At 36.4% G+C, this 57,671-nt stretch carries 56 protein-coding genes and 2 riboswitches (1 of these 58 only partly in view); of the genes, 17 read left to right on the top strand and 39 right to left on the bottom strand.

Going from position 1 to position 57,671, the window contains the following annotated elements; genetic code table 11:
• The 3 genes from MHI02_RS11045 to MHI02_RS11035 form a co-directional block, all read right to left on the bottom strand.
• Window positions 1–629, bottom strand: the 5' portion of a protein-coding gene (locus tag MHI02_RS11045) for an LrgB family protein (RefSeq protein ID WP_047185078.1). It extends 43 nt beyond the left edge of the window; only the first 629 of its 672 coding nucleotides appear in the window; its start codon is at window positions 627–629; its stop codon lies beyond the left edge, outside the window.
• Entirely contained in the window at window positions 629–1,000 is a 372-nt protein-coding gene (locus MHI02_RS11040) for a CidA/LrgA family protein (RefSeq protein WP_052771702.1), read from the bottom strand. The genes MHI02_RS11045 and MHI02_RS11040 overlap by 1 nt, the downstream gene beginning before the upstream one ends.
• 104 nt (window positions 1,001–1,104) lie before the next feature.
• Window positions 1,105–1,986 (bottom strand): LysR family transcriptional regulator, encoded by an 882-nt coding sequence (locus MHI02_RS11035; protein ID WP_047185079.1) that lies wholly within the window; start codon window positions 1,984–1,986, stop codon window positions 1,105–1,107.
• Between the two features lie 339 nt (window positions 1,987–2,325).
• Here MHI02_RS11035 and MHI02_RS11030 point away from each other — a divergent pair, with 339 nt between their 5' ends.
• Window positions 2,326–3,276, top strand: coding sequence for an NADP-dependent oxidoreductase (locus tag MHI02_RS11030; protein ID WP_341165914.1), 951 nt, complete (start codon window positions 2,326–2,328; stop codon window positions 3,274–3,276).
• Between the two features lie 71 nt (window positions 3,277–3,347).
• On the opposite strand, the gene MHI02_RS11025 is transcribed toward MHI02_RS11030, so the two are convergent.
• The 5 genes from MHI02_RS11025 to MHI02_RS11005 form a co-directional block, all read right to left on the bottom strand.
• Window positions 3,348–5,243, bottom strand: coding sequence for an ABC transporter permease (locus tag MHI02_RS11025; RefSeq protein WP_341165913.1), 1,896 nt, complete (start codon window positions 5,241–5,243; stop codon window positions 3,348–3,350).
• A complete protein-coding gene (locus tag MHI02_RS11020; RefSeq protein WP_341165912.1) occupies window positions 5,218–5,982 on the bottom strand; it encodes an ABC transporter ATP-binding protein in 765 nt (254 codons plus the stop codon). The genes MHI02_RS11025 and MHI02_RS11020 overlap by 26 nt, the downstream gene beginning before the upstream one ends.
• A 90-nt stretch (window positions 5,983–6,072) precedes the next feature.
• Window positions 6,073–7,068, bottom strand: a complete 996-nt coding sequence (locus MHI02_RS11015; protein WP_145523632.1) for a sensor histidine kinase — start codon at window positions 7,066–7,068, stop codon at window positions 6,073–6,075.
• Window positions 7,065–7,769, bottom strand: coding sequence for a response regulator transcription factor (locus tag MHI02_RS11010; RefSeq protein WP_204798775.1), 705 nt, complete (start codon window positions 7,767–7,769; stop codon window positions 7,065–7,067). The genes MHI02_RS11015 and MHI02_RS11010 overlap by 4 nt, the downstream gene beginning before the upstream one ends.
• A 320-nt stretch (window positions 7,770–8,089) precedes the next feature.
• On the bottom strand, window positions 8,090–9,460 hold the full coding sequence (locus MHI02_RS11005) for an FAD-binding oxidoreductase (RefSeq protein ID WP_047185085.1): 1,371 nt from the start codon (window positions 9,458–9,460) through the stop codon (window positions 8,090–8,092).
• Between the two features lie 244 nt (window positions 9,461–9,704).
• Window positions 9,705–9,751, top strand: a riboswitch (PreQ1 riboswitch).
• A 105-nt stretch (window positions 9,752–9,856) separates the two neighbouring features.
• On the opposite strand from MHI02_RS11005, the gene queF reads away from it, so the two are divergent.
• The 5 genes from queF (at window position 9,857) to MHI02_RS10980 (ending at window position 14,079) form a co-directional block, all read left to right on the top strand.
• The gene (gene queF / locus MHI02_RS11000) at window positions 9,857–10,357 is read left to right on the top strand and encodes a preQ(1) synthase (protein WP_047185086.1); all 501 of its coding nucleotides are present in this window, start codon (window positions 9,857–9,859) and stop codon (window positions 10,355–10,357) included.
• Between the two features lies 1 nt (window position 10,358).
• Window positions 10,359–10,401: riboswitch (PreQ1 riboswitch) on the top strand.
• A 45-nt stretch (window positions 10,402–10,446) separates the two neighbouring features.
• Window positions 10,447–11,106 (top strand): 7-cyano-7-deazaguanine synthase QueC, encoded by a 660-nt coding sequence (gene queC / locus MHI02_RS10995; RefSeq protein ID WP_341165911.1) that lies wholly within the window; start codon window positions 10,447–10,449, stop codon window positions 11,104–11,106.
• 4 nt (window positions 11,107–11,110) lie between these two features.
• Window positions 11,111–11,650: a VUT family protein gene (locus tag MHI02_RS10990; RefSeq protein WP_341166112.1), complete on the top strand. Its 540-nt coding sequence runs from the start codon at window positions 11,111–11,113 to the stop codon at window positions 11,648–11,650.
• A gap of 585 nt (window positions 11,651–12,235) precedes the next feature.
• The gene (locus MHI02_RS10985; RefSeq protein WP_047185088.1) at window positions 12,236–12,565 is read left to right on the top strand and encodes a hypothetical protein; all 330 of its coding nucleotides are present in this window, start codon (window positions 12,236–12,238) and stop codon (window positions 12,563–12,565) included.
• A 353-nt stretch (window positions 12,566–12,918) separates the two neighbouring features.
• Complete coding sequence (locus tag MHI02_RS10980) at window positions 12,919–14,079, top strand: YkvI family membrane protein (protein ID WP_204798616.1); 1,161 nt, start codon at window positions 12,919–12,921, stop codon at window positions 14,077–14,079.
• A gap of 72 nt (window positions 14,080–14,151) precedes the next feature.
• On the opposite strand, the gene MHI02_RS10975 is transcribed toward MHI02_RS10980, so the two are convergent.
• On the bottom strand, window positions 14,152–14,928 hold the full coding sequence (locus MHI02_RS10975; protein WP_047185090.1) for an arylamine N-acetyltransferase family protein: 777 nt from the start codon (window positions 14,926–14,928) through the stop codon (window positions 14,152–14,154).
• A 295-nt stretch (window positions 14,929–15,223) separates the two neighbouring features.
• Entirely contained in the window at window positions 15,224–15,733 is a 510-nt protein-coding gene (locus MHI02_RS10970; RefSeq protein ID WP_047185091.1) for a YfiT family bacillithiol transferase, read from the bottom strand.
• 696 nt (window positions 15,734–16,429) lie between these two features.
• On the opposite strand from MHI02_RS10970, the gene cyoE reads away from it, so the two are divergent.
• Window positions 16,430–17,359, top strand: a complete 930-nt coding sequence (gene cyoE / locus MHI02_RS10965; protein ID WP_341165910.1) for a heme o synthase — start codon at window positions 16,430–16,432, stop codon at window positions 17,357–17,359.
• Between the two features lie 220 nt (window positions 17,360–17,579).
• Here cyoE and fdhD read toward each other — a convergent pair whose 3' ends face one another.
• On the bottom strand, window positions 17,580–18,380 hold the full coding sequence (fdhD, locus tag MHI02_RS10960) for a formate dehydrogenase accessory sulfurtransferase FdhD (RefSeq protein WP_060668860.1): 801 nt from the start codon (window positions 18,378–18,380) through the stop codon (window positions 17,580–17,582).
• A 15-nt stretch (window positions 18,381–18,395) separates the two neighbouring features.
• Window positions 18,396–20,741, bottom strand: coding sequence for an FdhF/YdeP family oxidoreductase (locus tag MHI02_RS10955; RefSeq protein ID WP_341165909.1), 2,346 nt, complete (start codon window positions 20,739–20,741; stop codon window positions 18,396–18,398).
• A gap of 302 nt (window positions 20,742–21,043) precedes the next feature.
• On the opposite strand from MHI02_RS10955, the gene fdhA reads away from it, so the two are divergent.
• A complete protein-coding gene (gene fdhA, locus MHI02_RS10950) occupies window positions 21,044–22,255 on the top strand; it encodes a formaldehyde dehydrogenase, glutathione-independent (protein ID WP_341165908.1) in 1,212 nt (403 codons plus the stop codon).
• A 183-nt stretch (window positions 22,256–22,438) separates the two neighbouring features.
• Window positions 22,439–22,867, top strand: a complete 429-nt coding sequence (locus tag MHI02_RS10945) for a GlcG/HbpS family heme-binding protein (RefSeq protein WP_047185097.1) — start codon at window positions 22,439–22,441, stop codon at window positions 22,865–22,867.
• Window positions 22,868–23,223: 356 nt separating this feature from the next.
• On the opposite strand, the gene MHI02_RS10940 is transcribed toward MHI02_RS10945, so the two are convergent.
• Entirely contained in the window at window positions 23,224–23,859 is a 636-nt protein-coding gene (locus tag MHI02_RS10940) for a lysozyme inhibitor LprI family protein (protein WP_341165907.1), read from the bottom strand.
• Between the two features lie 417 nt (window positions 23,860–24,276).
• Here MHI02_RS10940 and MHI02_RS10935 point away from each other — a divergent pair, with 417 nt between their 5' ends.
• From MHI02_RS10935 to MHI02_RS10925, 3 genes are all read left to right on the top strand, one after another.
• Window positions 24,277–24,717: an NADPH-dependent FMN reductase gene (locus MHI02_RS10935; RefSeq protein ID WP_341165906.1), complete on the top strand. Its 441-nt coding sequence runs from the start codon at window positions 24,277–24,279 to the stop codon at window positions 24,715–24,717.
• A 19-nt stretch (window positions 24,718–24,736) separates the two neighbouring features.
• Window positions 24,737–25,924 (top strand): NAD(P)H-dependent oxidoreductase, encoded by a 1,188-nt coding sequence (locus MHI02_RS10930; RefSeq protein WP_060668863.1) that lies wholly within the window; start codon window positions 24,737–24,739, stop codon window positions 25,922–25,924.
• 88 nt (window positions 25,925–26,012) lie between these two features.
• Window positions 26,013–26,954, top strand: a complete 942-nt coding sequence (locus MHI02_RS10925) for an FAD:protein FMN transferase (protein ID WP_341165905.1) — start codon at window positions 26,013–26,015, stop codon at window positions 26,952–26,954.
• 153 nt (window positions 26,955–27,107) lie between these two features.
• Here MHI02_RS10925 and MHI02_RS10920 read toward each other — a convergent pair whose 3' ends face one another.
• The 3 genes from MHI02_RS10920 to MHI02_RS10910 all read right to left on the bottom strand — a co-directional run bounded on the left by MHI02_RS10920 (window position 27,108) and on the right by MHI02_RS10910 (window position 29,823).
• Window positions 27,108–27,368, bottom strand: coding sequence for a hypothetical protein (locus MHI02_RS10920; RefSeq protein ID WP_047185102.1), 261 nt, complete (start codon window positions 27,366–27,368; stop codon window positions 27,108–27,110).
• Between the two features lie 407 nt (window positions 27,369–27,775).
• Window positions 27,776–28,537, bottom strand: coding sequence for a SurA N-terminal domain-containing protein (locus tag MHI02_RS10915; RefSeq protein WP_047185103.1), 762 nt, complete (start codon window positions 28,535–28,537; stop codon window positions 27,776–27,778).
• Window positions 28,538–28,959: 422 nt separating this feature from the next.
• A complete protein-coding gene (locus MHI02_RS10910; RefSeq protein ID WP_257455966.1) occupies window positions 28,960–29,823 on the bottom strand; it encodes a C40 family peptidase in 864 nt (287 codons plus the stop codon).
• A 444-nt stretch (window positions 29,824–30,267) separates the two neighbouring features.
• Between MHI02_RS10910 and MHI02_RS10905 the strand changes: the two genes are divergently transcribed.
• On the top strand, window positions 30,268–30,477 hold the full coding sequence (locus tag MHI02_RS10905) for a hypothetical protein (RefSeq protein WP_047185105.1): 210 nt from the start codon (window positions 30,268–30,270) through the stop codon (window positions 30,475–30,477).
• Between the two features lie 307 nt (window positions 30,478–30,784).
• Here the strand turns inward: MHI02_RS10905 and MHI02_RS10900 are convergent, their stop codons facing one another.
• From MHI02_RS10900 to MHI02_RS10890, 3 genes are all read right to left on the bottom strand, one after another.
• Window positions 30,785–32,089, bottom strand: a complete 1,305-nt coding sequence (locus MHI02_RS10900; RefSeq protein ID WP_341165904.1) for a S8 family peptidase — start codon at window positions 32,087–32,089, stop codon at window positions 30,785–30,787.
• A 1,357-nt stretch (window positions 32,090–33,446) separates the two neighbouring features.
• Window positions 33,447–34,169: a 3-ketoacyl-ACP reductase gene (locus tag MHI02_RS10895; RefSeq protein ID WP_204798621.1), complete on the bottom strand. Its 723-nt coding sequence runs from the start codon at window positions 34,167–34,169 to the stop codon at window positions 33,447–33,449.
• Window positions 34,170–34,686: 517 nt separating this feature from the next.
• Window positions 34,687–34,971: a hypothetical protein gene (locus tag MHI02_RS10890; RefSeq protein WP_341165903.1), complete on the bottom strand. Its 285-nt coding sequence runs from the start codon at window positions 34,969–34,971 to the stop codon at window positions 34,687–34,689.
• Window positions 34,972–35,002: 31 nt separating this feature from the next.
• Between MHI02_RS10890 and MHI02_RS10885 the strand changes: the two genes are divergently transcribed.
• On the top strand, window positions 35,003–35,881 hold the full coding sequence (locus tag MHI02_RS10885; protein WP_341165902.1) for a DUF2161 domain-containing phosphodiesterase: 879 nt from the start codon (window positions 35,003–35,005) through the stop codon (window positions 35,879–35,881).
• Between the two features lie 293 nt (window positions 35,882–36,174).
• Here the strand turns inward: MHI02_RS10885 and MHI02_RS10880 are convergent, their stop codons facing one another.
• The 10 genes from MHI02_RS10880 to MHI02_RS10835 form a co-directional block, all read right to left on the bottom strand.
• Window positions 36,175–36,363 carry a helix-turn-helix transcriptional regulator gene (locus MHI02_RS10880; protein WP_047185108.1) on the bottom strand — a complete coding sequence of 63 codons (189 nt, stop codon included), beginning with the start codon at window positions 36,361–36,363 and terminating at the stop codon, window positions 36,175–36,177.
• Window positions 36,353–36,697 (bottom strand): hypothetical protein, encoded by a 345-nt coding sequence (locus MHI02_RS10875; protein WP_225344116.1) that lies wholly within the window; start codon window positions 36,695–36,697, stop codon window positions 36,353–36,355. The genes MHI02_RS10880 and MHI02_RS10875 overlap by 11 nt, the downstream gene beginning before the upstream one ends.
• A 505-nt stretch (window positions 36,698–37,202) precedes the next feature.
• A complete protein-coding gene (locus MHI02_RS10870; RefSeq protein ID WP_216883926.1) occupies window positions 37,203–37,622 on the bottom strand; it encodes a cytidine deaminase in 420 nt (139 codons plus the stop codon).
• Between the two features lie 141 nt (window positions 37,623–37,763).
• Complete coding sequence (gene fosM, locus MHI02_RS10865) at window positions 37,764–38,192, bottom strand: FosM family fosfomycin resistance protein (RefSeq protein WP_379588532.1); 429 nt, start codon at window positions 38,190–38,192, stop codon at window positions 37,764–37,766.
• A gap of 79 nt (window positions 38,193–38,271) precedes the next feature.
• On the bottom strand, window positions 38,272–39,078 hold the full coding sequence (locus MHI02_RS10860) for a class I SAM-dependent methyltransferase (protein WP_257455974.1): 807 nt from the start codon (window positions 39,076–39,078) through the stop codon (window positions 38,272–38,274).
• Between the two features lie 231 nt (window positions 39,079–39,309).
• Entirely contained in the window at window positions 39,310–40,116 is an 807-nt protein-coding gene (locus MHI02_RS10855; RefSeq protein ID WP_257455975.1) for a class I SAM-dependent methyltransferase, read from the bottom strand.
• Window positions 40,117–40,300: 184 nt separating this feature from the next.
• Entirely contained in the window at window positions 40,301–40,585 is a 285-nt protein-coding gene (locus MHI02_RS10850; RefSeq protein WP_060669057.1) for a hypothetical protein, read from the bottom strand.
• A 189-nt stretch (window positions 40,586–40,774) separates the two neighbouring features.
• Window positions 40,775–41,020 (bottom strand): hypothetical protein, encoded by a 246-nt coding sequence (locus tag MHI02_RS10845; RefSeq protein ID WP_047185113.1) that lies wholly within the window; start codon window positions 41,018–41,020, stop codon window positions 40,775–40,777.
• Window positions 41,021–41,331: 311 nt separating this feature from the next.
• Window positions 41,332–41,472, bottom strand: a complete 141-nt coding sequence (locus tag MHI02_RS10840) for a hypothetical protein (protein ID WP_165589217.1) — start codon at window positions 41,470–41,472, stop codon at window positions 41,332–41,334.
• A 326-nt stretch (window positions 41,473–41,798) separates the two neighbouring features.
• A complete protein-coding gene (locus MHI02_RS10835; RefSeq protein WP_047185114.1) occupies window positions 41,799–42,155 on the bottom strand; it encodes a hypothetical protein in 357 nt (118 codons plus the stop codon).
• A 414-nt stretch (window positions 42,156–42,569) separates the two neighbouring features.
• On the opposite strand from MHI02_RS10835, the gene MHI02_RS10830 reads away from it, so the two are divergent.
• Window positions 42,570–43,997, top strand: a complete 1,428-nt coding sequence (locus MHI02_RS10830; protein ID WP_047185115.1) for an aldehyde dehydrogenase family protein — start codon at window positions 42,570–42,572, stop codon at window positions 43,995–43,997.
• Between the two features lie 282 nt (window positions 43,998–44,279).
• The gene (locus MHI02_RS10825; RefSeq protein ID WP_167507324.1) at window positions 44,280–44,444 is read left to right on the top strand and encodes a hypothetical protein; all 165 of its coding nucleotides are present in this window, start codon (window positions 44,280–44,282) and stop codon (window positions 44,442–44,444) included.
• 246 nt (window positions 44,445–44,690) lie between these two features.
• Here MHI02_RS10825 and MHI02_RS10820 read toward each other — a convergent pair whose 3' ends face one another.
• From MHI02_RS10820 to MHI02_RS10810, 3 genes are all read right to left on the bottom strand, one after another.
• Window positions 44,691–45,317 carry a branched-chain amino acid aminotransferase gene (locus tag MHI02_RS10820; protein WP_341165901.1) on the bottom strand — a complete coding sequence of 209 codons (627 nt, stop codon included), beginning with the start codon at window positions 45,315–45,317 and terminating at the stop codon, window positions 44,691–44,693.
• 75 nt (window positions 45,318–45,392) lie between these two features.
• On the bottom strand, window positions 45,393–46,694 hold the full coding sequence (locus MHI02_RS10815; RefSeq protein WP_341165900.1) for a DEAD/DEAH box helicase: 1,302 nt from the start codon (window positions 46,692–46,694) through the stop codon (window positions 45,393–45,395).
• 180 nt (window positions 46,695–46,874) lie between these two features.
• Window positions 46,875–47,783, bottom strand: a complete 909-nt coding sequence (locus tag MHI02_RS10810; RefSeq protein WP_216883921.1) for an RluA family pseudouridine synthase — start codon at window positions 47,781–47,783, stop codon at window positions 46,875–46,877.
• A 254-nt stretch (window positions 47,784–48,037) separates the two neighbouring features.
• Here MHI02_RS10810 and MHI02_RS10805 point away from each other — a divergent pair, with 254 nt between their 5' ends.
• Entirely contained in the window at window positions 48,038–49,204 is a 1,167-nt protein-coding gene (locus MHI02_RS10805; protein ID WP_341165899.1) for a lactate 2-monooxygenase, read from the top strand.
• Between the two features lie 161 nt (window positions 49,205–49,365).
• On the opposite strand, the gene dnaB is transcribed toward MHI02_RS10805, so the two are convergent.
• The 7 genes from dnaB to MHI02_RS10770 form a co-directional block, all read right to left on the bottom strand.
• Window positions 49,366–50,691 (bottom strand): replicative DNA helicase, encoded by a 1,326-nt coding sequence (gene dnaB, locus MHI02_RS10800; protein ID WP_341165898.1) that lies wholly within the window; start codon window positions 50,689–50,691, stop codon window positions 49,366–49,368.
• Window positions 50,672–51,013 carry a hypothetical protein gene (locus tag MHI02_RS10795; protein WP_341165897.1) on the bottom strand — a complete coding sequence of 114 codons (342 nt, stop codon included), beginning with the start codon at window positions 51,011–51,013 and terminating at the stop codon, window positions 50,672–50,674. The genes dnaB and MHI02_RS10795 overlap by 20 nt, the downstream gene beginning before the upstream one ends.
• Window positions 51,010–51,726, bottom strand: a complete 717-nt coding sequence (locus MHI02_RS10790) for a DnaD domain-containing protein (RefSeq protein WP_341165896.1) — start codon at window positions 51,724–51,726, stop codon at window positions 51,010–51,012. The genes MHI02_RS10795 and MHI02_RS10790 overlap by 4 nt, the downstream gene beginning before the upstream one ends.
• Window positions 51,727–51,787: 61 nt before the next feature.
• Complete coding sequence (locus tag MHI02_RS10785) at window positions 51,788–51,958, bottom strand: helix-turn-helix domain-containing protein (protein WP_060669066.1); 171 nt, start codon at window positions 51,956–51,958, stop codon at window positions 51,788–51,790.
• Between the two features lie 264 nt (window positions 51,959–52,222).
• Window positions 52,223–55,384, bottom strand: a complete 3,162-nt coding sequence (locus MHI02_RS10780; protein ID WP_341165895.1) for a DEAD/DEAH box helicase — start codon at window positions 55,382–55,384, stop codon at window positions 52,223–52,225.
• 54 nt (window positions 55,385–55,438) lie between these two features.
• Window positions 55,439–55,834, bottom strand: coding sequence for a (deoxy)nucleoside triphosphate pyrophosphohydrolase (locus MHI02_RS10775; RefSeq protein ID WP_257455995.1), 396 nt, complete (start codon window positions 55,832–55,834; stop codon window positions 55,439–55,441).
• Window positions 55,835–56,255: 421 nt separating this feature from the next.
• Window positions 56,256–56,900 carry a hypothetical protein gene (locus MHI02_RS10770; protein ID WP_341165894.1) on the bottom strand — a complete coding sequence of 215 codons (645 nt, stop codon included), beginning with the start codon at window positions 56,898–56,900 and terminating at the stop codon, window positions 56,256–56,258.
• Window positions 56,901–57,671: the final 771 nt, after the last annotated feature.

Here is a 57,671-nt window from a genome sequence, read left to right as displayed (position 1 = left end):
AACGCTGCAAAAATCATTGCAATGGAAGAAAATACCTCTTCCTGTTTCCCGTATTCCATTGCTTTATTGGTACCGACACCATGTGCTCCCATTCCTAATGCTAACCCCTTCGCAATCGGTGTTTTGATGGAAAGCCATTTAAGAACAGCTGGACCTACAACTCCACCCATAACACCTGTTATAATAACAAAAACCGTCGTTAACGTCGGTAAGCCACCAATTTCCTTTGATACTTCTATAGCTATAGGAGTGGTAATTGATCTTGGAAGAATCGAAATAAGAAAATCAGAATTCAAATGAATTAATTTTGATAATAAATAAGTTGAAAAAATTGCTACAAGCGTTCCAGTCGTAATGCTAATTAGGATGGTAACCATATATTTTTTTATAGTCGAGAAATGTTTATATATAGGCACAGCAAAAGCAATGGTAGCCGGACCAAGCATATGCGATAACCATTTCGCATCCTCTAAATACTGATTAGCAGATACATGCATGATGGTAATCAACATGATTAATAATATTGGAGCTAGTAATAATGGCTGAAAAATAGGAAATGGTATTTTGCCATAAACCTTTTTAGAAAATAAATAAAGAAAATACGTTAAAATAGTAAATACAATCATCATCAATGCCGTTCACTTCGTTTCCTTGCTAAAATTCTTTCTGCTGTTATGGCAGTCATCCCCATAACAATCATTGTACTAATGGCAATTAAGACGACAATTTCTAAACCTTGTATACTTATAATTTGTTCATAATTGACAATTCCTACTGCAGAAGGGATAAAGAATAGTAACAACTCCGCCATTAGCCACTTGGCACCTTGTTCCACCCACTCTAGTTTAATCACCTTACAGTAGAGAGCTAGAAACAATAAGAACAATCCGAACATAGAAGCAGGGATTGGCAGAGGAAGAATATGTTTCAGTGCCATTCCTAAAAAAAGAAAAACATGTAAAAAACACACTTGTAAAATAATGACTCCTATTTTCAACATGAATGACAGCCTTTCTTTATAAATTCATATTAACTAAGAATCATATTACTCCGATATGTCCCATTTGTGAAATACATATCCAGAATACCTTTCATAACTTTTAGTTATAATGGTTCCTTCAAAATAAAATCAATAAACGCTCTTCCAGCATTGGAAATATAGCGACCTTTCTTCGTAATAACAGCTAATCTCCACATAATAGTTGGTCTAAGACTTATGATTTCAATATCCTTGGCATATAGGCGGTTACAGATCGACTGTGGCAAAATAGTCACCCCTAGATTCGCCTCAACCATCTCAGACATTAAATCCCACTGCGTACTTTTAAAGAGAATTTTAGGTTCATAACCTGCCATTATTAAAAAGTGATTGCGAATAATTTCGTTTAAGGCAAATTCCTCATGATAAAAAATAAATTCTTCATTTCTTAAATCTCTTATATGTACTTCTTCTTTTAATGCAAGCGGATGATCCTTATGGACGACTAGCTTCATTTCCTCTTTCACTATTGGGTAAACATTGAACGCTTGTTCATCTAAGGGCTGTACCGCTACTCCAAGCTCTATTTCCCCTTCTTCAACACTTTTAACTACTCTAGCACCGCCATATTCGGTAATATCTAATTTGATATTAGGATAAGTATGGTGAAATTTGGCCAGCACCTTTGGAAAAAATAAACTTCCGATAAAAGGGGGAAGTCCAATGTTAATCTGTCCTATAGAAAGATTTGTCAAATCACTTATCGACTGGTACATTTCGTCCAATACACTTGTCATTTTCACAGCATATTTTAATAAAACTTCACCAGCATCCGTTAATTCAATGGCTTTATTCGTACGGATAATTAACGGTGTACCTAGCTCATCTTCTAAAGCAATGATAGACTTGCTTAAAGCTGGCTGAGAAATATGCATTTCCTCCGAAGCTTTCGTTATATTCTTATGTTTGGCCACCTCTATGAAATAAACTAATTGCCTTAATTCCAAAATAAATACCTCCCAAAATATTAATACATAGCCACCACACTAACCATGACAGGATTTAGATGGCTTATCATAAGTCTATTTTACAACAAATGATGATGCCCCTCTATAAATGCTACGAATCCATATGTTGATCAAGAGAGAAAAAGTCTTAGTCAATCCTCCGCTACACTAACACTTTAACACCGTGGGAAACTGACCTTTTTCATAGTGGAAACACTTAGTGCAAAATAAAAGCAATTAAGCAATTAGCATACTATAATAGTATATAGGAAATAATAACTTTCTATTAGAAATTAAAACTGAGTAGAAGTATGTTCAGTGAAATAAAGGGTGATAAACGTGAAAGCAATTGTTATTGACCAGTATGGTGGGAAAGAACAATTAAAGGAAAGAGAAATAGAAAAGCCACAACCTGGAGATAATCAGGTTGTTGTTAAATTACATGCTACATCGATTAATCCAATCGACTGGAAACTTCGAGAAGGTTATTTAAAATCTAGTCTTCCTTTTGATTTTCCCATTGTTTTGGGTTGGGATGCCGCAGGAGTGGTAGATGAAGTAGGAAAAAATGTTACGGAATTCAAAATAGGAGATAGAGTATTTGCTCGACCTGAAACAACAAACAGAGGAACCTATGCTGAATACACCGTTGTTGATTCACACTTGCTTGCCAGAATTCCTGAGAATGTAAGTTTTGAAGAAGCGGCTTGCGTACCACTTGCAGGATTAACAGCATGGCAATGTTTATTCGACTTTGGCCAAGTAAAAAGTGGAGATAAAGTGCTTATTCATGCAGGTGCTGGCGGGGTAGGTTCATTCGCTATTCAATTTGCAAAAAATGCTGGTGCCTATGTTGCGACAACAGCAGGTACACATAATGTTGAATTTTTAAAATCCCTGGGTGCTGACGAAGTGATTGATTACAAAAAAGAAGATTTTGAAACGGTATTAGAGGACTTTGACTTTGTTCTAGATTCCCTTGGTGGAGAGATTCAAGAAAAAAGTTTTACCGTCCTAAAAAACGGTGGAAAGTTAGCATCCATTGTTTCTGAACCTAATAAGGAAAAGGCAAATCAGAAAAACATTAAATCTGGTCTAGTTTGGCTCAATCCTAATGGAAAACAATTAGCAGAGATTGCTGAACTCTTAAAGCAAGGAAAAGTTAAAGTGATCATAGGACACAAGTTTCCTTTTTCTGAAAAAGGGTTAACTGAAGCACATGCACTAAGTGAAACTCACCATGCTAAAGGAAAAATTGTTATTCAAATTGAAAATGGAGACGAAAATTAAATTAAAGCACCTACAAGCATTGTTATATCAACGTTTGTAGGTGCTTTTTAATTTTCTTGCTTTCACTTTACTTAGAAGATCGCCTTATTCACTTGTTTTACATAGAAGAATCGTACAATTAAGAAATACAGAATTTGAATAAAAGCAAAACTTCCTAATACGATAGATGCTTCTATCGTTAAATTGTAGTCAAATAAATGAGATAAAGCCGTAAGTGCAACGGCACCGTGAACTAATGCAACAACAATTGGCGAGAAAAATAACAGGGCAATCTGTTTATTCACTACTTTTTTCAACTCTGACTGTGTCAATCCAATTTTTGCAATAGAACGGAACTTCCGCTTTTCTTCATCTATATCTGTAAATAATCGGAAATAAAGAAAGCTTCCTGCAGAGACGAAGAACACAATACCAATAAACAAACCAATGAATAATATCGGTCCATACGCTTTATTAATTTCATAAATCGTGTAATCAGTGGAAAATGCTTTATGAGACAGTTGTTCATCAAATCTTCTTCCCATTTCAACTACTTGATCTGTAGTCATATCCTTCGTTTTCCATACAATACTTAGATTACTATTTACCGGTGTGCCAAGTTGATCATAGACTTTGTCATTTACAACATAATACCCATTTAATTCTGACAATACTTCAGATTTTACGACGGTGCTCGGTTGTATTTCTTTTCCATTATTTAATTCAACCTTAGACTCCTTCAACGCTTCACTTGCTTTAGGACCTTGAGTAAGTAGTGCACCACTCTGTTCCACCACAATTGCTTCCTTTTCGTTTGGATCAAGCGGCTTATCCCCTATTAATGCCGCAAAACGGTTATAATCAGAAGCTTTCGCAATCAATACACCATCATCTCGTGCTGGAGTCTTAAAATAGTTCAACTCTACTTTTTCCATCTTCGCAACAATATTTTCTTCCTTTAGGATCGTATTGACGGTACTAATATCTTTCTCGATAACTTCTTTACTATCATCCGCCCATGGCGAATAGGTAATGTTATACGGATTAACGTCTTTTATTCCTTTGGTAAGGTAGGACTGAAACCCATATAATGAGCCAATTGCACTAAAAGCAACTGTTGATATAATGGCTACCATAAAAAACGTTCTTGCGTTATCCTTCATTCGAAAAGATAAATCTGAGAACAGTAGCATATTTGTTTTCCGCCAAAAGAAAGATTTATTGTGTTTCAATCGACGTATCATATACACACTCAATTGTGTAAATAACAAGTATGTGCCAAGTGTAACAACGATAATAACCGGAACCATTGCAAAAACTACCGAAACACCCTTAACAGTCAGAGCTGTGCCATAACCAACAATAAGTAGTAATGCTGCTATAATGGATAGGATAACAGAAGCTTTCGGTTCTTTTTTAGGCTGTTTATCCCCTTTAATTAAATCGATAAGTTTGTTCGTACGAAGTATAAACGAAACAAAAAGGGATATACAAAAAAATAGAAAAATAAAGCTAATAAACGTCACAACCATGGCAAGTGTAGGAAAATAAAAATTTAGTGACTCACTAATGATTAATACATTTTCGGCAATTAATAAAACAGCTTTTGCAAATACTAAGCCCATCAGGATTCCGCCGATAGTAGCCATTAATCCAATTAAGATATTTTCTAGAAATACCATCAGACGAATTTGCCTATCCGAAGCCCCAAGCATCATTAATAAGCCAAATTCCTTCTTTCTTGATTGTAAGAAAGAACTCATCGAATATAGGACGAAAAAGAAGGAAAATACATAGATAATTCCTCCAGCAACAGCCATACCAAATAAAGCATTCTTATTGATGGTACCACTTGAAAACGCCGGATGGAATGCAAAAATGGCAAAAGTGAAAAATACCATCACCGTAAACATACTACTAAGAAAATACGCAATGTACAATCGTTTATTACGTAACACATTATTAAACGCGAACTGACGAAAAGTCATTGCCATCGCCTCCCATCAACGAGAGCATGTCAATTATTTTCTGGAAGAATGCTTGTCTACTCTCTCCTCGATGAATTTCGGAATGGAGCTTACCATCACGAATAAAAATAACGCGGTCGGAATAACTTGCCGCTTGTGGGTCATGTGTTACCATTAACAAGCTCGTTTTTTCCTTTTCATTGATGGATACAAGCATTTTCATGACATCCTTTGATGCTTTCGAATCTAGGTTCCCAGTTGGCTCATCGGCTAACAGTAGTCTAGGCCGATGAATCATCGCCCTTGCAATTGCTACTCGTTGTGCTTGACCTCCGGATATTTCGTAAGTACGTTTGTTCATGATTGCTGTAATCCCAAGACTCTCTGCAATTTCACGTGCTTTTTCCTTCATTTCTTTAACACGAGTCCCCTCTAGTGTAAGAGGTAGTACAATATTTTCTTCGACAGTCAATGTATGGAGTAAATTAAAATCCTGAAAGACAAATCCTAGTTCATTTCTACGGAATTTGGCTAAATCATTTTTCTTTAGCTTATGTGGATTAGTTCCTTCGATTTTAACTTCCCCCGTTGATGGTGCATCGTTTGTGGAAATAATATTTAGTAATGTCGTTTTCCCACTACCGGACGGACCCATAATGGCGACAAATTCACCTTTTTCAATTTCTAAATTGATATCTGTAAGGGCACGATAAGCTACCTTGCCTTCATAAACCTTACTTACATTTGTTAGTTCAAGCATAATCATTCTCCTCTTCTGAAAGCTTCTATATGAAGTATAGCCTAGAAGGTTCACGATAAACTATCGATTATGCTTTCATGAATCTTACATCTATGTAAGGTTTTGTGTATTCGAAAAAACAATCCGAACAGTCGTTCCTTCACCAACTTTGGATTCCAATTCAATAGCGTGCTCTAACCTCCTTGCAACTTCCTTTACCAAATAAAGCCCCATCCCTGTTGATTCCCGATTTTTTCTACCATTTTCCCCAGTATAAAATTTATGGAACACACGCTTCTGATCCACAACCGGGATACCTATGCCAAAATCTTTTACTTCCAGTACTGCTTCCCCCGAACGTTCATAAAGAGATAGGACGATTCGATTTGTTTTTCCAGTAGAATATTTAACAGCATTATGTACTAGTTGCGTCAATAGAAAGAAAAGCCACTTCTCATCAGTTGCCACTGTTATTCCAAGCTTATCTTCCTTCAATTGTGGGTACACTTCATTACGAATGTAAAAGCGTTTGTTTTCTTGATTCACTTCATGTATTAATTTGGATAGGAGGACTGGCTTAATATGAAAGTCTTCCGCAATCGTACGAAGTCTTGCCATATAAAGCACAGTATTCAATCCATTTCGCATTCGCTCCGTTTCCTCCCGAATGCTAGACGATTCTGGCTCATCTAGTGTTTGTGCGGTTAGTTCAATCACAGAAAGGGGTGTCTTCATTTGATGTACCCAACGATCCATAAATAACAAATGCTCATCCTGTCTGTCTTCTGCTTTTTGAAGTGCTTCTTGATATAAACGATACTGAGCGCGAAGTAACTGATCAAGCGCTTCTGATATTGGGGCTTGTTCGGTGGTCTCGAGAGATTCATCCAGTGAATCTATTGAATTCTGTAACCTTTGATAGAATTTTTTTCTACTAATGTATCGATAGATAAAAACTGCTGTTAAGAATACTAAGGATAAAAAAACAGCATAAATACTTACACTTAGCCCTCTGTAACCATCTAACCAAAATAGTATAGGTATTATGAAAACTTGGATAACCAGTATCACAATGAGTAAAAAATGCTCACGAAGAAATAATCTCATGCCTTCTCCTCTTCCCATGTAATACGTAGACGGTATCCTGCTCCTCTAACGGTTTCTACAGCATCGTTCATTCCTAATTCTTGAAACTTTTTCCGAACTCGGGCAATATTAACATTCAGCGTATTTTCATCGACATATGTTTGATCATCCCAAAGTTTCGCCAATAAATCTTGACGACCAGCAACTCGGGGATATCGTTCCAACAGACTTTCAATAATATCGGTTTCGTTCTTTGTTAATGTTGTGACTTCATTTTTAAATTGTAGTTTAAGTCGTTCAGGATATAAGGTTAAGTCTCCTTGAATAAGTACTCTCTCTTTATAGTTTGCCGCATATTCTCCATATGCACGTCGCATTTGACTTCGTATTTTTGCCATGACAATATCAGGATGAAAAGGCTTCGTAATAAAATCGTCCCCACCATTTTCTATTGCCATTACTTGGTCCATCTCCCCTGTACGTGCGGAAATGAAAATTACGGGGCAAATAGACTCTTTACGAATTTGCCTGCACCAATAATATCCGTCAAAACTAGGTAAATTAATATCTAGTAAAAGAAGATTAGGCTGAGCATCACGGAAAGTAGCCATTATATTTTCAAAATCTTTAGCGATGATCACTTCATATCCGTACTTTTCTATGTGCTTGCAAAGGTATTCTGCAATTTTTAAATCATCTTCAACAATCATGATTTTTTCCATGTTTGAATTTCTCCTAGTTCCATTAAATAAGTTAAGTTTAATTTAACATAACCGTTTCACCTAATGCCATTTTTTATTGCAGGGAACCAAGCAACTTTTGATAGCAGGCAGTTGATCTCCCGCCTACCTTTTTTGTTTCCTCAAAAGTTTGGAGTGGGAGTCTTACTGCCGTTTAGGTGGGATAAAATAGTCCACACCTATAATAGATGTGGACTAAAATGTATGTGTATTTGTAACAAGTGATTTTTTATTATGAATGAAACTTCAGCTACCGTATAGTAAGTATCCTATTAGACAAACTCAATTTATCTTGTTGCCCCCTATTCTATATCTATAATTTTATTAGGATTTAAAATGTTATTTGGATCTAGTACCTTTTTAATTTGTTTCATTACTCCGAGTGCTGTTCCATGCTCCAGCTGCTGGTATTGTTTTTTTCCAACGCCTACACCATGCTCTCCAGTACATGTTCCACCACGCTGTAGTGCATAAAGCACAATCTTTTCATTAAATTCTTTCGCTTTTTGTACTTCTTCCGTATTTGCCATATCAATCATAATCAATGAATGAAAGTTGCCATCCCCGACGTGACCTACGAGTCCACCCGGAATTCCTAATTTATCTAACTCCTTCCTGGCAAAAGTTACCGCATTTGCTAACTCGGATATGGGAACGGCAACATCCGTAAGCATCATCTTCTTGCCAACATAATCATGGACATAGGCATAGGCTAGATTATGGCGGGCATGCCATAAATGATTACGTGCTGCAGTATCGGTTTCAAAAATAAATTCCTGACACTTATTATCCTTCATGATTTCCTTAGTGAAATCAACATCCGCTTGTAAACCGGCTTCATTACCATGGAATTCCAAGAAAAGGGTTGGTTCTACTGGATAATCTGTTTCACTAAATTTATTAATTTGAATCATTGAAGCCTCATCCACAAATTCCACTCGTGCAATCGGTACCCCTGCATGGATAATCGAAGTAACAGCATCAATTGCATGAGTGAAACTTGGGAATGTTGCACGAGCAGCAACCATATGTTCTGGAATGCCATATACTTGTAATGTTATCTCCGTGAAACAGCCAAGCGTTCCCTCTGAACCAACAAATAATCCATTTAAATGATAACCCGATGCAGATTTAGCTGCTAAACTCCCTGTATGTATCACACTTCCATCGGCAAGAACCACTTCGATATCACGCACCTGATCGCGCATCACCCCATACTTTACTGTCGTAGTTCCACTAGCATTCGTAGCCGCCATTCCTCCGATAGTTGCATTTGCACCTGGATCGACCGAGAAGAATAACCCATACTTTTTGAGTTCTTTATTCAATTGTTCTCTAGTCACACCAGGCTGAACCGTGACAAGTAAGTCACTTTCCTTTATTTCAATAATTTTATTCATCAAAGAAAAATCAATGGAGATGCCATGTTGATATGGAATAACATGTCCTTCTAAACTGGTCCCAACTCCAAATGGTGTTATTGGAATCTTAAACTCTTGTGCAACCTCCATAATATGGCTTACATCCTTTGTCGATTTTGGATATACCACCACATCTGGAAGACTTGTTTGATGATATGTTTCATCCCTGCTATGTAATTCTCTTACCGTTTGATTCGTCGTAATTTGCTCGTCAGATAGTTTTCTTTTTAAAGCATTTAGTACGGTTTCCATTTTGCTGCCCCTCTCACCTTGTAAGTTTTACACCATTTTTCAATTTATTTAATTTATAATAATATTTATATAAATTGATATTATTCATATTATAATGTTTTTTCGACTAATTCAATAACCCCTGATGCGAATTTAAAGTGAGCTCCCCTTGGTTTCATCATGACCGAAAAAGCAACCGAACAAATAAACCATATTGACATAATCTCCCTTCTAAGGTTATGATAAGTAAGAATTGAACAACTGATCGGAAGAGGTTCATAGCTGAAACCCTCTATAAAAAACTATGGATACAATGACAATTCGCCATGTCCATAATTGGATGTGGCTTTTTTGTTAGAATCATAGTTTGCTATGACCTCTCCGTAGTGTTCGGAAACATTACAGGGAGGTTTTTTTATGTCTGGAAGAAGCGAGAAACAAGGTTTGAAGGATTTAACTCTACTTGGTAATAAGGAAACGAATTACGCAACGGACTATACACCTGAAGTATTAGAATCCGTAAATAACATCCATTCTAATCGGGATTATTTTGTAAAATTCAATTGTCCAGAGTTTACTAGTTTATGTCCGATTACAGGGCAACCTGATTTTGCGACGATGTATATTTCGTACATACCTGATCAAAAGATTGTAGAAAGTAAATCATTGAAATTATATTTATTTAGTTTCAGAAATCATGGAGATTTTCATGAGGATTGTGTGAATATCATTATGAATGATCTAATTGAATTACTTGATCCACGTTATATTGAGGTTTGGGGTAAATTCACTCCTCGTGGCGGTATTTCTATTGACCCTTGGTGTAATTATGGAAAACCAGGGACAAAGTATGAGGAAATGGCTATGCATCGCTTGATGAATCATGATCTTAATCCGGAAAATATAGATAATCGTTAAATAGGTAGAGGTTCTAGCTACCCTCTATAAAAAACTAAGAAAACAACCCATCTTAGTGTTGTTTTTTCTTTTTGAAAAGGAGTTTTTACATGGAAAAGAATAAAGCCATTGTTGTTTTTAGCGGAGGGCAGGACAGTACGACCTGTTTATTCTGGGCAAAAGAACAATTTAAAGAGGTCGAAACAGTTACCTTTGATTATGGCCAACGACATCAATTAGAAATCGAATGCGCCAAAGAAATTGCAGAAGATCTCGGTGTCAAACACCATATTTTAGATATGTCGCTTCTACATCAATTAGCACCCAATGCTTTAACACGGGACGATATGGAGATAGCTGATGGTGATGGAACTAGGCTTCCAAACACTTTTGTACCAGGGAGAAATTTACTTTTTCTATCCTTCGCTGGTGTGTTAGCAAAGCAAGTTGGTGCAAGGCATCTTGTGACAGGAGTTAGTGAAACAGATTTTAGTGGCTATCCAGATTGCCGAGATAGTTTTATCAAATCATTAAATGTGACATTGAATCTAGCAATGGATGAGGGTTTTGTTATCCATACTCCCCTAATGTGGTTGGATAAAAGGGATGTTTGGAGGCTTTCTGATGAGTTAGGTGTAATGGATTTCATCCGGAAAAAAACCTTAACATGTTATAACGGAATAAAGGCTGATGGTTGTGGCGAGTGTCCAGCGTGTAAGCTCCGTAATCATGGTTTAGAGCAATACTTACTGGCCAAGGGAGAGAAATAATATGTTGCGCGTTTTTTTATATTTAATTTCCATTGTCACGGCAAACGTGACAACCGCGGCAATCATGCCCCTCGAGATTGGTATTTTCATCATTCCAATGGGAACATTTTTAATAGGTGCGACCTTTATATTTCGTGACTTGGTGCAAAACAAGTACGGAAGAAAAAAGACCTATTTATTTATCTTGACAGCATTAATCTTATCCGGTGCGGTGTCCTCTTTACTTGGCGATACCCTAATGATTGTCGCAGCCTCCGCACTTTCCTTTATTATTTCTGAAACAGCAGATACAGAGATTTATACTAGATTAAAACTACCAATCGCATGGCGTGTATTTTATAGCGGAATTGTTGGTGGATTACTAGATTCCGTTGTTTTCGTTATCGTTGGATTAAGTCCAATCGGTGCAGGATTTATCCCATGGGAAGCTGTGCCAGCAGCGATTTTAGGGCAGGTTATTGCAAAAACAGTTATCCAGTTAATTGGAGCTCTTGTTCTAAATCAAGTGTATGTGGTGAGAGCAAGACGTATTACGGTGGGATAAATTCAGGTGAAGTTTAAGTAGTATTTTTACAAATAATAAATGAGCTAGATATGCTCCCCTAAAGGTAGACAGATTAAAAAATCCGTTTATATCTTTGGAAGATGATGAGGAAGCATAGGAGTTTTAGCGCGTTGCTTTTATTAGGTCAGATAGCATACCAAATTCAAGGAGATTGGTATGCTTTTTTTATGGGGAGAATCTGTTTTTTTCTCAGCATTCGAAAAACAATTACTATCTCAATGAGTGCCCGAAATTCGGTTCAAACGTAGCAAACGGTCACTTATACGACAAAGAACCTAAAATAGAATGAATAAGTGGTTTTTATTTCTTTTTCTAAGGCTATTTTTTAGGGGTTTTTTCAGTGGTCTTATATCTTTGAAGAGTTCTTTATGGCCAATATATATTTACTTATGATAGCTACGTTACCATAAAAATCATAAATATGATAAAATAGCATAATAAATAATAAAATTAAATTGAATATGAATAATACAAGTACTTAGCTGTATAAAATAATAATTATATATGATGCTAAGATTTTTTATTTTTGCATATAGTAGTGACCCTTTAGAGGTGGTGAAGATGATGGGTAAGCATATAGCTGTAATGATTCTTTTACTTTTTCTCCCCTTTTCTCAGTTATTTTTGATACATGATCACAATCATGCTAATACAGATCAAAACAGTATTATGGAAAACAGCATTTCAGTTGAACATTTATCCATTGATAATGGTGGTACAGATAAAATTGTACACTTCATTACTCTAATATCTATTACTTTAATACACATGGTTCTTAATCAGTCCCTGAACTTTTTAATTATCCCTATAAGGAGAAAAATATTATTTACACCCATATTTTATCAATTAAACTATGTGATCATTCCTTTGAATAAGAAACCTTTATATTTCTAATTCAAAGGAGGATAAAATAATGTGGATGAGATTTATTATGATGGGGTTATTCTCTGTAACAGCTTTAACACTTTTCACGTTTCAGGGAATTGAAATTTCTCAAGCAATCATGAGCATTTTCAAACATGAGTAAAATGGTGTGGATGTTAATGGATTCCAAACACCCTTTTTAATCCTTATAAAAAGCAAATAAGCCATTCAAAAATCGGAGTAGCCTTGATGATAATATGCATCAAGGCTACTTCTATTTTCGAGAAAGTTTATAACATCAAAAAATATACAAGTCATAACCGTCCCCTTTCCTACATAAATATTAATAATTTTCTAAAAACAGAATGATTGGGGCGAGTATAGTGGCAAGTAAAGAAAATAGAGGCTTTTTTGAAGGGGCATTTGGCAGATACATGGTGCCCGGAATCGTCCTACAGTCCACGTTAATAGGAGGTGGATATGCAACTGGACGAGAGGTGGTTCAATATGGGGCTAGATTTGGTGCGTATGGCTGGATTGCGGGAGTAATTATTATAATCGGATTTGCGTTAATGGCATTTTTAATGTTTGAAATCGCACGTAGATTTCGAGCGTATGACTATCGAAGTATGGTAAAACGGCTTTTAGGTCCTTTTTGGTTTTTATTTGATATTATTTATTTGTTACTGGCTGTTTTAATGATTTCTATCGTTATCGCTGCAACCGGATCTATCCTTCACAGCACTCTTGGACTAAATTATTGGATAGGAGTCGCGATTATTGCCATTATCGCTGGACTTTTAAACTTCTACGGTGCAAATATAATTGAACGCTTTAAAACGATTGGTACTATTGCATTATTTAGTGCTTACATTCTTTTTGCCATCCTTGTCATTTCATCGACATCGGGGGAAATCAAAGAAGTCTTTGCATCAGGTGATACAAGCTTTGTTACTAACTTTTCAATGGGATCTGTATTTTGGGCAGGTATTATCTATGTTGGTTACAACCTTGCTGTTTATCCAGCAGCATTATTTACACTCCGTAGGCAAAAAACAATGAAAGATACGTTAATTAGTGCCATCATTGCTGGGACAATGATGACCGTTCCGTGGTTTTTGACTTACGTTGCTCTGATGGGCTATTATCCGAATGAACAAGTATTTAATGCGGAGGTCCCATGGCTGCATATGCTTAATGGATATGGCGTATGGATTGCCATCATATTTGGTGTTGTCGTTGGCTGGACCTTGATTGAAACCGCAACAGGGCTGATTCACGCCTTTATCAACCGGATCAACTCTAATCTTAAAGAAGTTGGAAAGCAGCCAATGACTAGGCGAATGAACGGTATCATTGCAATTATTATCCTTGTCCTTTCCGCCATGCTGTCCAGTGTCGGAATCAATGACCTTGTTGGAACTGGTTATACAATCCTAGGATATGCCATGTTAGTTGTATTTGGACTACCATTGTTAGTAATCGGATTCTACCGTATTATAAAAGGACATAAAGCTCAAACGTCTGAAAATACAATAGATTAAACGAAATAGATCCACTCCTCCATTAGGCTACTATTAATCATCCATTGGTGAGGTAGCCTTTTATTACTTAAATTATATCCCGAAATGCTTTTTCAATAGTTCTTTAAACTTAGCATGATCGATTTCCTCTTTTGTATCTATTCCATCTATCCATTGTGTGAAGGAAGTATCGGTTAAAGTTAAATTCCCCGTAGAAGTCAGTCGAGTGATTAAAGGCTTTTTGTTAAATGGAGATTCTTGGTGCTTGGCGATGATTGTTTGAATTTCATTAAATTCTGATACATCGTTGATAAGCTTCTTAGAATCGAAAGCATATCCAATTTTCCAATTCGTGTCCTTATGTTTTAATTTCATTTCAAGTGCATAATTCCCAAACTCACTATCCCCTTTATTCACTCGAAATTCTCCATTATTGGATGTGACAGGTTCCCCAGTGATAGGAACGGGTTTTAATGGTAAATTTCCTCCAAATCCAGTATCTATTAAGTATGTTTGGTTCTTGTGGGTTACAAGAATTGCAACATGAGTCCTTCCAATGGTTGAATACGTTTCATTGATATTATCGTAAATCACTCCACGTACTAGGGATGCGTCAAATCCATTTTCGATTAAGAAAAAGTAGAAAATCGAATTTAATTCATAACAAAGACCTCCCTCTTTATTGACTAGTATTTTATTAATTAAGTTTTCTTTATTGATATCACTTATTTTATTCTCCATAATACATAAATTCTCAAAAGGGATATTTATTGCCGTTTGTTCAAGAATATAATCCAACTTTTCAAAAGTAATATTCTTGTTTTGGGAAATACCGATTCTTTTACGAAATAAGCTATTCAATTCACACATAAAAATCACTCCAATAAGAACAAAGGCTTAGGCGCCCGTTTTGTGTCTCGGAAGTCGCTGGGCACTGGAGCCGGATAAGAAAATTATTAAAACAACTTTTCTTTACATATAAAGCGTAATTTATATTTTATATTATTGTGTTTCAGAGATGGATTGCCGAAACATATACGATAACATCATTGTAGTGCAGTTTAATTTCCAGTTTTTATTATTTCATAGAAACTATCAATTTTCTTTCTTGATTTCAAAAAATTGGCTTATCGAGATTTGATAAACCAATTCCATGAATAGTATGTTATTTTGATAATGCGATTTTTATATGGGCTAAGTGATGTTCTTCATGCCATGCTAATTTTGCAACTTTTGCTGCAACCGTTATTGGACCATTTTCCTGATGAACAAAAGTTCGATTTAATTGCTCTTCGGTTAAATGGTGACCTAAAGATACGATGCGCTCATTTATGCCTTCCAACATTTTTATAGAACATTCTACGGGAAGTTTTGTGTCCGGTTGAATAGCCCACTTTTCTTCATCAAAAGCTGGTACTGTTGGACTCTCTTCCGTTAAAGCCAGTTTCAAACGTTGATACATGTTCAACTGAGAATCAGCAATATGATGAACTAATTGACGAACTGTCCAGCTACCATCACGATAAGTTTTGCTTAATTCCTCATCACTTAATGAGTCGACTGTTTCTCTTAATCGAATCGTGTATGTTTCGATTTGCTTTAACCATTCTTGAATATTTTCGAAAGTTACTTTTTCGGGAACTTGTAATTTGCCAATTGGTTCTCTTACATCCATTTTCAATCCCCCTTTTCCTATTCTTTATTTTATTATATTTATGTATTGACGTTTAATATACCTAATCTACTTAGTTCTTGTAATCTTCCGCAAAATGTAAAAAACTAGGCAACGAATACATTCTGCTAATTAGCTTAATTTCCTGATAACTTTATACTAACATATTTGTTTCTAAAAAAACTAAATGACTATTTTTTAGTTGGTTTACTAATGAATTAGTGATGCTCTCAAATTATTAACTCCATTTTCTAAATAGCCCTTTAAACAAGATAACACATATACCCAACCTTCTTTTTGTCCTAACATTTTATTCACTATTTCAGGGTCATCTTTTTTTAAGCCTCAAACACCTCATTTGCTGACTTATATATTTTAAATTTCGTAGTTACTTGAGTATCCATATCAAAATCAACTCTCTTTCATACTATTTCATACTTGTACTATTATATCCTACTGTACTCATCGTTTACATTAACGGTACTGTCCTTAGCCCGATCAAAAATGCACCGAACAATATAAGTAATGTGGCGAAAAATAATTTTATTTTAATTCCCCCTCGTTTTTAAAAAGTTCCATTAACTTTTTGAAACGATTATTTCAAATTTTGGTCACAATAGGATAAATCTTTCATGGTATAATTAAACAGTATTTGTATTATTTCATTCACTTTAAACACGATAAAAATAGGGGATATTTATGAAAAACGGACAATTACTATCGGAGACAACAGCGGGGAGCTCTTCTAAATTCCTTAGCTTATTAATTGATATCAAATATTTATTAAAAGGTAAAGTGTTAGTAGCCAATGTACTGCCTGTATTTACAGCCTATTGGTTAGCACTTTATTTTAATGGGGAACAATTTATTGATCATTGGGGCCTTTTTCTATTAACCATGTTTGGCAGTACACTTGTCATTTCTGGAGCGTTAATTCTCAACAATTGGTATGAAGTCGATTTGGATAGAAAAATGGTTCGTACACAAAATAGACCGACAGTTAATGGGAATTTTTCTTTAAAAGCAGTTTTATGGTCGGGAATCATCACATCGATCATTGGACTAGTTTTCATGCTATTTACAACACTTGAAGCAGCTATTTATTCATTTTTAGGCTGGTTTGTCTATGTTGTTCTTTATACATTTTGGACAAAACGAAAATTTACTTTGAATACAATAGTAGGTAGTGTTTCCGGAGCATTTACACCTTTAATTGGTTGGGCAGCGATAGCGCCAGCAAGTCACATCGTTCCAATCGTTTTTTTCTGTATTCTTTTCATTTGGCAAGTTCCACATACATTCGCAATCTCTATAAAAAGGTTGGAAGATTATACACGTGCCGGGGTGCCTATGCTACCAGTTGTTTACGGTGTTGATGTCACCATTCGACAAATTATAATTTATGTTATTGCATTGTTACCATTCCCATTCTTTTTGACTGCTTCTTTAGGCTGTTTTTTCCTTGTCTTTGCTGTTTTCTTAACCATTGGTTGGATTATTCTTGCGTTGAAAGGACCACGAGCTAAAGATGTGAAGAAATGGGCACAGATGAATTTACGTTATTCTTTAATTTATTTAATTTTATTATCATTCGCAATGATTATTTTGACTTCACCAATCATCGATTAAAAATGATAGGGAAATCCTTCATTAAGGAGGATTTCCCCATTTTATTCTACATCTTGTTAAATAATTTACCTTTAAATGCAAGGAGCACTCGTTTTTTCCTTATTGGAATGGTAAGTATTAAATTATTGTTGCTTGGTTACTTTTTTCGTTAAACTGCCCGTTAATAAATTCACAAAAAGGGCGCTTCTCCGTCTTTTGGAAAAGCACCAATTAGGCTTCTTCACGTATTTTTTGCTTCCATAATTCGATGAGGGTGCGTATAAATGTTTAATCGATTTCCACGTGCAAAACCAATGGTTGTAATACCTAAATCATCTGCTAGTTGTAATGCGAGATCAGTCGGTGCTGATTTAGAAATAAGGATTCCCACTCCCATTTTAGAAACCTTCAGTAATACTTCTGAAGAAATTCTACCACTAAAAACAACTAATTTATCACCAAGCCTAATTTTATTTTGGATAACATGCCCATATAGCTTATCTAACGCATTATGTCTACCAATATCAGAACGGATGGTAATAATTTCATCCTGTGTTGCTAGTGCAGCATTGTGCACTCCGCCCGTTTTAATAAATTGTTTGGATTTTGTTTGAAGTGCATTCATTAATTGGAAACAATGTCTCACTGAGATTATTAGTTGACTCATAATGGTCTTTGCTGTCCTAATATCGTTTTTAAAATAAAATTGTCGACTTTTTCCACAACAAGAACCGATGAACCGTTTGGAGTGATCCAATTGTAAACCGTCTAAATTCTTTATTAATTGAATGTAGGAAAATCCAAGTTTCTCATCAATGGAGATTGATTTTATTTCATCATAGAAACGGATAACCCCTTCTGCCGCAAGAAATCCAACGATGAGATCCTGTAGATCCGTTGGCGTACATACAATAGTCGCAAACTCCTCCCCATTGAGCATAATGGTAAAAGGCTTTTCGATTGCAACCTCTTCTTGCTGGGTGGACTTTGAATCTCCATTAAATCGTATGACCTCCCACCCATTCTCCTTCTTATTATTCATTTTATTTCACCTAACCTAATCCATCTCAAGCTCCTCTACTCTCTTTTCTGCATATTTCGTATCTTTATGTGCAAAATATGTTTCCGCCTTCTCCAAGATAACAGCCGTATTGTATTCCGGTATCCCTGCATATTTTTCGTAGACACCTTTAGGTATCAGTGCATTTCCTTCTGGCCAGTGTACTTCAACATTTCCTGTTTTAATTTCTACAAATTTTGCACGGCCATGAAATGTACCATATTGATTAAAAGCGACAACAGGATCGCCTTCTTTTATACCTAATGCTGCTGCATCTTTTTCATTTAGAAGGAGATCATAGCGGTCTGCATCGTTAAATGGGTCCGTTTCATGATAAATCATAGAATTAAATTGTTTTCCACGTCTTGATGTCACATAAAAGTGTCCTTCTGGCTTACGAAGTTCAGGTATCTCAACGGTAATGAGATTTCCCTTTTTATCTGGTGTTGGACATATTCCACCTTCACATAACCATAAACCACCCCATTGAAAGACATATCCTCTGCTTTGCATATGCTGAATTCCATCATAATTTGGTGCTGCCTTTGCTATTTCCTCTCGAATCTCAAATGGGTCCTTAAAGTCAATCAAATGTTTTTTATCTGGTTTTACCCTTTTGGCAAGGTCAACGTAAATCTCCCACTCTGCTCTTGCTTCTTCCATACGTGGTCCCTTTATTTCCGGAGAAAAATATACCATCCTTTCTGTAGAAGTAGATGTACCTCCGCCCGGTTGCTCATATCGCGTCATTGCCGGCAATACAATAACTGCTTCCTTTGCATCTACAAGTGTCGACGTATTAAAAATAATATCCTGATGAACACGAATATCTATATTTTCTAAACATTGCTTCACAAAATCAGGATTGGGCATGGTTTCCAGCAAATTACCACCAGATAAATAGTAGAGCTCAAGTTTTCGTTCATGATCGTCTGGAAGAAGGGCATTCTCTAAAGAAACACCAACAATATCGCCTTGCCATTTTGGAATTTCAAACCCCCAAATCGTCTCTACACGGCTTCGATTTGCATCATCTATGCCACCACCAGGGAGGACAAATGGATCTGCCCCCATTTCCCCTGAACCTTGAACGCCAGAGTGTCCACGGATTGGCATTAAACCACAATGCTCTCTTCCTAAGAAACCTCTTAACAAGGCGAGATTGGCTACTTGTGATATATTATCCGTACCAAATCGATGTTGTGTTAATCCCATCGACCAAACAAATACCGCGGATTTTGATTTAGCTAGAAGTTCAGCTAATTCCATCATTCGTTCTTTCGTTAATTCGGATGATTTTTCTAGCTGATCCCATTCATAAGCCATTACTTTTTCTTTCAAACTCTCCAGTCCATTCACATGCTTGGAGACAAATTCATGATCGATTGCAGAGCCATGAACACTTTCCTCCATCGTAAACCAATGCTTCATGATTCCATGCATGAAAGCAATATCTCCACCAATATTTACTTGATAAACATCATCCGCTATTTTCGTTCCAAATAAAGCAGATTCCGCAATCGATGGAACCCAGTAATTGTCCATGGCAGGCTCATGATATGGATTGATGATAATAATTTTCGTACCTTTACGCTTTGCCGCATACATATATTTCGTTGAGACTGGTTGATTATTTGCAGCAACAGAACCCCAAAAGACGAGGACATCTGTACCAATCCAATCTTTATAACTACAAGTGGATGCACCAACACCAATCGAACGAGATAATGCTGTTTTCGATGGGGAATGACAAATACGTGATGCGTTATCCACATTGTTCGTACCAAGAAATCTGGAAACCTTCCCTAGTGTATAATATACTTCATTCGTAATTCCTCTTGACGTTGTATAAAAAGCGAATTTCTTCGGATCTAGCATTTTCATTTTATCCGAAATTTTATCCAACGCATCATCCCAGCTGATTCGACTAAATTTCTTTTCCCCTGGTTTGCGAATAAGTGGATACGGAATTCTCCCCAATTGACGTAATTCCGTACTACTCATTTTGCGTAAATCAGCAACATCCGCATGTACGTATTTTTCCTCCATTGCAGGCATTGTATTTAATCGTAGGACATTTAAGCGGGTGGTACATAAGTGTGGTCCTGTTAACGTTTGATCCTTGAGTCCTGATACTCCAAGGGCACATCCATCACAAACTCCTTGTGTAAGGATTCTCGTTGCAAACCTTAGATTATCTTTATTTTCCCAAACTACTTTCATGGTATCCCGAATATGATGTGGCTTCACCTTCCCAAGACCGAATGGAACTTTACTAACCCAAAGTGATGGATCAGGTTTCCTTGGTAGTTTAACTGGACCAGTGTGTTTTGTTTCCCCCACGTCAATCCCTCCATATTTAATAAAATAGCATTTACTAAATCAACATTCTTTTCTGTTAAAGTCTATACAAATGTCAAGAAGAATTCCTTCTTTATTCTTTTTTTCAAGAAGTATTCTCCTAATCAAGTAAAGATAGTTTCATAAAGTGGTTATTAAATTTAGCTACTAGATATATATATTGATGGTGGGAACAAAATATCTTAAAAACTGTTATTATTTAAAACATTTCATGGAACAGATAGGTTTAAACAAAAATTGAACTTAAGCGTTTTTAATAACAGTTTATTTAAGGGGGTTTTTTAGTGAGTAACAAAGCAGTTGTGTATGTTAAACCAGGTGAAGTTGAGATAAGGGATATTGGTTATCCGGATTTAGTACTTCGAGATGGTCCAGGAGTCAATCCACTTAATGTCGGAAGAAAGTGTCATCATGGTGTCATATTAAAGGTGATTTCAACGAACATATGTGGCAGTGATCAACACATGGTTAGAGGACGTACTACAGCGCCAAGTGGATTAGTGTTGGGTCACGAAATTACAGGACAGGTCGTTGAAGTTGGTAGAGATGTTGAATTTATTGAAAAAGGAGATATCGTATCCGTTCCCTTCAACATCGCATGTGGTCGTTGTGTCAATTGTAGGAAACAAGATACACATATTTGTACAAACGTTAATCCCGATCGCCCTGGTTCAGCATATGGATATGTAGATATGGGTGGTTGGGTCGGCGGACAGTCTGAATATGTCATGGTACCATACGCAGACTTCCAATTATTAAAATTCCCTGACAAAGATCAAGCATTGGAAAAAATCCTTGATTTAACCATGCTTTCGGATATCTTTCCCACTGGATACCATGGTGCAGTCAGTGCGGGAGTGAAGACTGGGTCAACGGTATATGTTGCTGGAGCCGGTCCAGTCGGTTTAGCTGCTGCACATTCCGCACAACTATTAGGAGCTTCGGCTGTTATTGTTGGTGATTTAAATGAGGAACGTCTCGCTCAAGCAAGAAGTTTTGGCTGCGAAACAGTGAATTTACGTGAACATGATAATCTTGGAGAACAAATTGAACAAATATTAGGTACCCCAGAGGTAGATTGTGCAATAGATGCCGTTGGGTTTGAAGCGAGCGGACATGGCAGAAATGCTGGCGAGGCTCCTGCTACAGTATTAAATTCCATTATGGACATAACGAGAGCTGGTGGACGATTAGGAATTCCAGGTTTATACGTAACAGGAGATCCAGGTGCAGTGGACGCAGATGCAAAAGAAGGCACACTTAAAATCCGCTTCGGTCTAGGATTTGCAAAAGCACATACATTTGTAACCGGGCAAACACCGGTAATGAAATATAATCACGATCTAATGAAAGCCATTTTAAGTGGTAGAGCACAAATTGCGAAAGCTGTTAACGCAACGGTTATCTCCATAGACGACGCCCCGAATGGCTATAAACAATTCGATGGTGGCGTATCAAGAAAATTCGTTATTGATCCACATAACCTGATTAAATAAAAGAATTGTATCGCATTCAATCAAGAAGTTTAAAAATCGTTATCTTGTAAAACAGTAGTTCGTTAATCGTATGTAATCATTCGAGACTCGTATACGAGAATCCGTTATTCATATATAATAATCCGATAATTTAGGATCAGGAATCCGTTAATTATACTGACTTTAGATGGGAGGAATTTAATCATGGGTAAATTAAATTTAGAAGTAGCAAAAAAGCTAATTGAAGGTGCGGAGCAGGAAGCAAAAAGACTCGGCATACAAATGGTCATTTCTGTTTTGGATGAAGGTGGAAATTTAATTGCTGTCCATCGCATGGATGATGCTTGGCTTGCAAGTGTTGAAATCGCCCAAAATAAAGCTTGGACCTCTGTTGCACTGAAAATGCCAACAGCTAACTTAGCTGAAGCGACTGTTCCGAATGCAGAACTTTATGGATTGAATACAACAAATAATGGAAGAATTGTACTATTTGGCGGTGGAATCCCACTGACTCAGAATGAAAAAGTTGTCGGGGCTGTAGGTGTTAGTGGAAGTAGTGTAGAACATGATATTCAAGTAGCACAAGCGGCGGTTAATGTTTTTGAAAGTTTGAAGGTTAGTGTAGGTAATTAATAGAAAACCCACTTTGTAATAGGTTGATAAGCTAGGGTCAGATGTGATTTTATAATAAGGTTTGATCAAAAGAATCCTAGAATTGTTTTAGCGATGTGCTTATAAAAAACATCATATTTTTCAACCAACTTTTTTGAACGTTTATATGGTTGATTACGAAATCCATGTTAGGTAAATTCCCAATTCGAACGTGTTTATTTGAACAGTCCATAACTAAAACTGACATATAACAATCGCTTTTGCTATATGTCAGTTTTTTCTTCATATTCGAGTATATCACCAGGCTGGCAATTTAATTATCTTAGCCATCGGCACACTGAACACGAACTATTTTTTAATGATAATATTTAACTAAATTACTTCATATAATTCTCAACTAAATCATAGCATCTTTCTTCCGTAAGATTCGCTAGCACAGCCACATATTCTAAGTGTTCTTGTGTGCCACCTTTATATTTTAGAGATGCTTCTTTGGCAGAATCATCTCTATACTTTATCCAATCCCGTTGTTCATTTCTTAAATGGTCCACCTCTTCAGTAGGTAGTTGCTCCATGAGAACTTCATAAACTTCATTTAACAATTCATCCCAAACATCGTACCTATCGTTTTCCACCTTTTTCATAGCGTACGTTGATGAATCTTCTGCTTTCATTTCATCCGTTTCCTTTTTAGCATCACTCAATTTTGTTAAATACTCTTCCTTAAGATTCACCGGAGTATTGGTAGTAGAAATACTCTCCTCTTTAATAGGTGCATTGTTTGATGCATCCACTTTTTCTTTTGTATCATTAGTTTCTGTATCTTTGGCGTCTGTATCGGTGTATTCGGTTGCAGTATTTTCTGTTAAATCCGTATTTGATGAATCATTCATTCCGTCGGATAATTCGGTGTCCGATTTTTCATTTACTTCAGCATTTGAGTTTCCACAAGCAGCTAATATGACTATTAATAAAGTAACAATTGTAAATAATAATTTTTTATTATTTTCCATCCCTACCTTCTCCCTCCTTTTTTAATTTTAAACTTATTTAAATAAACCATAGTTAAGAAAAAAATCATTATACTAAAATATTTTAGCATATTTTTCCATAACATTATTATTCTTTAGCATCTTACTTTGTAGTTTTCATAGTCTAATCTTCGCTCCTATACTACTTTAGATGGTTAAGGACTATCTCTTGGAAAATGATTACTCTGCTTTCCTCAGGCCCTACTATTCCTTCTCATGCTGTTGATCTAACCATGCCTCTGTTAGTGCATTCGAAACTACCCCACTTCTGCCATCCAAAGGAAATTCTATCTTGTAACATTTTCGTAACATATTAATCTTGTATTTTTTATCGAAACCTATTAAGATTCAATTGTGAAGTATTTCACATTACTTTTTTCATAAGAAAGGAGCAATAACATGAAGAATTTTATAGGTATAGTAGGAACAAACTCAGATAGTTCCACTAATCGTTTATTGCTACAATTTATTCAAAAACATTTTACGGATAAAGCTGACATTGAAATTTGTGAAATAAAGAACATTCCTGCTTTTAATAAGCCAACAGATAAGAAAGCGCCTATTGAAGTACAAAAACTTGCGGATAAGATTACGCAAGCAGACGGTGTAATCATCAGTACGCCAGAATATAACCATTCCATACCAGCGACATTAAAAAGCACTCTCGAATGGTTGTCCTATACGTCGCAGCCACTTATTGATAAAGCTGTTATGATCACTGGGGCCTCATATGGAAGATTAGGCTCTTCCCGTTCACAAGCACATTTGCGACAAATATTGGATGCGCCTGAATTGAAAGCACGAATTATGCCACAGAACTTTTCTTGGGAGGGTAATTAATCAACTAGGAGGTATAGACATGAAAATCGTTGGAATCGTTGGATCAAATGCTGATTTTTCATATAATCGTCTATTGTTAAATTTTATCGCTAAGCAGTTTAAAACGTTAGTGGATGTGGAAGTTTTAGATATTAAAGATATTCCAATGTTTAATCAATCCGATGATCAAACAAATAGTGCACCCATTCAACATTTTAATAAAAAAATTACGGAAGCAGATGGCGTTATTATTGCTACACCCGAATATAATCATTCCGTCCCATCTGCCTTACAAAGCGTCATCGAATGGTTATCCTTTAAAATCCATCCGCTTGATGGAAAACCGGTCATGATTGTGGGGGCTTCTTACGATGTCCAGGGATCTTCAAGATCTCAACTACATTTACGACAAATATTAGATGCGCCTGGTGTGAATGCAGTCGTTATGCCGGGAAATGAATTTCTGTTAGGGGAAGTGCATAAGGCATTTGATGAAGATGAGAACCTAAAAGATCCACAAACCACCCAATTTCTAGAAAGTTGTATCAAGAAATTTATTCGCTTTATCAACGTTGTCAACGTTCTTAACTCTCCTGAAGGGATGAAAGATGTATCAAGTACAGAAGATTTATATGCTACAGGATCCATTGATACAACGATTGAAGGGATTGACATGTCAGCCGATGACTGGGTGGAACAAGCTGCTAAAGCAACGAAAGCGGTAGAAGGCAATACCTATGTTAAATTAAATCGCGGTATTTTAACCGTGAATCAATTAAATCATTTTTTAAATTCCATGCCTGCTGAATTAACTTATGCGGATAGTAATAATCAATTCTTATACTATAACCATAAGCTTGAAGCTGAAGACATGTTAGCAACTCGTAGACCAGGACAAGTAGGAAATCCGTTAGCAGAATGTCACCCAGAAAGAGCCTTTAGTAGCGTTGCTTGGGTCATTCAACAATTACGTAATGGGAAACAAGATGTTGTACGAACCCATGTACCAACACACGGACCAGATAAGTATGTCGTTCATAGCTACCAGGCCATTCGTGATGAAGATGGTAATTATCTTGGAATCAACGAATATGTACAAGATATTAAACCGATGATTGATTGGTATTTAGAACAAACAGGACAACAGTTAACTGGCGGCAATGTTGATGCAGTATCTGGGGCAACTACTAAAGTAGATACTGTATCTAGTGCAACGGTTAAAGGCTAATAAAAAGAGGTCGTGATGGCCTCTTTTTCGAGTCTAGTTCAAATATCTTATAGCTAGAGCTGTTTTTCTAACTGGAAAGGGTGATAGTATGGCAATGCAAAGTCGTGACATACAAATGATGGGAACCGTTATCCATTTAGCTATTCAACATGAATATGCAGAATTCGTTTTGGATAAAATTATTCTACGATTGAAAGAGTATGAGAAACGTTTTAGCGCGAATGACCCTACTTCAGAACTAATGGAAGTTAACCAAAATGCAGGAATTCAACCTGTGAAAATAAATCCAGGTTTATACGAATTAATTAAAATAGGTAAAAAACATAGCACGGCTGAAGATAGTTCATTAAATATTGCCATTGGTCCCCTTGTTCAAGCTTGGCGTATTGGGTTTGAAGATGCAAAGGTTCCATCACACCAAGATATCCAATCTTTACTTAGCAAAACAAATGCAAAGGACATTATTCTGGATGATAAAAATCTAACCGTTTTTTTAAAACATACCGGAATGTTTATCGACTTAGGTGCATTAGCAAAAGGATTTATTGCAGATCTCATTATTCAAGATTTGGAAGCGATGAATGCTACATCCGCTTTAATTAATTTAGGTGGAAATGTCATGACATATGGAATTTCTCCTAATCAGAAGGATGGTTACTGGCGAATCGGAATTCAACACCCCTTCCTTTCACGCGGAAATTATATCGCCGTTTTAAAAGCTTTCAATCAATCTGTTGTTACATCTGGCGTTTACGAAAGAACATTTACGATGAATAACAAAACATACCATCATATTTTGGACTCTACTACTGGATATCCGATTCAAACGAAAATTGCTGGTTTAACTATTGTATCCAATAAATCAGTCTATGGAGAAATATGGACGAGTCGCTTATTTGGGCAGTCCCCTAGCCAAATCATTCATACGTTAAATCAAATACAAGACGTAGCAGGTATTGTCGTTACGAAGGATGGGGAGCTTTATTATTCGGAATCGCTTAGGCCGTATTTAATAGAAACTTATATTTGACTAAAAATTCGAACACTTCTCCTCTTCTCTAATATATTATGCATACCCTGTTACAAGAAAAAACCCCTTACCAATGGATAAGGGGAATGTTTGTTTAAATTATGTTGCCGTGTTTCGGTTTTCCTTGTGCTATTTGTTTTGGTCACAATTTAATCAATCTGTTTTGCTGATCTTCCATATATCCAATTCCTTCTTAAGTAACTTCATTAACTCAATTGCCGAATTTCTATCTAATTGGATAGATTGACTAATCTTCCCTTGTGTTTTGCCATCAGAAGAACTATACGTATCGATTTGAAAATACTTATTACCATTTTCATCTATAAAACTAGTATAAGTTGCATCTACTTCCGTATGCACATTGTTTCTGTTTTTTTCTTTTCTTTTTAGATTCTCTGTATTAATTAGTGCCATATTCTCTCTCCTATGCTTTTTATAATAACAATAGATGTATAAAATTCCATCTTATTTTTTCAGATAGAAAGCTTGTTTGCATAATTTTATGTCTCTTTTCACCTGCTTAGTTGCAAGAAGTAGGTCCATTTTAACTTTTTTAAGTATTATAGAAGCTGGATTTATATCCCTATTTGAAATGTTTCTCTCTACCTTTGAAAAATTCACATTTCTATTATAACATCTTGAAAAATCAATAGAAGTAATAACTCTATATTAATTACTAGGGTTATTACTTCTATCATTTTAAAGTTTGAAGTTAGGTATGAAATGGTTCACCGTACCATATTAGAGGGCGCAGCTTTATTAGGATAATAAATGATCAAAAAGGAACAGCACAAGTGGCTGTTCCTTTGATGTGTAACACCTTAAATCTTAATATCAATGTTCGCATTTTTCTTTAACTCATCAACTTGCTGAGCGATTTTTTCCTGTTGCTTTTGCTGCTTGAGAGATTGTTCGATTTGCGGTTTTACTTCTTCAAGCTTTGGAACTTCTTGTCCAGTGCTCTTTCCTTGTTCCGATAATTGTTTGTACGTTTTTTCAATTTCCTTATCGGTTATTTCGCTAGTCGGTACTTCTTTCTCAACGTACTGTTCAAGTTTTATATTATCAGCTATTTGAGTTTCAAATGTTTTCATATCCATGCCGGACTCTTTAAGAACGTCCTCGAATTCTTTTTCTGTTTCAAACTGTTTTTTCATTTCGTCCAGCTGTTTTTTAATATCTGCTTCTGAAGCTTTATAGCCCTTTTTATCTGCATCTTGTAGAAGAAGAGTTTGTCCGACTAAGCTATCAATTGTTTGGTCTTTTACTTGCTCTAATGCTTCTTTAGAAGTCGGATCTTCTCCCATTTGCAACATTTGTTGTTGTATAGAGGCTAAGGTGCTATTATAGTCACTTCCTAGAATTTCATTATCATTCACGATGGCGACAGTTTTCTTTTCATCTACATGCTGTGCATCTAATTTCTTTTGCATCTCTTCCATTTGCTTTTCCTGTTCCTTCTGCTGTTCCTCTGTTTTGGCTTTATTATCATTCTTATCCTCTTTGCCTTCTTCGTTACCTCCGCATGCTACTAAAGCAACAGCCATTAGACCAGTTAGTAATGTTAACATTATTTTTTTCATCATCGATCTCCTTCCTTAAGCTAGAAGCATAATTATTTTAAAAAAACATCTGGTACGAATTATATAGTAAATCTTACGAAAATGAAACCTTATGTGGGTTTTCTTAAGATTTGTAACAGAATTGAGACGTTTTATCATACAAAAAGACCATTATCTTTAGATTCTTTTATTCCCTAAATTTTTAATAGATCAATGGATCCATATCTATGAACGACTATTGTTATACCAAGGATGTATTCTAACTTAAAAAGGATTTTTCTTAGACGTAAGGAAGGATATTTTTAGCCAAAATGTTGTGTTGCTTGAAAAGTTTATAACATCATTAGAAATATTTTTGTAATGTTCCATTCAGTCCATTTTGATATTTATACTGAAAAAATACAAGTACCATTTTTGTACTTGTATTTTAACGTTAGAATCTATTATTCAGTAAAAGATTTGGCACCAAGATAATGACTTTGCCAATAATCGATGCTGATATCTGCTACACTTACACCGTCATCTCCAGCGTGAATCATTTGATTATTACCGATGTAGACTCCACTATGAGACGCTCCTTCTGTATCATAAGTACCTTCAAAAAATACAACATCCCCGATACTAGGATGATCTACATAGTTACCATCGTTCTCCCACATTTCACGATGAGTGCGTGAAATATCATCAATGCCTACTTGATTAAACACATAATTAATAAAACCACTACTGTCCATTCCTTCCGTAGTTGTTCCTCCCCATACATAAGGCGTACCTATAACACTTTTCGCTACAGCAACAATATCAGATTTTATATTAGAAACATCCTCAGAGCTAGACTCCGTAACCGTTAAATTATCTTCAGAAGAGTCAATTTCCGTTATCGTTAAGTTATCTTCGGAAGATTCCATTTCTGGTAACGCCATCGTTTCTAAAGTATTTGGACCTACTATACCATCCACTTGTAAATGATGATCTGCTTGATAATCTCTTACTGCTTGTCCCGTTATAGAACCAAAAATACCGTCAATCGTATATGTATAGTAACCTTGTTCTTGAAGTTCTTTCTGTATATCCTCTACTGCTGCACCTACATCACCGTGCTGAATTAATGTCCCCTCACTTGATGATGCTACCTCTTGCTCCTGTATATTAGAAAGGTTGCTCTCGCTAATAGTAATATCTCCCTCCGAAGCGTCTGCTCCAGCATTGGCAAACACCTTTCCGCTAAGAACTGGAGTAAAAACCAAAGAACTTACAAATGCTATAGAAAGTACATATTTCCCTACTGTTTGATTGGACTGTGCCATCATTATTCCTCCTCTTTTTACTAGTTAAAGGCGAAAGATTTATTCACCATATTTTTGACTATCTGTAAATTAACATATGAAAATCTCAATTCGATAACATAGAGTTTAAGAAGGAATAACAAATTATTAAATAAAATGAAACTTTATAAGAATTTCGCAAAGTCGCTAGATGCCTGGAACAACGCGGTTATTCCTAGCAACGGTTGGACTATTTTATACTCTTACATAAGCATTTTGATTACTAGATTTCATTTAGTGAACGAAATAGACTTTGAGATGATAAGGAGGATACGCTTCGTTTACAAATTAATGACAACTGCTAAAAAAATGTAATCTTATGATACGGTTATAGAGTAGGAGTTATCAACTGTGATTTAGACAGCCATAAACGACAGATATATCAACTCAATGATGATTAAATAACGTATCTTGAGGAGGAATACAATGAATGAACAAGATCGGCAAAAAATGAAAGATGCAATTAAAAGAGCTTCTGAGATGAATCTTTCCCTTTTGGGGGAATTGGAAAATTTGTTGAATGAAAACAAAAAACTAGAGGAGGAAAATAAAAAGTGGCGAGAATACTATGAATCTGGTTCAAATCTATATAAAAGAAGCCAGGGTAATCAGGGTCGCGGAACACTGAACACATAATTTATCACACTGTTTCCAATCCAAGAGCCTTATAATGAAAAACGGACAAATAAAATATATGGATCGTAGCATGTTTGGAAGAATTTTCTTTCAAGGCATGCTATTTTGTTCACCATGATTTTTATAGTTATTTAAACACCTTTAAAGTCCCCTTCATCTAGGTATAATGTTTCTAAGACCGAAGCTGTTATAAAAATATACACTGTAAAATCCCCCAACTTTTATAGCTGGGGGTTGTTGAACTTGTCCTAGTAAAAAAACTACGTTATCTATTTTCCATTTCTAAAATCATGATACCAATATTGATTTACTCTCCTTGAATAGCTTCAAGAGGGACTCTTACTTGGTAAGCTTTTGCCCTTTCAACAGCTAGTTCTGCATGGATATTCCCCCAAGTGTCATTAAGAGTAGGCTGTGAAGTTTCCTTTAATATAGCTTTCACATCATTTGGACTAAGATTTGGATTTGCTTCTAACATGAGAGCAATGACGCCTGCACAAATTGGCGTTGCCATGGATGTACCAGATAATTGTATATAATTCTCATCTATTATCATTTCTGGTAATTGTGACTCTGTTACAGAATTCGGAGCTAGAGGTGCAATGATATTCGTACCGGGTGCATAAATATCTGGTTTTACAAAATAATCTATGGACGGTCCCCTGCTTGAGTAATCTGCTATCACATCATCCGCACGCTCTAGGGTATTTTGGTCATCCGTAGATCCAACTGTAATGATAAATGGATTGATAGCTGGAGTACTAATGGTGTATGGATAAGGGCCACTATTTCCAGCTGCAGCACAAACCACGATCCCTTCTTTCCATGCTTCTTGGGCAGCCAATGAAAGTGGATCATTTCTAAAAGAATCATATGCTGGTGCCCCTAATGATAGGGAAATAATATGAATTTGGTGTTCATCTCTATGATTGATACACCACTCAATGCCCTCGATAATAGAAGATAATCTACCACTACCATTTTTATCTAATACCTTAACCCCAATAATAGAGGCCTCTGGTGCTGGGCTGATATATTTCCCATTAGATAAGAACCCATTACCAGCTGCATCACCAGCACAATGAGTTCCATGTCCATTATCATCATAAGGTTCTTCATTTCCATTTATAAAATCCTTAAAGGCAATAATTCTGTTAGATGGGTTGGTAAAGTCTTCATGCGGATAAATTCCTGTATCAATTATTGCAATCGTTACTCCTTTTCCAGTGAAATGAAGTTGATTTTGAACATTTACGGCTCCAATTTGTTTGCTTGCAATATCTAAAAAAGCAGTTACTTCTCGGTCATAGAAAATACGATCTACGGCATCATGATCTTTAATTTGTTTTATCATTCCAGGGGTTAATTTTCCTTTTATACTATGAATAATGGGGAGTTCTCGTTCAAGTTTATTGTGGGAATCTACGTTGCAAGTATTATAGAGGTCGTCTTTTAATCCTTTTTCACAACTATTTTTCAAATAAACAATGACAGGGATTTCGTTATCTGTCTCATTCGGATCAACTCTTCGATTAATTCTTAACTGCTCAACCAATCCTAAGTCTAAACTTCTACCCGCAGCTTCATACCAAACTCTTTTTCGTCTTGTCAAATTGTTCTCCTCCTTTAATGAATAAAATACTTATTCCAAGAGAGTCAACAACTACTAAATAATGGAAGGTAATTAGACTTTACCTTCTAATCCCATTATATCAAGGACAATCTATTAAAACTATAAGACAATTTAACTATATTCTTAATATACTTAAAATTCAATATAGTATAATAGATATAAATATGATAGTACCATAAATGTTATTCTTTTAAATAACCGTCACATGTTAGGTGGTAGCTTTAAAAGTTTTTCATAAAAAACATCTTGTACCCTCCTCTTTATTAAATCGGTTCCAAAATCTGTAATAAAAAAGGCTTATTGTATTGAAAAAGATAATTAACTATGATAAAATTTTAGGACAGGTATATAATAATTACAAAATTCAGAAGGTTCCATCAACTAAAGTGTCAGCATTACCATTTAATAGAGGGGAGGTATCATTGTGAAATTAAGTGATGTAATCGCCTTATTAGCCCTCTTATGTACTTTTGGAACATTCTTAATGGCCATTTTAAACTTCGTACTTAATCTGTTGTAATAGACCTCTATATCTCATTCATTTTTGAAACATTATTAGATTCCCTCTCTTTTTATATTGTTAAGATATTTGTTTTTTGGTCTTCCACTAAAAAATAAATAAAAGGGGGTGATTTTTTTGATTTTCTTTTCAAACTCGAAAAAGTTTGTATCTTAGAAATTCCTCAGATAAAACTCATCGATGTAATGGAGGAAAATTCATTCGTCTCTTCTTCATTTACCCTTAACGTTTTATACTTCCATTTAACCTAATAAATCCATTATCTGTTCATGTTAATATCCATGTTCTAATAAAACACGAATCTATTTTATCGTATCAAGTGAAGATCCATGGACTAGATAAGCCTTCTCCCCTCCGATTTTTTATGCAAATAATAATAGTTGTTAATTAACAAATGATCCATACCTAACCTTCACACGCCACTCCTATATTGCAACCACTCATAAGGCAACCACTCTTGATACTTCCTCTGCAAAAACCGGTCATAAAACCCATTTACAAATGGACAATCTATACTCGTACAAATGGTTTTTTCCTGAAAACAAATTTTATCTTTGGCGGTAATGGTCAGAACCTTTGAGATTCTTACTACATTTATCATCCTATCACCTAAAATTATTCATTAACATTAGTTTATCAGATATTGGATTGGTTTGGACAAATGAAAAGGGGCAGTCCCTCACTTTGGTAAAATGTAGTGAATGGGGGGACTGATCCTGAAATCTGTAGCTTAAAGTCTATAATCAACTTTTGTGCTTTCCCCCTCGGGCGTGTAATACTTTTATCCGACGGGGCAGGCATTTGAATTAATTATGATTAAAATGGATTTGTAGCCAATATGCTAGCTGATTTTATGTAGACACGTTGGTTTAATTTCAATTGGGAAACGATCAGTTCAGCAATATCTTCTGGCTGCATATATTTTTCGTCGTTTTCAGGAATTAGTTTTAATTCAATTGCCATGTCTGTTGCGACTGTACTCGGAGTTAAAGCCGTTACCCGGATATTATTTCTGCGGACCTCTTGTGCTAATGACTCAGTTAATCCAATGACACCGAATTTTGAAGCACTATACGCACTTGATGTTGCCGCCCCATTCAAGCCGTTGGTGGAGGAAATATTGATTACGTCTCCACTATTTTTTTCAATGAATTGAGGAAGAACGGACCGTGTAACATAATAGGTACCCATTAAATTCACGTCTATGATCCTTTTCCATTCTTCTGGATCCATGTCTAAAAGGGATGCAAACTTACTCGTTCCCGCACTATTAATCAGAATATCGGCTTTGCCTAATTGATTTGTTATCTTCTCAATAGCCTGTTGAACTTGCTCAAAGTTTGAAACATCCACTGCTGTATAAGCAACTTTTACTCCTAGTTCATCCACAACACTTGCTACTTGCTTTAAATTTGATTCAGTTGTTCCAAGTAAACCAAGGTTAACCCCTTCATTCGCAAGTGCGATCGCAGTCGCTTTTCCAATCCCTCTTCCTGCACCTGTTATGAATGCTACCTTCCCTGTTAAAGATTGTACCAAAACAATCAACTCCTTTTTGTATATATAAATTTACCAATCCACTCTATTATATAAGTCTAAATTATATTTCTCCAATATCATTCCTTTATGTAGTCAAAATTTGGTACCTGCTCCCAGTATGTTAAAGTTTTAGCTCACTGTGGGAAATTGGGGTCAGTGAGCTATCCCTATATGAGTGTTAAACCCCGCATTGCTAACGCGTTACCTAGAATTAACAGATAAATCTTAGTTTCCAAAACGAACAAGTTTTTTAAACAGATAAACTGCTAATCCTAAAAATAGAATAGATAATGTCAACGTACTAACAGACACGAGTAAAGAAGAACTACCCATTCTCCTTCTAGTAAAATTTTCGAGGCCTCTGTACTCAAGTTACTTGGGCTCCACTCCATATATTTGGAAACAAGGTAGTTAGCAAACTAAGCATCGCTAAAAACAAAATACTCACCCCAGCGATACCGCCACCATTCCATAACACTGTTCCAAAAAAGAGAGTAACTGCAGTAAGTAGAACAATTCAAAGACTATAAAATCCTAAGCTTGCAAGCATCAAGGTCCATGGAACATAGTTAAATAGGATATTTGTATAATCCCAAGTGAAGAGATAACCAGCCGCTAAGGCTACTAGTAAAATAAATAGCTGTGCGACGTATTTGCTAACTATATACTGGAATGCACTTACAGGTCGCACCACCACAAAAACGATTGCCCCAGTTTGACGCTCCTGAGAAATAACATTCATCAATGCCAATACAAATAACAATGTACCAATCGTTCCATATTGGGATAAAGTAGCAATCAATACTTCCTCACCCGATGGTATCGGTATATCGATGACAGCTCCTTCTGGAAGATTACCAGCCATTTTAAAGCAGGAGAGAAAAAATAAAAATACATTGGGGACGAATGGTACAGGTAATTTACTAATATCATCTAAAGGGAAATTATCGTCTAATATGATAAAATTAAATCTAGTATTTCAAAACTGGACGGTGCTATCATTGGGAAAAGTGAAATTGAAAGAGATGGATTTGTATGAACCGATTAACAAGTATTTTAAGCGTAAAGGATTCGAAGTGTACGGGGAGGTAAAAGACTGTGATATGGCGGTCATTAAAGACGACCTACTTATACTTGTGGAATTAAAACTAAACTTAAGCGTAGACCTGCTTATTCAAGCAACGAAACGACAACGGGTGTCTGAGCATGTATATGTGGCCATACCGAAACCAAAAAAACACAATCCTCGTTCCAAAAAATGGCGGGACACGTGTCACTTAATACGGAGATTAGAGTTAGGGTTAATTCTCGTTTCATTTACAGAAAAACAAAAACGGGTGGAAATCATGATAGAGCCACCCCCTTTCCACCGCCCGATTAGCATGGGGAAAGCCAAATACCTTAGACAAGCAATCATAAAAGAAATAAATGGTCGAAGTGCGGACTATAATATTGGTGGTTCTAGCAGAAAACAAATTATGACTGCTTATCGGGAAAACTGCATTCAAATCGCTAGTTACCTAGAGGAACACGGGGAACTCTCCCCAAAGCAGTTATTGCAAATGGGAACAGGCAAGAAAACACAATCGATACTTAGTAAAAACTATTATGGTTGGTTTATTCGGGTTAAACGAGGAATTTATGTACTGAGTGAAAAGGGAAAAAAGGAATTAAAGCAATACCCTGAGTTGGTGGAGTATTATCGTAAATAGTTGGCAGATCGCTCGCTCATTTCGATAAAGTGGGACTAAACCTACATACCTTGATATACTGGCTCATTGGCAGAAGGGGCAGATGACGAACTCATGAACAAGTGAGAATAATGTTGCTTTGAAATAAAGTTTAATTAAAATACCTCACAAGCCCTTATATTACCGTAAACAGGAAGAATCCATTTGGAAAAAGGATTCTTCCTTTGTGATATATTGTTCTATTGTTATAAAAAAGTTTGATCATTTTACACTTTTGATATTAAACAATCGTGCCACTTTCTAGAAGAAACAAGCTATGGCTTAAAAACGTTATCAACTGTTGTATTGAGTACCCTCGCTATTTTAAATGCAAGTTGTAGGGTAGGGTCATATCGGTCATTTTCAATAGCATTAATTGTTTGCCTTGATACATTGCACTTCTTTGCTAGTACATCTTGAGTAAATCCTTTGCCCTTGCGAAGTTCTAAAATTTTATTTTTCATTGCTACTCATCCGTCGACTATAAATCCAGTAATATACAAAATAGCTAATAACCGCAATCAACAAATAAAGTAATTCTGGATAGACAAACGGAACCAATGCTAAACGCTCATCATTTAAATTGAAGAAATCAAAGACAAAGTTAATAACGAAAAACATAAGGAGTAATAACCAACTGCTTACAATCGCTTTTTGTTTAATCAATTGCGAACGCTCATCATCCTTTGTTTCAACCCCACCATATTCATCTGTACCAGTAACCCAACCGATAATAAAGAAAATAATTAAGCCGACTAAAAGTGGTACGGCTATTCTGATAAAATCCAATGTAATCACCTCTTAATAATGTCAAAAACTCTTTCCATTTAACCTTACAGAAAAACTTCGCCTATGTCAAAAGGTTTTTACATTTAACGTACCGAATTATGCCATTAAATGGCCCGCTTGTCGCAGAACAAAACGTACACGACGACCCAAGCTGTACGGCTTTAAATGTTCTGTAGCCTCCCCCAAGTATTGCTTCAAATTATCTGTTGTAATATCGCTCATTCTAATATCACGAAATAACGTTAAAAGATCACATTGAAAGCCATACATCTTTAAAGTAAGAAGAGAATAACCTTCTATTATTTTATCGGATTGGTACCTTTCCCGGCTTCCGACAACAACATGTCTTCACACTCCCACACTATGAATCAATTAATTTGATTTCAATATGGTCTTATTACCCATCCCTTATTCAACAATAGAAATGTGTATAATAAAATACGCTCCTTTTGTAATAGCGAAAATACAGATAAGGCGCCTGTCCTTATTTGGTATAGGCGTCCATTAGCCGAACTTATTCAGCATATAGCTCTGCTTCATCATAGGCTTTTGTCCAATGAAATGGCTGTATTTCCTTTAGGGTTTTAAATGTTAAATTCTCGTCTTCGGAAGTAATTGCTGCTTTGACATCGGCTCCCCAATAATACAGTCTTTCTTGACAGACTCCACAAGGGGTTAGTACTTTAAACTTAGAATTTTCATCATCCCGTACTACACATAAAGAATGTGTTATCTTTTCATTTAACTTGTGTGCTTCGAGAATTGCCCCCGTTTCTATACATAATTCAGTTGAAGCGTTGATTACATCTGGTGCAACGCTTGTTAGAATCTTACCACCCTCAGTATACATTGCTGCTGCCCCACCCCAACCGGAAGGATATCTGTTTTTTATTAAATCAATTGCTGCATCATAAAGTGTCTGTTCAATGTTCATATTATCTCCCCCATAATTTTCTGTCCCTGGAATTGTTTCGACCCTCTACTATGTCCAAAAGATCGTTCAGTAATGGCCCTAATGTGCAATATGGACGCAACTGCTTGTTAAGTAATCGCGCCCATTTGCCGATGATACTACTCAGTCGTAAAACTCCATATGTGGTTTATCCTGCTTATAATAATTTATTCTATCCTGCAAGGAACCAGTATGAAATTCAAACTTATGTCCATCGGGATCAGTAAAATAGATGGATTTCTTATCTCTTTTATCTCTAGGACGTCCAGTTAAGATATTTACTCCCAATTTCTCCAATTTATCATATGCATTATAAAACTCGGTATCTTCTATCGTAAAAGCAACATGAGTATATGACTGGTTTATTTCATTACGGGGAATATCTTTCTCTAAATTAAGCGCCAACCACATTCCATTCAAATCAAAATAGGCAGTACTTCTCCCTTTAACCAGCAATTTTGCATCAAAGACATCTTGGTAAAATTTTATAGATTGTTCTAAATCAGAAACAGAAAACAATAAATGATTTAGTCCCTTTACTAACAACTGCATCACCCCAAACATTTATTAAACAATATGGCTCGATTGCTCAGGAAGGACGCAATGCTTATTCTGTTATTGCGCCCGTTTGTTAAGTAGTTGCCACTAAAAATTCCTCTCCATTTGGCAAATGAAGACCATCGGTGCGATTGGTGAAGTAGCGCTCATTAAGATCAGTTGAAGATACATATCGGACTTCTTGTAAACCGGCCTTGCGAGCCATCTCTATAATTTCTGGTGGCGTGAAGAAGCTGATAAAAGGCGTTCCACTTGCTTGCGCACCTTCCTTCGCCGTATCAACTTCAGAATGTTCCTCGGACTCTGTTGACTCAAACGGCAATAAAAATGTCATAGCCAGCGTGGAACCAGGAGCTAGCTTCGAAACCTGACGTAATGTCGCTGTGATTGCTTCCTTGGTAAGATATTGTGTAACCCCTGTAGAAACGACTACAGCTGGCTTATTCATGTCGAAACCCGATACCTTTAGTTGCTCTAACCATGACCGACCTGCTTCGAAGTCGACTGGAACAAAGTGTAGCCAATTAGGAATACCAAAGCCAAGTTCAACCAAGCGTTTTCTTTTCCAAACTTGTGTTTCGGGTTGATCAACTTCGAATACCTGGATTCGGAAGGCAATCTCCGTTCGACGCTGAGCAAAGGTGTCTAGTCCAGCGCCGAGAATCACATACTGGGTAACATTGTGATTGGATTGTTCGGTAATCAGATCCTCAATGAAACGGGCACGGGCAACAATAGAAGCACGGAACCCCCTAGAAAACTTTTGATCCATGTCGGGTCTTTGGCGCCATTCATTGTCAGGATCAATCAATTGTAAGCCGACCTCATCTTCAAGCACATACGGTGGTGAATCGACCTGTACATGCAAAACACGCCACAATGCAACCCGTATTGCTGTGTGGTCAGGTTCTGTATTTTTTTATCATGCATAATTTTATTTCTCCTTTCGATAGTCACTCCTGTTATTCTTTCAGTTAGTACGTAAAATACACACCTTTTATTACGCAAAGGGCTTCGTATACGAACATCAACTATTTAAAATTCCTTTCCATCTATCTCGAAGAAGTTCAATCTCATGTTTGGAAAGAAATTTTGGAATTCGCTTTCCACATCAAAACTTATATAAAAGTAACTTCATCATACTTCTGAAACTTGGAATCATGCCCAAAACAAAATATAGTAAGCGAGTTTTTAATGGAAGTTTATGAATGTATTTTGATCTAAAAATAGACAAGGCTGCCTTTCTTTCTAGTTTGGCGTTTAATTGGTCAACGGTATTAATATCATCCACTGTCCATTTGTGTACAGCTCCTGTTGTTTCTTTTAGGCGGTCTTTTCCGGAATTTACCGCAAAGGAACTCATTACATCAAAAGCGATCTGTCCTTGTGGAAAATTACTTGTTATCAGGTTAAGCAGTTCTTTTACTTCATCTTCAGTAAGATATTCCAACACACCCTCTGCAAGGATTATGGTTGGTTGGTCCTTTGGAATTTGATTTAGCCAGTTTAAATCCGTAATAGAAGATGAGATCATTACGTAGCCTTTTTGACTTTTAAAAAAGGACTTACGTAATTCGATAACCTCGGGGAAATCCACATCAAACCAATTTATCATGGACGGCGGATTAATTCTTGCTATTCTTGTATCCAGACCACAACCAAGATTAAGCACCGTTGCGCTAGGGTACTTTTTTATAAAAATCTGCAGCCATGTATCCAATTGCTTCGCTCTTATGACCATGATTTCGTTCCCAAAATGGCTGACATTTTCAAAGTCGTAATCAATCATGTGAAGGATCTCTGCTGCCTTTTTATCATCAAGAATTGGATTTTTTGAACGGCTGTCCTGAGCCTTTGCCTGCAAAGTGATCAGAAGAGTTTCTTTTTCCTCTGATAAGTTAATTTTACGAGAATCCATTATTCTTTTTCTCCTTCTTTTATTCCGTTAAATGACCCTTATGTTGAAAATAGGTGCCCCTTTGCTTCACTTACGGTAAATTTTAAGCAAGGTTTCAACTACGCCACAATCTGGCTCGATTTCTCAGGAAGGACGCAATGCTTATTCTGTTATTGCGCCCGTTTGTTGAAGTATGTATAAATCATTAACTTTTATTTTTCAACTCTAAAAGTATAGGAGTTATATTTAATAAAATGGATAGAATCGTCAAAACCCATAATGCTGTCTCCATGGTAGGCACCACATCTAATAATGCAGACCAATCCTCCACCTTTACCCAATCGGACACCATCCTGTATTCTGCGACAAGTGTTAGCGCTGTAAATGATAATCCCACTGCCATTGCCAATTTATAATCTTTTCCTGTTCCGTACATATAAAGATTTATAAAAGTTGCTATTACAGCAATGACCCCTAATATTATCCACATCATTTAGCCCCCTTTATATTTTATAATGGCCCGATTATCCGAACAAGCGCAAATCTTTGTTCGAAAATCACGCCCGTTAATTAAACACTTGTTACTTTGTTGATTCTAAAATAAATCCAAAACGTAAAGGTATATGTATTGTAAACTCCGTTAAATAGACCAATTATTGGAATACGAAGCCTTAAATTTTTACAAACTTTTTTTATAAATCATATAACCTATTACCAAGCCTATTACGATCAATAAAATGGCGAATAGGTTTATTGCAATAAAGTTCATTACATAGTCATCTGGAGAGTAACTTCCTGTCGCTGCAGCTTGAAAAGCAACATATCCTAACATAGGAAATACCTTATTCAAAATGCTTGTCGTAAATAATATAAGAATTCCGAGAAAAATTGCTAAATTACAAAAGAAAAAGAGTACCTTATTCAAATTAACCTCTCCTTTCCCCACTTCTGAACCTCAACTATTTGGCTCGTTAATGGAATAATGCTTACTTTTATTGTAACAAAATTTCGCATCTTTTTTTATAAACGTCGTGTCTTTTTTACAACCCCTTTGGATTATGCTTTGTCCAAAGGGGTTTTATGAGCAGTATAGGAAGATCCTGTCATCATTTAAATATGTAACTATTTTTAATCCACCTAAAAACCCCTACTTGTATTCATACATGACAAGTAGGGGTTTTATTTGACTTCGACTTCTGATTCTAATGGGAGTTCCGTTTTCAACACGTCCTTTTCTTAAATTGCCAACTTACTATACTCGTTGATTTGTTCTTCTGTTAATTGACCTATAAAATGATAAAAGCTAACGGACTTCATGCCATATCTTTCGCAAATCGACAAGTAACCACGGTATGCTACAACACAAATGTTTTCCATTATTTCCCCTCCTATTTGTTATATAACAGTTATAAGTTTATGATGATAATATATAACAGCTTTACAATTTTGTCAATATTCATTTTAGAAAAAGTGAAAACAATTACTGCAGAAAAAGGAATGCGTTTAATTATCTTGGTTTATTAGAAATTATAAACCAGAATCTGTTATAAAACACAAGAACGGTTCTAATACTTCCGACAGAAATGGAAGCATTAGAACCGTTCCCCTTGTTCCGAACAGCACGGATGACCATCTATTTATTAGGCTACGGCCTCTTTAGTTCCTTGAAGAAAGAATTTTTACCTAAATACAATAAAACAACCTCAGCTTAAATGAAAGAAGAATGGCATATAGAGGATAATTCCTAGTAAAATCATCGTAATAAGCAGCACAATACTTTTCCAACGTTTTCGCCTCCAGAATAAAAGGGAAACGATGATGCTTTGTATAAATATCATGGTTGCCCCGATGATGACCATCCAAAGAGAGCCGATAAAGTTTCCTAACATATTGATGAGGATCCCAACAGGCATTAAGGCGATTACAATGATAGCGACGGGACTTCCTTTAATTCGTTCTAAAATCTCTGTACGTTTAGATTCAGGAAATTGATCGTATTCAATAAGCGCAAACCACCCAGTAAGGATAACGATTGCACCTAGTACTGAGATTGAACCCATATGAAAACCTCCCTTTATGATCATACTAACCAATTTCTTTGCAATTGAAACAACATGGAGAACCTGGAGCTACTATAAAATGTAGGAGCTGAACGATTCTCATTCCTGATTTGGGATTAACCGATATCCCCAAACGAACTTGCGTTACAATAGATTCTTTTGAAGACAGATGAAAGACTAGTAAGGTAGCTTCAAACTTACTTTCATTTTCCGTTAAGCTATTCCGGCCTTATGAGTTTCATAGGAATACTTGCCTTACTACTAGAATAGAATCATTAATAACTACATGGTTCATACACTCGGAGGATTCTGTTTTTATAAAAAACGCAGGACTCTTTCTTTAGTTATAGATGTTGAAAAACACCTAACAAAATGAAACAGTCTAAATCAATTTTATGAAAAGGGGTATCTAGCATGCGTAAATTTTTAAAACATTTTATTAATGGTGAATGGGTGGAGTCTACCGGTACAAAGACGGTTGATGTCATCAACCCGGCAACAGAAGAAGTAATCGGTCAAATTAGTGATGGAACAAAAGAAGATTTAGATAAAGCTGTTGCTGCAGCCCGCGCAGCCTTCCCATCATTTTCTCAGACAACAAAGGAAGAACGCATTGACCTATTAAATCGGATTGCCGATGAATATGAGAACCGCAAAAACGATATCGTGGAAGTCATTACGGAAGAATTGGGAGCCCCTATTTCCATAAGTGAAAATACGCATTACGTCTTGGGGTTATCCCATTTCCGACAAGCTGCAAAAGAGCTAGAAAGCTTTGAATTCACCGAGAGACGTGGGAATACGGTCATTCGAAAAGAACCAATTGGTGTAAGTGGACTAATTACTCCTTGGAACTTTCCAACGAACCAGCCATCAACGAAGCTTGCTAGTGCTTTTGCTGCCGGAAGTACAGTCGTGTTAAAACCATCAGAACTTACACCATTTGCAGCAATTATACTTGCTGAGATTTTTCAAGCGGTTGGTTTACCAAAAGGTGTCTTTAACCTTGTAAATGGTACAGGTGAAGTCGTCGGAAATGGGATCAGTTCTCATCCTGATATTGACTTTGTATCTTTTACCGGATCCGGTCCAGTTGGTCAAAAGATCACTGAAAATGCCGCAAAAAATATTAAAAAAGTGGCGCTCGAACTTGGAGGGAAATCACCACTTATCATACTTGATGACGTCGACATGAAAAAAGCAGCAAAAATTGCGGTTACGAATGTTGTCTTAAACTCCGGTCAAGTATGTTCAGCAGCAACACGTACACTCGTTCCAAAGTCAAAGATAAATGAATTCACCGATGCAGTAAAGGAAGTCCTACCTAATTTTCCATTTGGTGATCCACAGAATGCTACTAATTTCTTTGGACCACTCGTTTCCGAGAAACAATACAATCGTGTACAAGGTTATATAAAGAAAGGAATAGAAGAAGGTGCAACACTCCTAATTGGCGGTACTGGTAAACCAGAGGGATTGGAAAAAGGATACTATGTCAAACCAACCGTCTTTACCAATGTGAAAAACGATATGGTTATCGCCCAAGAAGAAATCTTTGGACCAGTCATGTCCATCTTAACTTATGACGATCTTGATGAAGCGATTGAAATTGCTAATGATACGGTATATGGATTAGCCGGATATGTCGTTGGTGAGGACAAAGAAAAAGTGCGGAAAGTCGCAACTTCAATCCGGGCTGGTCTTATTAATGTCAATGGTGCTCCTTTTGACTTCGCAGCTTGTTTTGGAGGTTATAAACAATCTGGAATCGGGCGTGAGTGGGGAGCATTTGGTATAGAAGAATATTTAGAAATTAAATCAGTAGTTGGCATGCCTTCTTAGAGAATCGAAACCATTTAAGAGGCCACCTAGTATCAGTGATAACTGATAGTGGTGGCCTTCCCTTTTGGAATATCCTTATCTAGTTCCACAAATCATGCTATCTTCTAATCAGTTTTAGCCAAGAATAGAATGGCTGTTCCAACTGCCGTAACAAAAAATACAATTGAGTTTAACTCACTTCAGAAACTGAATACCCAAAAAGGCTTCTGCTTATCCTTTGATATGGCATCTAGGACGAAAATGAGAAAGTTTCATATATTGAAATCAAAGGAGATGGTGGATATGTATATTGAAAATGATAAAGACATGGACTATATGCTTGAGGTCGACCGAATGATTAATGAAGGTCTTGGTGGTGGAACGATCGAGTACGATTATCAGCTACAACAACTAGAGGTCCCGGATACCAATCAACCAAGAAAGAAAAACGATACGATAGAAAAGTGATTAGGAACAAGGACAGGTACCTACCCCATTCAACTGGGATGAGTTACCTGTCCTCACTGTTGCTGTTGTACTTAATAAGTCATTTAATGATCCTTAATTTCTTTCGCGGCAGAATGTAATCCTATCTAACTAGTTTTCCCTTGACCAAATGGATCTGGGCTCAGACCCTTTTTCTAATAAAATACATTTGAGTAGGTACGCTAATTTTTATCCTTTTTTTGTATAGAAGGAAATGCGATATAACAGTTAATTCATGTCTTTGCTTCTTTCTTCCACACTTTCTACTAGTTTAAATAGAAAGCGATAAATTAACAGATAGGCTTCCTCTAATGACATCCCCTCATTAAACCCATTCACATAATTCAAGGCAAAATTCAAATCAAACAAGCCATCCGTTTGATTAAAAATCAATTCAAATCTTGCTTCATCTCCATGTAATTCTTTACTTAAGTTTTCTTTAAGGGATATCTCAAACTTTTTCTGCAGCTGCAATCCTACCATGACGTCATATGTTCCAAATACATCACTTACTTCCAACGAAATCGCATCGACGCCGATTAGTTTCAACCATTTAGATTCTAAGTATAAAAATTCATTCTTGTGTTTTTGAAGGTAGTCGATCGGCTGTTCTAAAAAAGCGAATGATTCTTCAGAGAGAGTTTCTTCTGTTCCTTTATCACATCTTTCAATGGATGCATCTTGGAAACGTGTCGTAGGATCTTTTTCTATGAATGTAACGTCATTTGAAATTAATTCATGTTCCTCCATATACTCTTTTTCCTCTTGATAGATTTCAACCTTTAAAGAAGGTGCAGCTTGTTGCTCTTCACTCATCAATGATGAAAGGTATTGATTCATTCGTTTATGTAACATTGGTGTATCCTCCTGTATTTGATTGTACAGTAATACTTTAGTGCATTTTGGGTGAAGCACTCCATTTCGTATGCTTTAGCGTGTACGTTTTCTACCTCTTATTGTAGTACCTGAATTGCCTTTTTGTCGATTCTTATTAGGTCTTCTATTGGAAGAACGCGTGGTAGGATTCCTTCCGTCTCTTTTACGATCATCGGAGCGTTTTGCTTCTTTTACTTGTTCACGGCTTGCTCTTTGATAATCCTCACGATCAGGGATTCTGACTCCTTTAATCACTTGTATTTCCAATCTTTGATGAATCCCTTTTTCAATCATTCGTAGGAACTCTAGATCCTTAGGAGCCATTAAGGTAAAGGCAACCCCATCGCCACCTGCACGGCCAGTACGTCCAATTCGGTGAACATAACTTTCCACATCATGGGGAATATCATAGTTATAAACATGTGTCACCCCTTCGACATCAAGTCCCCTTGCCGCAACATCTGTTGCAACTAAAAACTGAGTTTTCGCCTCACGAAAACGTTTCATTGCTTTTTCACGTTTAGACTGGGATAAATCGCCGTGCAACTCATCTGAATTATACCCATTAGCAATCAAAGCTTCATGAAGTTTTTTGGCACGAATTTTGGTTCGACAAAATATGATCGCTAAAAACGGTCGATGTTCTTCGATTAAATGGAATAAAGTTGCTTGTTTTCTCCGTTCCGTTGTTTCAATCACAACTTGTTTAATTTCTTCAACCGTCACCTTTTTTGCTTTCACTTCAATAAATTCTGGTTCGACCATATATTTTTTGGCAAGAGATTTAATTTCTTTTGGGATAGTCGCAGAGAATAACATGGTTTGTCTGGTAGAAAGTGTTTCATGGATGATGTCATCTACCTCTGGAAGAAAACCCATCTGTAACATTTGGTCAGCTTCATCTAACACAAGCATCTGAACCGTTGAAAGATCAAGGCTTTCACGGCGAATATGATCTAATAACCGACCAGGAGTTGCAACGACAATATGCCTGTCCCCTTTTAACTTTTTTAATTGACGCTCCACATCTTGACCACCATACACAGCTAACGTATGTATGCCTTCTACGTTCTCAACCATTCTTTTTATCTCTTTTGAAATTTGCTGAGCCAATTCTCTTGTTGGGGTTAAAATAAGTGCTTGAACATCCGACTTGTGCACATCAATCTTTTCAATCATAGGAAGAACAAAAGCCAACGTCTTTCCTGTTCCCGTTTGTGCTTTTGCAATAACATCCTTCCCCTCCAGTACGGATGGAATCGTCCGTTCCTGGATGGAGGTAGGAGCTTCTATTCCTAATGACTTTAATGTATGGTTTATCTCTTTTCGAATACCTAGTTGTAAAAAATCAGGCATGGCTAATCACGTCTCTTTTCTTATAGTAATGCCATTGTATTTGTTCCAAGGCTTTTTAACTATAGCATATTGATTAGTATTTACGGAGTGGTTGGGATTATTATGTTGTATTTCCTTTTTTCTTGAATGTGACCCCAAAAAGTTAAAGGGAAACAGATAAACTGTTCCCCCGCTAATCGTTTATTTAGACTTACTTAAAAAAGATGCTGGCACATCAGCTTTAAATGTTAAAATTTTATTTGTTGTTGGGTGTTGGAAGGTTAGGGTCTTCGCATGTAAACCGAGTCTGCCAATTACATTCCTCTCCTTAGATCCATATTTTTTGTCACCAACAACCGGATGCCCAAGATCTTGCATATGGACTCGAATTTGATTTTTTCTACCAGTTTCAAGATTCAATTCTAATAAAGAAAAATCTGCATTACCCTGAATGAACGTATAGCGTGTTTTAGCAAGTAAACCATCATTAGGCGTTTGACTGGAATACATAAGATGTGTTTTCGTTTCTCTTAGCCAGGACGTGATATAGCCTTCCTTCTCTGTAAACCTACCTTCAACTAAAGCCACGTATGTCCGCTCTTTAACGGCCTTTGCCCAATTATCCTGTAGTTTCCTTTTCACATGCTCACTCTTTGCAAACATCATCACACCTGATGTGTCTTTATCTAAGCGGTGCACGACAAAAACTCTATTTTCAGGGTCTTCCCTCTTCACATATTTCATTAATTGATGCAATGCCGTCTGCTGTTTTTCTTTTTCCGTCGCAATCGATAATAATCCAGCTTCCTTGTTAATGACAATAATATCCTCGTCTTCATAAAGAATCTGCATTCCAATTAACACATTTTGCTTTACTGCTGCTTTATTTTTTAAAATCGTGACCGTTTGACCGGGTTTTAATTGGTAATTAAACCGTTTTTCGATATGATCATCAATCGTTACTTGACCTCTAGCCAAGATGGACTTTACTGAATTTCTACTTCGATTAGACATTACCTTTAATAAAAAGGATAATAATTCATCGGGTTCTTTTACCTCAATGATTATATTTTTGGCATCTTTTCGATAGTTGGATCTTTTTTTTGACATACTGTGTGCTCCTTAAAATATTGAAATTATGATGGATGTATCTTTAAGATTAGTAGGTGTGGGCTGGAAATGCAAATGGGAATAAAAACTAAAACGTATTTTATGAGTTATAGGGATCGGAAACTGTTTTACGAACTGTTTTGTGAACAACACATCGGAATGATAATACCATGATCCCCGGTCAAGGATTGAGCAAGTAATATTATAATTTAAATATGAATATATATAGATAACATAAGAAGGGGGAGAATGGAATGCAAAACATCGGAAATAACGTGCAATACAAGATTTATATGAATATGATTCGGCCAGGACCGGACCGGTTGCCGATACAGGTTGAGGAATGGGAGAAAAAAGCGCGCGAGAAACTTGAAGACGGCCCCTACTATTACATTGCTGGGTCAGCGGGAAGCGGTCAGACCGAGCAGAATAACCGTGCCGCCTTTAATAGGTGGAGTATTGTTCCACGCATGTTAAGGAATGTGGACAAACGTGACCTGTCCGTCGAACTGTTTGGTACAACCTCTCCATTCCCTGTTTTGCTCGCTCCCGTCGGCGTCCAATCCATCATCCATGAACACGGAGAAATCGCTTCAGCAAAAGCTTGTGCTGAGCTAGGTGTCCCTTTCATCGCAAGTACTGTATCAACAGTGCCGATGGAGAAAATTGCCGAAGCGGTCGGCGATGCGCCTCGCTGGTTCCAGCTGTACTGGGGGCGTGATAAAGATGTCACCGCGAGTTTCCTAAAACGGGCTGAGGCGTCGGGGTATTCGGCAATTGTCGTCACACTTGACACAGCGATGATGGCATGGCGGGAACATGATTTAAAGAATGCATATTTGCCGTTTCTAATCGGAGAAGGTGTAGGTAACTACTTTACCGACCCGGCATTCCGTTCAAAACTCGATGCGCCGCCAGAGGCAGACCCGACAGCCGCAATCATGCATTGGACAACCATTTTTGGGAATACCGGCCTGACATGGGAAGACATTGATTTCCTGAAAGAGCACACAAAGTTGCCAATTATCCTGAAGGGTATCTTGCATCCGGATGATGCAAAACTCGCTCTTGAAAAAGGAGTCGACGGTATCATCGTCTCTAACCACGGCGGACGGCAAGTCGACGGCGCTATTGCAGCCCTGGATGTGCTTTCTGCTATTTGCGGAGCCGTTGACGGAAAGGTTCCCGTTTTCATGGACAGCGGCATTCGCCGGGGATCCGACATTATGAAAGCACTCGCCCTTGGAGCAAATGCGGTACTGATCGGGCGGCCTGCCATGTACGGCCTAGCAGTGAGCGGACAATCCGGAGTAAAGGAAGTGCTCCAAAACATGCTTGCGGATTTCGATTTAACCATGGGGCTAGCGGGACAAGCCAGTGTAAAGAGCTTGCACCCAGGTATTTTGGAAAAAGTACAATAGATACCTGTAAATTTCACAAATGATCAAACTCTTTTATAAAAAATGCATACTAATTTACAAGGAAAGAATCCACTTTGATCAATCTTTTTTCAAAATGGATTCTTTTTAGTTGTCCTAAAATGAATGTATGTTACACATTTTATTCTATACCCTATTACCAGCTAAAATTCCATACTAAATTCATTCCCTCTTCTCGATTCAATGTTCTCATGCGTCCCCTGTACATCTCTCACATCCCCAAACCTCCCATACTCCTTCCAAAACTCCATCTCCACTGTTCCAGTCGGTCCATTTCGATGCTTCGAAATAATGACCTCTGTGATCGTAGGACTTTCCGACATTCGATTATAATAATCATCCCGGTAAAGAAAGGCGATAACGTCCGCATCTTGTTCAATGTTTCCAGATTCTCTAAGATCAGACATAAGCGGACGTTTGTCTTGTCTGGATTCGACACCACGGGAAAGTTGGGATAGGAGGACAATCGGTATCTTTAATTCCATTGCGAGGAGTTTTAGTTCTCTGGTAATCTCGCCGATTTCTAAATCCCGACGATCTTTTCGAATAGTAGTTGGGGTGATGAGTTGCAAATAATCGATGATGACAAGGTGATGTCCATTTGGATCTTTCTGAACCGCATTCCGAATCGTTGAACGAACTTGCGAAAGCGTTCGCCTTGTATCAAAAATAGTTAAATCCCAAGATGCAATCGTACCTATAGCCCGAAATGCTTTTTCATAATCTTCCTCTGAGAATAATAGGTTTCGCCACTTTCTCCCGTCCATCATCCCTTCAGCAGAAATCATACGCTCCAACAGTTGTTTGGTTCCCATTTCTAAGCTAATCACAAGGGAAGAACCCTTATTTTTACAGTGACCTGCAGCTAGATTTAAGGCAAAGGCTGTTTTCCCAACGGATGGTCTTGCTGCCACAATAATCAAATCGCCTTTCTGTAAGCCTCCCGTCATATCGTCAAAATTCGATAATGACGTCATATAACCAGTCTGTATCGTTTTCTCGGTCATATCCTTGCTGATTTCCATCAAGTAATCGTAGGTTGATCTTTCTTTTTGGCTGATCCCTAAATCTTGAAAATGCGTTAACTTCTTTAGTAGCACGTCCATCGCTTCGTCACTTGGATTTTCCACGTACCCCTTCACAAGGTCCCTGCTTTTCCGCATGCGATATGCCTCAATAATTAATGCTTCATGTTGCTTGAAATTCGCCAGGGTAGCTACAGATTCCGCCATCTCTGTCAGATAAAGGGTGCCACCAATCTGATGAATATCATTCAGTAAGGCTGTTGTCACGGTCACGATATCAATCGGCTGTTTTTTCTCAAATACCTCCTTCATCGCCCGAAAAATTCTTCGGTGCCTCGCATCGTAAAAATGTTCTTCTTCCAATTCCAAGTCATTAAACAATGTGCCCTCTACCAGTATCGCTCCAAGTAACGTTGCCTCTGCTTCATAATTTGTAATTTTCATGGTTCACCTTTTGTATCATCAATTTTTCCAGTTGTATGCGAAACTGTTGCTTCGTTTGTTCCGAGACCTTATTAGCTTCCTCCTGCCATTTCTTCATGTTCTCCAAATGTTCATTCGGCATTTTCGGATAAGCTGCAATCTCCGCAATGGTCGGCGGATATGGATATTTCGTAGTAAATTTCCTTAGTTTCGTCATCACACCGGCATATTCCATTTCCATCAGAGCAGGAAGAAGAACCTTTGCCTTTTTCCGACTCATTTCCACTTTGGGATACATCGCAGCAATATGTTCCAGCACATCGATCGCCTCTTCCCGTTTCACCCGAGTTCCCCCTCTCTTCTGAGTTCATCAAATAACGTTTCCGATTTTTTCGGCATCTCTCTAGCTTGAAATAAGACCGTGTTTTTACCCTTTGGTCTTTTTATGTAATGTCGTACATCCTCCCTGCTTTTCAATCCTGCATCTTTCCATTGCTCTAAGATTTTTTCCAAATAGCTAAACGTACGTCCTCCCTTTTTCACAGTAAATTCAATGGCTTCCATCACAATATCCTCGCCTAACACGTCACACCAATCATGCAGAGATTTCATGACAATCGGGGGAAGACTACCAAAGTTTTGTTCGTATGTAACAAGCAATTTTTCTGACGCAATTCTTCTTCCTCTTCTTCTTCTCTCTCTTAAATCATCTATTAAGGGCAACGATTCGGCAGGTGATTGGGTAGAGGATTGGTACTCAGATGGGTCAACTGGATTGACCAATGAATTCAAGGAGTAAATCGGTGCACATCCCCTTTTTCCTTTTTCATAACGAATAAATTGTTTTTGTACAAGCGTTGCCCTCGCATTAATTAATCCTTGCTTTGATAGACCCGTTAATTTCATCAAAATGGAATTAGGTATACTAAATTTACTCTGACAGCCAGCCTTATTCCATATGGTAAATAGGCTATACCATAATACAATTGCGCTGCTGGACATTTCATTTAATAATAACCAATCCCGAAAAGCATTCATCTCTTTCCACATGTTCATGTTTATTGCTTCCTTTCCTATTTTTACTTCGGAAGGTGCCTTGTACGTAGCACCTTCCCTCTTACTTTCCTTGTTCCTGAATCCACTTCTCAATTACTTCCGGCAAAAATAAAATCTTACTTCTAATTCGGAAGTGTGGAATCTCTTCATCTCGCACTAAATCATAAATTGTATCGGAGTGTACACCTAGAAATGTGGCTACTTCTTTTACGGTCATTGTACGGCGTTCCATGATATCAACCTCCTTTCATTTACATAATCGAAAGGATTTGGGTTGAGGGGGGATTGATTGGGTTATTTTGGGTGGATTTTTTTTGAAGTGTATAAGGCTATTGGTGAGGTTATTGGACAGAAAGACAACTATTGCATAGGGCATGAAAGAAGGTCAGTGTCCCATCATAACTAAAGTTTTAGTATGATGGGGGCTCTGACCTTAAATTTTTATTTATGATACGGTTCACCCTACCAAAAATAAAATGCAACAAAGAATAAAACCTCAAACAATACTTTTATTCGCCCTCATCACCAACCAAGGAGGCATCTCCTCCCGTAACTCCCATTTAAAACTAATCGGCTTCTCCCCTGTGTGGCTTATATAATCACATGTTCCCAAGAAAATAAATGGCGACGTATAGCCGTGTTCTTGCTTATGCTCCCTAACAAATAAAGCAATCTCACTTCCTCTTTCTCGATGATGGATATATCGTTGACCTGTTGGACTTTGCTCTGATACCGTACTTTGAGATTGCCAATGAAATAGCCTTTCATTAATGGCATAGTCTTCATATAACGTAGAAGGTGAAAAGTCTTTCTCGGACTTGTAAAGCGTAGTAAAAAACACATCTAGCTGCTTATCCTTAAAATATTTTACCCCTTCTCTAAATGCCGGGCATTTTTCCTCATTGAAATAACCAAGTGCTGCCATGATTTGTTCTTTGGAATACACGGAATGTACCGTTAATGGAGTTATAAAATTAATATCATTCGGTATCTCAATGCTCTTGATTGATTTATAATTTAACTCCAATAAATCATAAATTTCTCTTCTCATATGCTCATTTTTTAGAATAGACTTCAAAGCTTCTGGTATAGAAGAAAAGCCCTCTTTCGCCGGTTCTTTCTGATAAAACGTATAATAAAGCATATTTTGCATCAGTCTTTCTTCTTCACCATTTGGTAGGTAATCACCTTGTGTTTCTACATAATCCATGAAGAATCTTAGTAGTTTTTCTGAATTTAAATGAAATAATTTGGGTAGTCGCTTTGTTATTTTCTCTTCATTTTCACAGGAAAAGTCATCCGCAATGCCTGCACTAACTAACATGCGTTGAAAAGATCGGTCACCACTTCTACCATAAAAGTCATAGACAGATAAATGATAGTGATTTAAAAAGTTTTCAAACGTTAATTCAAGACCTGTATCTTGTTCAAAATACTTCATTTTATTAATCAAGTTTACCTTTGTATTCGCTGTTGCCTTGATATTTCGCAAAATATATTCTTTCGCTTGTTTCTCCAGTTGAATAAAGCTCCCACGAGGTAGTACTGAAAAACCTTCTTCCACATAATGTTTAATGGAATGTTTTGTTTTTCCAATTAACGCGCGAAATTTCTCTTCAAAACTATAATTCTTATGGGCCTGTCCCACAAAATCTAGCACCGTTAAACACTCTTTCCCATCTACCAACCTTAAACCACGTCCAAGTTGCTGTAAAAACACCGTTAAACTTTCTGTAGGACGAAGAAATAAGATCGTGTTTACATCAGGAATATCGACACCCTCATTATATAAATCCGCGACAAAGATAAACTTAATCTCACCTTTTATCAATTGATCTTTTGCTGCCGCTCTTACCTTTTTATCCGAACCACCATGTAAGGCAATTGATGGAATTCCCCTTTGAATAAAATATTGAGCCATGTATACTGCATGCTCTACCCCCACGCAAAATCCTAAGCCTTTTACTTCCTCGATATCTGTCACATACTTATATAAACTATTTACAATTTGATTACTCCGGATCTTATTATTGGTATACACATTCTCTAATTCTCGTAAATCATATCCTTTACGAGTCCACTTTAGAGTAGATAAGTCCACCGTATCACTCACACAAAAATACTGAAAAGGACTTAATAACTTACGATCAATTGCTTCAGTCAGTCGCATCTCAGAAGCAATTTGACCATCAAAATATTTTGTTATATCCTTCCCATCCATTCGTTCTGGAGTAGCAGTAAGGCCTAGAAGAATATCCGGTTCAAAATGGCTCAGTAACTTTTGATAAGATTCTGCTGCAGCATGATGAAACTCATCTACAATAATAAAGTCATAAAAATCCTTCGATATCTTTTCATACAATTTCATACTATTAAAGCTTTGGATACTAACAAAAAGATGGTCAAAAGAATCAGGTGTATTCCCCCCAACCAACATATCTCCAAAATTAAAATCTTTTAAGATCGCCCGAAAGGTATCCCTGCTTTGCTTTAAAATTTCCTCACGGTGCGCTACAAATAGTAATTTAGCATTACTTAAATCCTTATTAGCAAATCTCCTATAATCAAATGCAGAAATTACTGTTTTACCAACACCAGTAGCTGCAACAAGTAGATTTTTATTTCTGCCAAAAACTTCTCGCTCCACCTGTAGATTTTCTAGCATCTCTTTTTGATAATAGTAAGGCTGAATATCAAATGAAAAATGAAAGTCATTTTCCTCATGAACTGTTTTCTTCCTTAATGCTTCTTTTAATTGTTGTTTATCTGCCTCATCTTTTTCGTTGAACAGCTTAAACTCCCCATCATTCCAATAGCTTTCAAAAGTGGCTTCAAATTTCTTGATGATATCAAATGAATCTTTTTCCGAAACCTTCAAGTTCCATTCCAACCCTGATGTTAAGGCTGGATTAGATAAATTAGATGATCCTATGTATGCGGTGGTGAATCCTGTATCACGTTTAAACATATATGCCTTTGCATGCAAACGAGTTCGTTCTATATCATAAGAAATTCGAACTTCCGTATTTTTAAGCTTACTCAATTCCATGATTGCTTTATAATCAGTGGCTTCCATATAGGATGTAGTGATAATCCGAAGTTTTCCTCCATTTTCGGTAAAGGTAGTTAATTCATCAATAATACAGCGAATACCACTCCATTTAATAAAAGAAACAAGAAAATCAATTTCATTCGATGAAAGAATTTCTTTTTTTAATTCATTAAGCATATTTGGCTCAAGACTAGCCCCAGTAAATAGAGAACTCTCAGCAATTGATGTTACCGGACGGATTGTTTTTTCTTTCTTTATGCTTTTTACTGAATTAAGTTTAGAATAGATAGATTGAAGTACTTCCCCTGCCTCATCAATCTGCATCTTTGCTAACTCTTCATCCCCAAGTGTACTACTTAACGTCATGATAATTTCGTTACATGTTGCAATCTGTTTCAAAATTGCTTCCTTGTCATCCAATTCATTGTCACGCACATAATGAAGTGCTTTTCTTGTAACATTAGATATATAAGAGGCTAAGAATTTTCGAGCTTCTTCTACATCTAGATTCCCTTTTTCTATTTCAAATGAGTCGGTATTTAGGGAGGAAAGTTCATTTTTGATTTGCTTATTTATTATTTCTTCATAGATTCCTTGTTTTAGCAAAACGTACACCTCTTAGTTAAAAAATCATCATTTATTGAAATTAATATATAACCTTTATGTAAAATTACTTATTACCTTTTCTACAGCAGGGATATCTGCCTGTGCCCAATCAAGAAAGTTAAGTTCTTGTGGTGGTAGCCACTTGATTGAAACGTGTTCAGTTAGTTTAGGTATTCCGTCTATAAGTCCACAATAGAAAGTGGTTAAATGTACAATGCCAAAATCATATTCATAAACAGTATGTTCAGCCTGTTGTCCAACCTTTATGTTGCATTTCATTTCTTCCTTAATTTCACGTTGCAATGCTTCCTGGGGTGTTTCTCCCTTTTCTACTTTTCCACCCGGGAACTCCCATTTATATGAAAGTGATTTAGTTGGCCCTCTTTGCGCACATAAGATTTTACCATTATTTACTATTATTGCACCGACTACGTGTATATCTTTTTTCATTGTTGTCTCCTTTTAATTGGATTGAACTTAAATAAATGATGCAGAATAATAAGTACAATTAAATTATATCAGTTATTTTCATACAAATAAGTGAATATTTATTGCTCAATTTGTTAAAACTAGCACAAGTTAATACTCCAATCGAAAAAACAACTTACACTACCCGTTCTCCTAGAACCATTCTTTAATATCCATGAATTCTTAATCAACAACTAGTTCTCAAGTATGAAAGTCTTCCAGTATTCAAGATATATAAATTGAAATACGTCATAATGAAGTATCAGAGCAAGGTCCATAAAACTTCTTTAAATGCAAAATTCTTGATTGAGTTACTATATTCATCCTACAACTTACAAAATTTCCTTCAAATGATGAAAGGATACTACCCTTTCACTTAACATATTATTAGTATGTCGACAGCTTATTTTAATAGAAACGTATTTCTTCCAACCCCTGTAATATGGTCTCTGTATCCAAGTAATAATCGTAGCATCGTATTGGGATAACCAAGGGTTTCTCTGAGTTCTTTAGTCTTTATACTTGGATTTTTTACTAAAACCTCTTGAATTTTGGTAATTTCTTGAATATCAAAGTTTGTTTTATATACCATGAAGGGCGAGAGATGCTCAGATATATTAATTTCTTTTAAATCTTCATTACCAGTCCATTCGAACAATCTTATTTGATTTTGGAAACGTACCAAGTTATTACTTTCCATTAAAAATCTAAAAATCAAATCGCTTTTAATGATAGAAACATCAGAATCGGCTAAATAACTCTTTTCTAATAGAAATACAACAATGCCTATGAAAGTATCAATTATTTGTAAAGGAATCGATTTCTCGGAGTCATGAGAGACTACTTTTCTGACACGATAATTTTTATTTCTATAAGCAGCATGTGCGTTCATTTGCTCTATCAGCTTTTTGTTTAAATCAATCTTGTCATACTCATAATTTAGATCAATTTTGATCTTAACATTAACCAATTGCTCAGGATTTTCTAAATGGGAAACGTCCCTTGTTAGACCATAAAATAATCGTTCGGGAATTTTTATATAGAACAACTCCCTTAATTCTTCAGTATTTAATTCGATTTTGTTTGCAGATTTAAACGCATCTTCGTTGTTAACGATTAAAATATTTATTCTTATATTTTCGTTAATTACAGTATGTAAAGTTTTAAAATATTTTTTTATATTTCTATCCTTGGTATATTCCCTAAAATGAAGTTCACTTTTAGAATTACACTCTTTATTAATCCGATTCACTTTTTTACTATGTTAGCTAAAGCTCTGTCTGTTCCACCGTAAGCTCCATAATACGAGAATTCTTTACTAAATTGGTCAATTTTATTAGATTCATCAAAATAAATCAAGTAGTTCATAGCTTAATCTCCTAGAAATTCATTAATTGACTAAATAATATTATTTGTGTATTATATTATTTAAGATGTATTAGTTTCTCCGCTACCGAATTGGCAGAGCTGCTAATACAATGTTCGTATATCAGCTTTTCCCCGCTACCGTTTAGGCAGGGCTGAGCTTATAAAAAAGGAGGAGACTAGAGATACTATCTAGTCTCTTTTATTTTACAATCATCGATGCTATTAATCTACTAAAATAAAAAGCAATCACTGTTTAAACAGCAACTTCCCTGTAATGAAAAAATAAACTAATTAACTAGTTCAATAGTATCATATTGTAGGGGTTTTCAATAAAAAGATTATGAAATAGTTCTACCGTTCGTGGAGCATAGTCTATCATTAAAACAAAAATATATTTCCTTTTAAATGTGGATTGATTCAATTGACTTAGTTTAATGTGACCAAGTAAGGT

The organism is Oceanobacillus sp. FSL K6-0118, from assembly GCF_038006665.1.
Lineage (GTDB): Bacteria > Bacillota > Bacilli > Bacillales > Amphibacillaceae > Oceanobacillus > Oceanobacillus caeni.
This window is presented reverse-complemented; position numbering and strand designations above follow the sequence as displayed.

Excerpts from the sequence above, each read along its gene's own strand:
- queF (WP_047185086.1), top strand. The coding sequence starts at position 9,857 with ATGTCTGGAAGAAGCGAGAAACAAGGTTTGAAGGATTTAACTCTACTT.
- MHI02_RS10925 (WP_341165905.1), top strand. The coding sequence starts at position 26,013 with ATGGCAATGCAAAGTCGTGACATACAAATGATGGGAACCGTTATCCAT.
- MHI02_RS10830 (WP_047185115.1), top strand. The coding sequence starts at position 42,570 with ATGCGTAAATTTTTAAAACATTTTATTAATGGTGAATGGGTGGAGTCT.
- MHI02_RS10790 (WP_341165896.1), bottom strand. The coding sequence starts at position 51,726 with ATGAACATGTGGAAAGAGATGAATGCTTTTCGGGATTGGTTATTATTA.
- MHI02_RS10905 (WP_047185105.1), top strand. The coding sequence starts at position 30,268 with ATGAATGAACAAGATCGGCAAAAAATGAAAGATGCAATTAAAAGAGCT.
- dnaB (WP_341165898.1), bottom strand. The coding sequence starts at position 50,691 with ATGAAAATTACAAATTATGAAGCAGAGGCAACGTTACTTGGAGCGATA.
- MHI02_RS10915 (WP_047185103.1), bottom strand. The coding sequence starts at position 28,537 with ATGAAAAAAATAATGTTAACATTACTAACTGGTCTAATGGCTGTTGCT.
- MHI02_RS10975 (WP_047185090.1), bottom strand. The coding sequence starts at position 14,928 with ATGTGTGAATTGAATAGCTTATTTCGTAAAAGAATCGGTATTTCCCAA.
- MHI02_RS10930 (WP_060668863.1), top strand. The coding sequence starts at position 24,737 with ATGAAAATCGTTGGAATCGTTGGATCAAATGCTGATTTTTCATATAAT.
- MHI02_RS10885 (WP_341165902.1), top strand. The coding sequence starts at position 35,003 with ATGACAGCTCCTTCTGGAAGATTACCAGCCATTTTAAAGCAGGAGAGA.
- MHI02_RS10880 (WP_047185108.1), bottom strand. The coding sequence starts at position 36,363 with ATGAAAAATAAAATTTTAGAACTTCGCAAGGGCAAAGGATTTACTCAA.
- MHI02_RS10775 (WP_257455995.1), bottom strand. The coding sequence starts at position 55,834 with ATGAAAAAAGATATACACGTAGTCGGTGCAATAATAGTAAATAATGGT.
- MHI02_RS10970 (WP_047185091.1), bottom strand. The coding sequence starts at position 15,733 with ATGGATGTAAGAGAACCAATTGGCAAATTACAAGTTCCCGAAAAAGTA.
- cyoE (WP_341165910.1), top strand. The coding sequence starts at position 16,430 with ATGAAAAACGGACAATTACTATCGGAGACAACAGCGGGGAGCTCTTCT.
- MHI02_RS10910 (WP_257455966.1), bottom strand. The coding sequence starts at position 29,823 with ATGGCACAGTCCAATCAAACAGTAGGGAAATATGTACTTTCTATAGCA.
- MHI02_RS11040 (WP_052771702.1), bottom strand. The coding sequence starts at position 1,000 with ATGTTGAAAATAGGAGTCATTATTTTACAAGTGTGTTTTTTACATGTT.
- MHI02_RS10855 (WP_257455975.1), bottom strand. The coding sequence starts at position 40,116 with ATGGATTCTCGTAAAATTAACTTATCAGAGGAAAAAGAAACTCTTCTG.
- MHI02_RS11010 (WP_204798775.1), bottom strand. The coding sequence starts at position 7,769 with ATGGAAAAAATCATGATTGTTGAAGATGATTTAAAAATTGCAGAATAC.
- MHI02_RS10870 (WP_216883926.1), bottom strand. The coding sequence starts at position 37,622 with ATGAACATTGAACAGACACTTTATGATGCAGCAATTGATTTAATAAAA.
- MHI02_RS11005 (WP_047185085.1), bottom strand. The coding sequence starts at position 9,460 with ATGGAAACCGTACTAAATGCTTTAAAAAGAAAACTATCTGACGAGCAA.
- fosM (WP_379588532.1), bottom strand. The coding sequence starts at position 38,192 with ATGCAGTTGTTAGTAAAGGGACTAAATCATTTATTGTTTTCTGTTTCT.
- MHI02_RS10940 (WP_341165907.1), bottom strand. The coding sequence starts at position 23,859 with ATGGAAAATAATAAAAAATTATTATTTACAATTGTTACTTTATTAATA.
- MHI02_RS10985 (WP_047185088.1), top strand. The coding sequence starts at position 12,236 with ATGGGTAAGCATATAGCTGTAATGATTCTTTTACTTTTTCTCCCCTTT.
- MHI02_RS11015 (WP_145523632.1), bottom strand. The coding sequence starts at position 7,068 with ATGAGATTATTTCTTCGTGAGCATTTTTTACTCATTGTGATACTGGTT.
- MHI02_RS10820 (WP_341165901.1), bottom strand. The coding sequence starts at position 45,317 with ATGTTACATAAACGAATGAATCAATACCTTTCATCATTGATGAGTGAA.
- MHI02_RS10920 (WP_047185102.1), bottom strand. The coding sequence starts at position 27,368 with ATGGCACTAATTAATACAGAGAATCTAAAAAGAAAAGAAAAAAACAGA.
- MHI02_RS11020 (WP_341165912.1), bottom strand. The coding sequence starts at position 5,982 with ATGCTTGAACTAACAAATGTAAGTAAGGTTTATGAAGGCAAGGTAGCT.
- MHI02_RS10840 (WP_165589217.1), bottom strand. The coding sequence starts at position 41,472 with ATGGAAAACATTTGTGTTGTAGCATACCGTGGTTACTTGTCGATTTGC.
- MHI02_RS10785 (WP_060669066.1), bottom strand. The coding sequence starts at position 51,958 with ATGGAACGCCGTACAATGACCGTAAAAGAAGTAGCCACATTTCTAGGT.
- MHI02_RS10935 (WP_341165906.1), top strand. The coding sequence starts at position 24,277 with ATGAAGAATTTTATAGGTATAGTAGGAACAAACTCAGATAGTTCCACT.
- queC (WP_341165911.1), top strand. The coding sequence starts at position 10,447 with ATGGAAAAGAATAAAGCCATTGTTGTTTTTAGCGGAGGGCAGGACAGT.
- fdhD (WP_060668860.1), bottom strand. The coding sequence starts at position 18,380 with ATGAATAATAAGAAGGAGAATGGGTGGGAGGTCATACGATTTAATGGA.
- MHI02_RS10835 (WP_047185114.1), bottom strand. The coding sequence starts at position 42,155 with ATGGGTTCAATCTCAGTACTAGGTGCAATCGTTATCCTTACTGGGTGG.
- MHI02_RS11025 (WP_341165913.1), bottom strand. The coding sequence starts at position 5,243 with ATGACTTTTCGTCAGTTCGCGTTTAATAATGTGTTACGTAATAAACGA.
- MHI02_RS10825 (WP_167507324.1), top strand. The coding sequence starts at position 44,280 with ATGTATATTGAAAATGATAAAGACATGGACTATATGCTTGAGGTCGAC.
- MHI02_RS10815 (WP_341165900.1), bottom strand. The coding sequence starts at position 46,694 with ATGCCTGATTTTTTACAACTAGGTATTCGAAAAGAGATAAACCATACA.
- MHI02_RS10810 (WP_216883921.1), bottom strand. The coding sequence starts at position 47,783 with ATGTCAAAAAAAAGATCCAACTATCGAAAAGATGCCAAAAATATAATC.
- MHI02_RS10945 (WP_047185097.1), top strand. The coding sequence starts at position 22,439 with ATGGGTAAATTAAATTTAGAAGTAGCAAAAAAGCTAATTGAAGGTGCG.
- MHI02_RS10850 (WP_060669057.1), bottom strand. The coding sequence starts at position 40,585 with ATGTGGATAATATTAGGGGTCATTGCTGTAATAGCAACTTTTATAAAT.
- MHI02_RS10805 (WP_341165899.1), top strand. The coding sequence starts at position 48,038 with ATGCAAAACATCGGAAATAACGTGCAATACAAGATTTATATGAATATG.